This window comes from Kluyvera genomosp. 1 (assembly GCF_001266615.1).
GTDB classification, from domain to species: domain Bacteria; phylum Pseudomonadota; class Gammaproteobacteria; order Enterobacterales; family Enterobacteriaceae; genus Kluyvera; species Kluyvera cryocrescens_A.
Genome location: NZ_LGHZ01000003.1, coordinates 1 through 57,671 on the forward strand (window position 1 = coordinate 1; position 57,671 = coordinate 57,671).

Sequence of the window (57,671 nt, forward strand, 5' to 3'; positions counted from 1 at the left end):
TTTTTTGCGTCTGTACGTTGGTAAAAAACCGATCATAACGTAGAGATCGGCGAAAATATTTAAGCTGTCTCGTCCAACTTCCCTTCATAACGCAGATGCAGTAACGGATAAGGCCGCGCATGATCGTCGGTGGCAGAGCGTCCGTGAACGACAAAGCCCATCTTCTGATAAAATCCCACTGCCTGAGTGTTCTGCTCATTCACATCAGTCGTCAGATGCGGAATTAATGACAGCGCATGCTCGAGCAAATCTCGTCCCACACCCATTCCCCTGGCATCAGAATCGACAAACAGAGCCTCCAGGTGATGCTCGGAGAGCAACATAAACGCAACCGGCACATCATCACCATTGACCGCCACCCATAAAGGCGCCTCAGGCAGAAATGCCCGCACCTGAACCTCAATTTCGACTCTATCCTGTGCTGATAAAAAGTCATGCGTCGCATCAACAGAGCGGCACCAGATAGCAATTAATCGTTCGCCTTCATGGCGTTGTGAACGTCTGATACTCATTATTCGGGTTCCTTAAGAATCGTTTCCGCATTATAACGTACTGGTAATTGAAACTTTCTCACCTTCCACATGCAGGCTCGACATTTAACTTAATTCTGGGTATCGTTAGGTGTCTGGAAGTCTAAACGTATATACGTATGCTGTGAGGTAATAAGGTTATGCCGATTCGGGTGCAGGACGAGCTACCAGCCGTCAAGTTTTTGCGTGATGAGAATGTCTTTGTGATGACTGCATCGCGCGCAACAGGTCAGGAAATTCGTCCGTTGAAGGTGCTGATCCTTAACCTGATGCCGAAGAAAATTGAGACAGAAAATCAGTTCCTGCGTCTGCTGTCGAATTCCCCGCTACAGCTGGATATCCAACTGCTGCGCATTGATGCTCGCGAATCGCGTAACACACCGACAGAGCATCTTAATAACTTTTACTGTAATTTCGACGACATTCGCCACGAAAACTTCGATGGTTTGATTGTGACCGGTGCACCTCTGGGCTTGGTTGAATTCAATGATGTCGCCTATTGGCCGCAGATCCAGCAGGTGCTTGAATGGGCGAAAGATCACGTCACCTCAACCCTCTTTGTTTGTTGGGCTGTACAGGCTGCGCTCAATATTCTCTACGGCATTCCAAAACAGACCCGCAATGACAAACTCTCTGGCGTGTATGAACATAATATTCTTCATCCCCATGCCCTGCTAACGCGTGGTTTTGACGATACTTTCCTTGCGCCGCACTCACGCTATGCCGACTTCCCCGCGAAACTGATTCGTGACTATACCGATCTCGACATCCTCGCCGAGACGTCTGAAGGCGATGCCTATCTGTTTGCCAGCAAGGACAAGCGTATTGCCTTTGTTACCGGCCATCCTGAGTATGATGCCCACACGTTGGCGAGCGAGTTCTTCCGTGATGTGGAAGCGGGTTTAAGCCCGGAAGTCCCGTACAACTATTTCCCTAAAGATGACCCACAAAACAAACCGCACGCCACCTGGCGCAGCCATGGAAATCTGTTGTTTGCTAACTGGCTCAACTACTATGTCTACCAAATCACGCCATACGATCTGCGGAATATGAATCCAACGTTGGATTGATCCACTACTCCTAACGATCCTAAAGCGTTTCAGCATCCTCAATCAGGCACCTTCGGGTGCCTTTTTTGTTTCCGAAAAATGCCCCAGTAAATAATAAATTTTTAATTTCATACTAATCAATGCGTTGTGTTTATTTTTAATTAAAAATGGAAATCGTTTTTGATTTTTTATTTTTATTGATTAGTCTTAAAAACGTTGGGCAAAAAAGCGACGACGATCGTTTGCCCATCTGACGGGGACACTATTCGGATCATTAACGAGGAGCAGCACCATGACACAACAGGCCACAACAACCGATGAACTGGCTTTTCTGAAGCCGCATGGCGAACAGGAAAAGCAGGTTCTGACGGCGGAAGCGGTGGAGTTTCTGACCGAACTGGTGACCCGATTTACACCTAAGCGCAATAAACTGCTGGCTGCACGTATTCAGCAACAGCAGGATATCGACGAGGGTAAACTGCCTGATTTTATTTCGGAAACCGCTTCCATTCGTGAAGGTGGTTGGACTATCCGTGGTATACCTGCCGATTTACAAGATCGCCGCGTGGAAATTACCGGCCCCGTTGAGCGTAAAATGGTGATTAATGCCATGAATGCTAACGTTAAAGTCTTCATGGCCGATTTTGAAGACTCGCTGGCGCCCGACTGGAATAAAGTCATCGAGGGGCAAATCAACCTGCGCGATGCGGTCAACGGCACCATCAGCTACACCAACGATGCGGGGAAAATTTACCAGCTTAAGCCAGATCCGGCGGTACTGGTTTGCCGTGTGCGCGGTCTGCATCTGCCGGAAAAACACGTGACCTGGCGCGGTGAAGCTATTCCGGGCAGCCTGTTCGATTTCGCGCTCTACTTCTTCCACAACTACGAGGCTCTGCTGGCAAAAGGCAGTGGCCCATATTTCTACCTGCCGAAAACGCAGGCCTGGCAGGAAGCGGCCTGGTGGAACGATGTGTTCTGCTACGCTGAAGATCGCTTTAACCTGCCGCGCGGCACCATCAAAGCCACGCTGCTGATTGAAACGCTGCCCGCAGTCTTCCAGATGGACGAAATACTGCACGCGCTGCGTGATCATATCGTGGGCCTGAACTGCGGGCGTTGGGATTACATTTTCAGCTACATCAAAACCCTGAAAAACCACCCGGACCGTGTACTGCCCGATCGCCAGGTGGTGACGATGGATAAAGCCTTCCTCAGCGCTTACTCGCGCCTGCTGATCAAAACCTGCCACAAGCGCGGCGCGTTTGCGATGGGCGGCATGGCGGCGTTTATCCCGAGCAAAGATGCTGAGCGTAATGAGCAGGTGCTGAACAAAGTTAAAGCAGACAAAGCGCTGGAAGCTAACAACGGCCACGATGGCACCTGGGTCGCCCACCCGGGCTTAGCCGACACGGCGATGGCAGTATTCAACGACGTGTTGGGGGAGCGCCCGAACCAGCTGAACGTCTCGCGCGCTGAGGATGCGCCGATTACCGCCGAACAGCTGCTGACGCCGTGCGATGGCGAACGTACCGAAGAGGGGATGCGTGCCAATATCCGTGTCGCCGTGCAATACATCGAGGCATGGATCTCCGGAAACGGCTGCGTACCGATTTATGGCCTGATGGAGGATGCTGCGACGGCAGAGATCTCTCGCACCTCTATCTGGCAGTGGATTCACCATCAGAAAACGCTCAGCAACGGTAAGCCAGTGACCAAGCCGCTGTTCCGTCAAATGCTGGCTGAAGAACTGCTGGTTATTAAAAATGAGCTGGGCGATAGCCGCTTCAACGGCGGCCGTTTCGACGATGCCGCACGTCTGATGGAGCAAATCACCACCTCCGATGAACTGATCGACTTCCTGACCCTGCCTGGCTACCGCCTGCTGGCTTAATTCACCACATAATAAAATGGAGCATCTGCACATGAAAACCCGTACTCAACAAATCGAAGCATTACAAAAAGAATGGACACAGTCGCGTTGGGAAGGCATTAAACGTCCGTATAGCGCGGAAGAGGTGGTGAAATTACGCGGTTCAGTCAACCCGGAGCACACTCTGGCACAGCTGGGCGCGGCCAAAATGTGGCGACTGCTGCACGGTGAGTCTAAGAAGGGCTACGTGAACAGCCTTGGCGCGCTGACCGGCGGTCAAGCGCTGCAGCAGGCGAAAGCGGGAATCGAGGCCATTTACCTCTCCGGCTGGCAGGTAGCGGCGGACGCGAATCTGGCGTCCAGCATGTATCCGGATCAATCACTCTATCCAGCAAACTCGGTGCCAGCCGTGGTCGATCGGATCAACAACTCATTTAGCCGCGCCGATCAGATCCAGTGGGCGAATGGGATCGAACCGAACGATCCGCGCTATGTGGATTACTTCCTGCCGATCGTGGCCGATGCGGAAGCGGGCTTTGGTGGCGTACTGAACGCATTTGAACTGATGAAATCGATGATTGCGGCCGGTGCAGCGGCGGTACACTTCGAAGATCAGCTGGCGTCAGTGAAGAAGTGCGGTCATATGGGCGGCAAAGTATTGGTACCGACTCAGGAAGCGGTGCAGAAACTGGTGGCAGCACGTCTGGCAGCCGACGTGATGGGTGTCCCGACGCTGTTGATTGCCCGTACCGATGCGGATGCGGCTGATTTAATCACTTCTGACTGTGACCCATACGACAGCGGCTTTATCACCGGCGAACGTACCAGCGAAGGCTTCTACCGCACCCAGGCGGGGATTGAACAAGCGATTAGCCGTGGCCTGGCCTATGCCCCATATGCCGATCTCGTGTGGTGCGAAACCTCGACACCAGACCTTGAGTTGGCGAAGCGCTTTGCTGACGCTATCCACGCGAAGTATCCGGGAAAGCTGCTGGCTTACAACTGCTCACCGTCGTTCAACTGGCAGAAGAAGCTGGATGACAAAACCATCGCCAGCTTCCAGCAACAGCTGTCCGACATGGGCTATAAATACCAGTTCATCACCCTGGCAGGTATCCACAGCATGTGGTTCAACATGTTCGATCTGGCGCACTCTTACGCGCAGGGTGAAGGCATGAAGCACTACGTTGAGAAAGTTCAGCAGCCAGAATTTGCGGCGGCGAAAGATGGCTACACCTTCGTCTCTCACCAGCAGGAAGTGGGAACAGGCTACTTCGATAAGGTCACCACTATTATCCAGGGGGGCGCCTCTTCGGTCACGGCGCTGACCGGTTCTACTGAAGAATCGCAGTTCTAATTTTGCCCCCTCACCTTATCCCTCTCCCCACGGGGAGAGGAGATGGCATGGAGGCGGTGTGAAATACGCTAATGAGATTATTTTTCTCCCTCTCCCCGCTGGGGAGAGTCTCGGGGTGAGGGGAGTGTATGTCGCGTGGTCTGGAATTACTGATTGCTCAAACCATTCTGCAAGGTTTTGACGCGCAGTATGGTCGATTTTTGGAAGTCACTTCCGGGGCGCAGCAGCGTTTTGAACAGGCCGACTGGCATGCGGTGCAGCTGGCGATGAAAAGCCGTATCCACCTGTACGACCACCACGTGGGGTTGGTTGTCGAACAGTTGCGCTGTATCACCGACGGCAAAAGCACCGATGCTGATTTTCTGCTGCGGGTCAAAGCGCAATACACGCGCCTGTTACCTGATTACCCACGCTTCGAGATTGCGGAGAGCTTTTTCAATTCCGTTTATTGTCGGTTATTTGACCACCGCTCGCTTAGCCCTGAGCGGTTGTTTATTTTCAGCTCGCAACCCGAGCGCCGCTTTCGCGCTATTCCCCGGCCGCTGGCCAAAGATTTCTTTGCGGAACACGGCTGGGAAGCGGTTATCTATAAAATGCTCAGCGATTTACCGCTACGCCTGCCCTGGCAGAATAAGTTTCGCGACGTGGGCTACATCATGGCGCATCTGAGTGAAACACTGGATACGGAAACGCTGAGTCGCTCGCATTTGCAGATCAATAACGAACTGTTTTATCGCAATAAGGCCGCCTGGCTGATTGGCAAACTGATAACGCCAAACGGCACGCTGCCGCTCCTGATTCCTATTCACCGTACCGATGAAGGTGAACTGTTTGTCGATACCTGTCTTACCACGACGGAAGAGGCCAGTATTGTGTTTGGCTTCGCCCGCTCTTACTTCATGGTGTACGCGCCGCTGCCGGCCGCGCTGGTTGAGTGGCTGCGGGACATCTTACCAGGCAAAACCACCGCCGAGCTGTACATGGCGATTGGCTGCCAGAAGCATGCAAAGACCGAAAGCTACCGTGAATATTTGCACTACATTGCAAACGCCAATGAGCCATTTATCGAGGCGCCGGGTATCCGCGGTATGGTGATGCTGGTGTTCACGCTACCGGGCTTTGACCGGGTGTTTAAGGTCATCAAAGATAAATTTGCGCCGCAAAAAGAGATGTCCGCCGCCCACGTTCGCGCGTGCTATCAACTGGTGAAAGAGCACGACCGCGTTGGACGCATGGCAGACACCCAGGAGTTTGAGAATTTCGTGCTGGATAAACGACAGATCTCTCCGGCACTGATGGCGCTGCTATTACAAGAAGCGCCGGCGAAAATCGTCGATATGGGGGATAAAATCGCTATCAGCCATCTTTATATCGAGCGGCGAATGGTCCCACTCAATCTTTGGCTGGAGCGCGTGGAAGGCCAGCAACTGCGCGATGCTATCGAAGAGTATGGCAACGCTATCCGCCAGCTGGCTGCCGCCAACATTTTCCCAGGCGATATGCTGTTTAAAAACTTTGGCGTCACCCGACATGGGCGGGTAGTGTTCTACGATTATGATGAAATTTGCTACATGACAGAGGTGAACTTCCGCCATATTCCGCCACCGCGTTATCCGGAAGATGAGCTGTCCAGCGAACCGTGGTACAGCGTCTCGCCTGGCGACGTTTTCCCGGAAGAGTTTCGCCACTGGCTGTGCGCGGACCCGCGAATTGGGCCACTTTTTGAGGAGATGCACGCCGACTTATTCAGCGCCGACTACTGGCGAGGCCTGCAAATGCGGATTAAAAACGGCCACGTGGAGGATGTTTACGCTTACCGCCGCCGTCAGCGGTTTAGCGTGCGCTACTCAGCGCTGGCGGTTTCGATGACCGCAAACTCTTCGTAAATGAGTTCCATATCCGGCGACCAGCTGCCTTCGCGTTCGAAGAAGGCCTGGTGCGCCGACTGCCAGTAGGCCAGGCTCAAATCCCCTTCACCCTCCAGCGCGGCAAGCTCTGGGCTCATTTCGTTAAAGCGGATGAGACGGATGGCCAGCGTGCGGATCACGCAGACGGCTTTTCCATTTCCATTGAGCACAATGTGATAGGTGCCCGGCGTTAGACGCGGTTCTTCGTTTTGGTAGCTGGCAAATGAGCCACAGGTGCCGGTTTTCTTCCCGGCAAGCACCAGTGCGGCCAATTCATCAGCCATTTCGGGAGAGTCGCCAAACGACCAGCACCATGCCAGGGGATATTTTTCCTGCCAGGCGGATTTCATATCGCGCATCTTAACGTAGCCCGCCGTACGCCAACGTCACCTCTTTCGCCGCTTTGATGACCATCGCACCAAACTCGGTCACGCGATCGTCGGTAATACGGGAAATAGGCCCGGAAATGGAAATGGCCGCGAACGGTTCGCGATGCTCGTCGTAAATACACGATGCGACGCAGCGCAGCCCGAGTGCATGTTCTTCATCATCAAACGAATAGCCGCGCTTGCGCGTCTGGGCCAAATCGTCTTTCAGATGCAGCGGAGACACTAGTGTGGCGTGAGTGTAGGCGTGCAGCCCCTTGCGGTGCAGCAGGCCGGTAACCTGCTCTTCGCTCAGTTGCGATAAGAAGGCTTTACCCGCGCCGGACGCATGCATCGGCAGTTTGCCGCCAATCGGTGCCGACATCCGCATCAGCTGCGTGCACTGCACCTGGTCGATGATAATCGCCTGATGATCGCTCTTATCCAGCACCGCCAGATTGACCGTCTCGCCGGAGTCCTCCATCAGCTGGCGTAAAATCGGGTGAACGATGGCCAAGAGATTGCGGCTTTGCAGGAAGCTACTGCCCACGATAAATGCATGTGCGCCTACCGCCCAATGGCCTAAGTCCCCCACCTGACGAACGAAGCCAAGCTGCTGCATGGTGGTAAGCAAACGGTGAGTGGTGGAGTTGGGTAACCCGGCCTGCTGTGCCAATTCGGTCAGTGCGACACTATTGTGAGATTCGGCAATCCATTCCAGCAGCTTGAGGCCGCGGGTAAGGGACTGCACCTGGCCGGTCGCGGGTGCGGCGGCAGCGGCGGGCTTTCTGCCGCGTTTAGCAGGAACGTTGGCAACCATCGCAACTCCTTTCTGTATCGTGGAAATTATTTTCGTTTTTATTGATTATAATACAACCGTTCAGATTACTGCTCCGATGAGTCATGTTGAACTTGTCTCATGTAGACGGTTGTTTTCTTTTCCGCCACCCCGGTTTATGCCAGTATGCCTTATTACCTTTTTCTCTGGGTTTCGTTGAGCGTTGTCGGGAGTGTCTGTGAGCAGCAAAGTGGAGCAACTGCGTGCGCAGTTAAATGAACGTATTATGGTTCTGGACGGTGGCATGGGCACCATGATCCAGGGCTATCGTCTGAGCGAGCAGGACTTCCGCGGCGACCGTTTCGCCGAGTGGCCTTGCGACCTGAAAGGCAATAACGACCTGCTGGTCCTCAGCAAGCCGGAGGTCATCGGTGCTATCCATAACGCCTACTTTGAAGCGGGCGCGGATATCATTGAAACCAACACCTTCAACTCCACGACTATCGCCATGGCGGATTACCAAATGGAATCCCTGTCGGCGGAAATCAACTTTGCAGCAGCAAAACTGGCGCGCGCCTGTGCCGACGAATGGACGGCACGCACGCCGAATAAACCCCGCTATGTCGCGGGGGTGCTTGGCCCAACCAACCGTACGGCGTCAATCTCTCCGGACGTGAACGACCCGGCGTACCGTAACGTGACTTTCGATCAGCTGGTGGCCGCCTATCGCGAGTCCACCAAAGCGCTGGTAGAGGGCGGTAGCGACCTGATCCTGATAGAAACCGTCTTCGATACCCTCAACGCCAAAGCGGCGATTTATGCGGTGAAAGAGGAGTTTGAAGCGCTGGGCGTGGATCTGCCGATCATGATTTCCGGCACCATCACCGACGCCTCCGGGCGTACGCTCTCCGGTCAAACCACGGAAGCTTTCTATAACTCACTGCGCCACGCTGACGCGCTGACCTTTGGCCTGAACTGTGCTTTAGGTCCGGATGAGCTGCGCCAGTACGTGCAGGAGCTGTCGCGTATTGCCGAATGCTACGTTACCGCGCACCCGAACGCCGGGCTGCCGAACGCCTTCGGTGAATACGATCTCGACGCCGACACCATGGCGACGCAGATTCGCGAATGGGCTGAAGCCGGGTTCCTCAACGTTGTCGGCGGCTGCTGCGGTACCACCCCAGAACACATCGCGGCCATGAGCCGCGCAGTGGAAGGTTTGCCGCCGCGTAAGCTGCCAGAGCTGCCGGTCGCTTGCCGTCTGTCCGGCCTCGAACCGCTGAATATCGGTGACGACAGTCTGTTTGTGAACGTCGGCGAACGTACCAACGTGACCGGCTCGGCGAAATTCAAACGCCTGATTAAAGAAGAGAAATATAACGAAGCGCTTGATGTCGCCCGTCAGCAGGTGGAAAGCGGGGCGCAGATTATCGATATCAACATGGATGAGGGGATGCTCGATGCCGAAGCGGCGATGGTGCGTTTCCTTAATCTGATCGCCGGTGAGCCGGATATTGCTCGCGTACCGATTATGATCGACTCCTCGAAATGGGACGTTATCGAGAAAGGGCTGAAGTGCATTCAAGGCAAAGGCATCGTCAACTCGATTTCGATGAAAGAGGGCATTGAGCCGTTTATCGAGCACGCGAAAAAAGTGCGTCGCTACGGTGCCGCCGTGGTGGTGATGGCGTTTGATGAAGTGGGTCAGGCCGATACCCGCGAGCGTAAAATTGAGATTTGCCGCCGCGCTTACAACATTCTGACCAAAGAAGTTGGCTTCCCGCCGGAAGATATCATTTTCGACCCCAATATCTTTGCCGTGGCGACCGGTATTGAAGAGCACAACAACTACGCGCAGGACTTTATCGGTGCTTGTGAAGACATCAAGCGTGAACTGCCGCATGCGCTGATCTCCGGTGGTGTTTCTAACGTCTCCTTCTCGTTCCGCGGCAATGACCCGGTGCGCGAAGCGATCCACGCGGTGTTTCTCTACTACGCCATTCGCAACGGGATGGACATGGGGATCGTTAATGCTGGCCAACTGGCGATTTACGACGATCTGCCCGCCGAGTTGCGCGATGCGGTAGAAGATGTGGTGCTCAACCGTCGCGATGACGGCACCGAACGTTTGCTGGATCTGGCCGAGAAATATCGCGGCAGTAAAACTGACGACAGCGCCAACGCCCAGCAAGCGGAATGGCGCAGCTGGGACGTGAAAAAACGTCTCGAATACTCGTTGGTCAAAGGCATTACCGAATTTATTGAGTTGGATACCGAAGAGGCTCGTCAGCAGGCCGAACGGCCGATACAGGTTATCGAAGGGCCGCTGATGGATGGCATGAACGTGGTCGGCGATCTGTTTGGCGAGGGCAAAATGTTCCTGCCGCAGGTGGTGAAATCGGCCCGCGTGATGAAGCAGGCGGTGGCCTACCTTGAGCCGTATATCGAAGCCAGCAAAGAGAAAGGCTCCAGCAACGGCAAGATGGTGATTGCGACGGTGAAAGGTGACGTTCACGACATTGGCAAGAACATCGTCGGCGTGGTGCTGCAGTGCAACAACTATGAAATTATCGATCTGGGCGTGATGGTGCCAGCGGATAAAATCCTCAAAACTGCGCGCGAAGTGAATGCCGATCTGATTGGCCTTTCCGGGCTTATCACACCATCGCTGGACGAAATGGTCAACGTGGCGAAAGAGATGGAACGCCAGGGTTTCACCATTCCACTGCTAATTGGCGGCGCGACCACCTCGAAAGCGCATACGGCGGTGAAAATCGAGCAGAACTATAGCGGCCCAACGGTTTATGTGCAGAACGCATCGCGTACCGTGGGGGTAGTGGCGGCGCTGCTGTCTGATACCCAGCATGACGATTTTGTCGCTCGAACCCGCAAAGAGTACGAAACCGTCCGTATTCAACACGGGCGTAAGAAACCGCGCACGCCGCCGGTGACGCTGGCTGCTGCGCGCGAGAATGATTTGGCTTTTGATTGGGAAAACTACACGCCGCCGGTCGCGCACCGTTTAGGTGTGCAGGACGTGGAAGCCAGCATTGAAACGCTGCGTAACTACATCGACTGGACGCCGTTCTTTATGACCTGGTCGCTGGCCGGTAAGTATCCGCGCATCCTCGAAGATGAAGTCGTGGGCGAGGAGGCCAAGCGCCTGTTTAAAGACGCCAACGACATGCTTGATAAGCTGAGCGCGGAGAAATTGCTGAATCCACGCGGCGTGGTGGGGCTATTCCCGGCGAACCGTGTCGGCGATGATGTGGAAATCTACCGTGACGAAACGCGTACTCATGTTCTGACCGTCAGCCGCCATTTACGTCAGCAGACCGAAAAAGTCGGTTTCGCCAACTACTGTCTGTCTGACTTTGTGGCACCGAAAACGTCCGGTAAGGCCGATTATATTGGCGCCTTCGCGGTCACCGGCGGTCTGGAAGAAGATGCGCTGGCCGATGCGTTCGAAGCTCAGCACGACGATTACAACAAGATCATGGTGAAGGCGCTGGCCGACCGCCTGGCCGAAGCGTTTGCCGAGTATCTCCATGAACGCGTGCGTAAGGTTTACTGGGGCTATGCGCCGAATGAAAACCTGAGCAACGAAGAACTGATTCGCGAAAACTACCAGGGTATCCGTCCGGCTCCGGGTTATCCGGCATGCCCGGAACACACGGAAAAAGGCACTATCTGGGAGCTTCTGGACGTGGAAAACCACACCGGAATGAAGCTGACCGAATCCTTCGCCATGTGGCCAGGGGCGTCGGTGTCCGGTTGGTACTTCAGTCACCCAGATAGTAAATATTACGCGGTGGCGCAAATTCAACGCGATCAGGTTGAGGACTACGCGCTGCGTAAAGGGATGAGCGTGGCAGAAGTGGAACGCTGGCTGGCGCCGAACCTCGGGTACGACGCCGACTGATTCACAAAACCGTCATCTTTCCTTACAACTAACAGGGCGCTCAATGAGCGCCCTGTCTCTTTATTGCCCGTAAACCCTTATACTGAAATAACCTGAGATCATGGTAGGCCGGAATGTTGGTGCGTTATCAGGCACCGGGATGAACCCTGAAGACGTACGCTTAGCAGGCCGACGATGGTTGAAGGCTCCAGGAACAAATAACGATAAGGAGAACCGGACTCTGTGTTAACTCTGCTACATCTGCTTTCTGCCGTCGCCCTGCTGGTGTGGGGCACCCATATTGTTCGTACCGGCGTGATGCGCGTCTTTGGCGCCCGCCTGCGTACCGTCCTCAGCCGCAGCGTTGAGAAAAAACCGCTCGCCTTCTGTGCGGGTATCGGCGTTACCGCGCTGGTACAGAGCAGCAACGCGACCACCATGCTGGTGACCTCATTTGTCGCTCAGGATCTGGTCGCCCTGACGCCAGCGCTGGTGATTGTACTCGGTGCCGATGTGGGTACCGCGCTAATGGCGCGTATTCTGACCTTCGACCTCTCCTGGCTGTCGCCGCTGCTGATTTTTATCGGGGTAACCTTCTTCCTCGGCCGCAAACAGACGCGCGAAGGCCAGCTTGGCCGCGTGGGGATTGGCCTGGGTCTTATCCTGCTGGCGCTGGAGTTGATTGTGCAGGCGGTGACGCCGATTACTCAGGCCAACGGCGTGCAGGTCATCTTTGCATCGTTGACTGGTGACATCCTGCTGGATGCGCTGATAGGTGCCGTGTTTGCGATAATCAGTTATTCCAGCCTGGCTGCGGTGCTGTTAACCGCCACGCTGACTACCACCGGCGTCATCTCGTTCCCGGTGGCGTTATGTCTGGTGATTGGTGCCAACCTTGGCTCCGGCCTGCTGGCGATGCTCAATAACAGCGCCGCCAACGCCTCTGCCCGCCGCGTGGCGCTCGGCAGCCTGCTGTTTAAGCTGGTGGGTAGCCTGCTGATTCTGCCGTTTGTTCACGTGCTGGCGACAACGCTGCAAAAACTGCCGCTGCCGGAATCCGAGCTGGTTATCTACTTCCACGTCTTCTACAACCTGATCCGCTGCGTGGCAATGGTGCCGTTCGCTGAACCGATGGCGCGACTGTGTAAACGGCTGATTCGCGATGAGCCAGAGCTGGACGGTCATCTCAAGCCAAAGCATCTCGATGTGACTGCGCTGGATACCCCAACGCTGGCGTTAGCCAATGCCGCGCGTGAAACCCTGCGCATGGGCGATGCGACGGAGCAGATGCTGGATGGCTTAAAAAAGGTGATGAACGGCGAACCGCGCGAAGAGAAAAACCTGCGTAAACAGGCTGATGACATTAACGTGCTCTACACCGCGATCAAACTGTATTTGGCGCGGATGCCGAAGGACGAGCTGGCGGAGGAAGAGTCCCGGCGCTGGGCGGAGATTATCGAAATGTCGCTCAACCTCGAGCAGGCATCGGACATTGTTGAGCGCATGGGCAGCGAAATTGCGGATAAATCGCTGGCGGCCCGGCGTGCGTTCTCGGTGGAAGGCTTAAAAGAGCTCGACGGCCTGCATGAACTGCTGCTGAGCAATCTGCAACTGGCGATGTCGGTGTTCTTCTCCGGCGATGTGACCAGTGCGCGTCGACTGCGCCGTAGCAAGCACCGTTTCCGTATTATGAACCGTCGCTACGCGCATGCGCACGTTGATCGTCTGCATCAGCAAAACGTGCAGAGTATTGAAACCAGTACGCTGCACCTGGCTCTGCTGGGCGATATGTTGCGTCTGAACTCGTTATTCTGTTCGGTAGCTTACAGCGTGCTGGAACAGCCAGATGAAGACGACGACCGCGACGATTATTGAGTGATGCGAAACGATAGGCCCAGCAACCATCAGGCCGAGACGGGGCTGGCCGTGCTGCCAGCCCCAAACCATCTTTAAAAACGGTGGCCGGCTTCCAGCGCCACCGCTTCTTCTCCGGCTTTAAACACGTAGCTGGTGTTCGGCCCACCCAGCGTGGCGTGGCCTTGTGCGACCTGAATCCAGTTGCCCTCCGGCAGACCAATCACCGTTAGCTCTGGAGCCACCACCAGCAGTTCGCGAATGCGCTGCTCGCGGGTTTCACCTTTGTGTCCTTCCGGCAGTGCGTTGGTGAAGTGCGGGTTAATTTGCAGTGGGAACAGCCCCAGCGCGTCAAACCCTTTTGGATCGACAATCGGCATATCGTTGGTGGTGCGGATGGTTGGGCAGGCAAGGTTAGACCCGGCGCTCCAGCCGATGTACAGCGCGCCGCGTTTGACCACGTCGACGATCGGTGCCAGCAGACCGCGCTCACGGCTCTCTTTGAGCAACTGGAACGTATTACCGCCGCCGACGATGACCAGCTCGGCATTCTCAATGGCGGAGATAGGGTCGGCGACGCTATGAATACCGGTGACGGTGACGCCCAGCGGCGCAAAAACGGCGGCAGTTTTGGCGGTGTATTCGTCCCAGGTCTGCGTGACGCCTGCAAACGGAATAAACACCGCAGAGCGGCGGCCGTTCAGCTGCGAAGCAATCAGCGGCATCGCGTGTTCCATCCAGGCTTTGCCCGGCAGCGTCGAGTTACTCAGCAATAGCAGTTCCATGGTTTATCCCTTTATTAAGAAAATAATCAGTCAGGGCAGGATGTTATCACTCTACGTTCGACGGCTCACTGATGGGGTTCACGATGTTGTGGAATGCTGCTCGCAAAGCGAAATGACAGTACACGAAGAAGGCTGTGCTTTGCTTTAGTCTATCGCTGAAGGATAGCTTTTTATACCTATATGGATATAATTGGAGGCTAAATGACAAAGCCGCTTTATTGGGTGGGGCAGTCCAGAAAGGATCTCCAGGCAATGCCTGAGCATGTACAGAATACATTTGGCTATGCACTTTGGCTGGCTCAGCAAGGTCAGCAGCATATCCAGAGTAAACCTTTAAAAGGTTTTGGTGGTGCTACCGTCCTCGAAGTTGTGGAGGATTTTCACGGTAATACCTGGCGTGCGGTATACACCATTAAATTAAAAGAGGCGGTGTATGTCCTACATGTCTTTCAGAAAAAATCGGTGTCCGGTAAAGCCACCCCAAAACCGGATATTGCACTCATCTATCAGCGTCTAAAAGCCGCTCAGTACCATGCGCAGGAGAGTCAACATGGCAGATGAAATAGAAGTCAGTAGCGGAAATGTCTATGCCGATTTGGGTATGCATGATGCAGAGCAGATGCAGCTAAAAGCACAGCTTGCGCAGATTATTGGCGAGATTTTGCAAATCAAAGGGCTGACCCAATCTCAGGCTGCGCAGATTCTGGGGATAACCCAACCGAAGCTTTCTCACTTGCTACGCGGGCAGTTTCGCGGTGTTAGTGAGGCTAAAATGTTGGAGTGCCTGGTTAAACTTGGCCGTGATGTTGAGATTGTCGTGAGTAAAGAGAGCTCTACGCAGGGTACATTGAAAGTCAGCCTGGGGTAAGGGGGCTGGAGAGCTCTCTGCTTGTTCACCCTTCCCGTGCAAACCTCGCCGCTTCAGCAACCAGCGCCGCATCTGGCCTTACGCCGGTATACATCACGAACTGTTCAACCGCCTGCAGTGCAATCACCTCTGCTCCGCTGATGGTTTTTTTCCCCAGCCGCTGAGCCAGTTTTATCACCGGCGTCTCTGGCGGCAGGGCTACCACGTCGAACACCACGCTGGCGCGCTCGACCATCGCTTCACTGAACGCCAGGCTCTCGCTTTCGTTTCCTCCCGCCATGCCGAGCGGCGTGACGTTAACCAGAATATCGATCCCATTGGCTTCCGGTAGCGCCTGCCACTGGAAACCATACTGCTGCGCCAGCGCTTTGCCGTTGGCCTCATTGCGCGCGGCGATAATCACCTTACTAAAACCGGCATCGCGGAAGGCGGCAATCACCGCTTTCCCCATCCCGCCGCTGCCGCGGATCATTACCTGGGCAGAAGTATCAAGCTGGTGGCTGGCGATCAGACTTTTGACCGCAATATAGTCGGTGTTAAACCCGGTCAGTTTACCGTCGTCGTTAACGATGGTATTCACCGAGTCGATAACGTTAGCCGACGGGTCGATGGCATCGAGAAAGGCCATACAGCTTTCTTTAAACGGCATCGAGACCGCGCAGCCGCGAATGCCAAGGGCACGTACGCCTTTTACCGCGGCTTCAATATCCTGGGTGGTGAACGCTTTGTAGATGAAATTCAGCCCCAGTTTTTCATAAAGATAGTTATGAAAGCGGGTGCCGAAGTTGCCGGGGCGTCCGGCAAGCGACATGCACAGCTGGGTATCGCGGTTGATCATGGTCATGTCCTCTTCTTGTATTACTGCACTAAATATTCAGCGGTGGCCCGGTCGGTGACCAGGCTGTTGATGTGTTTACCGCGCAGCGCGCCGAGCAGAGCTACATATTTTTCCTCACCGTAGGCAATCCCGATGGCGTAACGGGCCTTGCGTAACGTGGCCAGCTCAATGGCCAGCGTCTTTTCCTGCATTGCGGTATGGACGGCCTGCCCTTGGCTATCAAAGAAACGTGAACAGATATCACCGGCTACCTGGCGGGCGACCAGGTCGTCGCTTTGCTCATTACCGTAGAAAGCCTGCCAGTTTTCGCCGTGGCGGATAGCCGGGGAGCCAATACCAACCAGCGCGATATCCAACCGCTGCCAGTATTCAGCTATGGTTTTGAAGTGCTGGGATTGCATAATGCCGTTGCGAATCGTGGCGTTATCCAGCAACGCGGGAAAATCAGCGAGATGTGATTCTGCCTTTAACCGGATTGCCGCGCTGTAGGTGAGAGTGTTGACGTGAAAACGGCTGGGCAGCTTGCCCGCAGGCCCGCCAACCACTGGCACGCACACCAGACGGTGAGGTTGGCTGGCTTGCGACAGTTGCTCAACCAGCGCACTGACGCCGCGCCCCCAGCCAAACCCAATGACCATTTCGGGCGACAGCAGCCTTTCCATCAGCTGAGCGCCGTACAGCCCGGCCTCGCTTTCCTGCGGTGCCACCACGGCTTCTTTCAGGTCATATTTCAGTTTGAGCTGCTGTTCTAGCCACAGGCTGTCGTTGTAGTCATAGTTAATGGCAATATTAACAATGCCCAGCTCACGGCCGCGTTTTAACAAACGGCTGATGGTGGTGCGGTAAATCCCCAGAGTCTGGGCGATCTGCGCCTGCGTCATCTCCTGCTCGTAATAAAGCTGGGCTATTTTCACGATCAGACGAATATCGTCACTGTTTTCCATCGCGGTGGCGGGCTCCTGCACATATGTGCAAAACATAAAAAGTGATTCTCGATCTGGTATAACGCCATCACAAAGCGAGTTCAAGACTCTTTTACGTGTGAAAGGAAGCGATGATTTTGCACGTTTGTGCAAAGGCCGCAGGATATTGACACTGATTTCCGGCAGACTCTTTTTCCTCACCGCCAAGGTGAGGTATATTTCGCTTTTACAGGAGAATTTATGCTGCCAGACTCATCAACCCGATTAAATAAATACATCAGCGAAAGCGGAATTTGCTCGCGCCGCGAGGCCGATCGCTATATCGAACAAGGCAATGTGTTCCTTAACGGCAAGCGCGCCACGATTGGCGACCAGGTGAAGCCGGGCGATGTGGTGAAGGTAAACGGTCAGTTGATTGAGCCGCGCGAAGCGGATGATTTAGTGCTGATTGCGCTAAACAAACCTGTCGGCATTGTCAGCACCACTGAAGATGGCGAACGCGACAACATTGTTGATTTCGTTAACCACAGCAAACGTATCTTCCCGATTGGCCGTCTGGACAAAGACTCGCAGGGTCTGATTTTCCTCACCAACCACGGCGATCTGGTGAACAAAATTCTGCGTGCCGGCAACGATCACGAAAAAGAGTATCTGGTGACGGTGGATAAGCCGGTAACCGATGAGTTTGTTCGTGGGATGGGCGCGGGCGTGCCGATTCTCGGGACGGTCACCAAGAAATGTAAGGTGAAGAAAGAGGCGCCGTTTGTCTTCCGTATTACCCTGGTCCAGGGCCTGAACCGCCAAATTCGTCGTATGTGCGAACACTTTGGTTTTGAAGTCACCAAGCTTGAACGTACGCGTATCATGAACGTCAGCCTGACGGGCATTCCGCTGGGCGAGTGGCGCGATCTGACCGATGACGAGCTTATCGATCTCTTCAAGTTGATTGAGGGGTCTTCGTCGGAAGCCAAGCCAAAGCCAAAGGCCAAGCCGAAAACGGCGGGTATTAAGCGTCCGGTGGTGAAGATGGAAAAAACCAGCGAAAAACCTGCGCGCCCGGCGTCGAACGGTAAACGCTTCGTTTCACCGGGGCGTAAAAAGAAAGGGCGTTAACGTCTACCGCGTGTCGGCGTGTTCGCCGACCACGAAAATGAACTTTCGGTATCCGGTTTATAAGCCTGCTTTTTCTTCAACTGGCGGGCTTTTTTCGCTTCGGCTTCTCGTTCTACCATCAGCTTATCGATGTACTCCTTTTTCACGCTGTTTGTCTCTGCGTTGGTCAGCAGGCGGCCATGCGCGATGCGCGCACGGTCTAGCAGCGTTTTCAGTTCACGCTGTTCGCGCTCGGTCATCTCTTTTTGCGTAATGCGGGGGAGTGCCATAGGGTGCCCTCTATCGGATGGTTTATCCAGTGTACGGCAAAGGCGTGGTAATCTGACAGGGAATTATCGCCCGTTCGTGACGTCCCGAACGGGCTGCGCGTTATTTACGCTTTTTATTCTCGATAGGTTTGCCGGACCAGTAACCGGCGAGCAGAGAGCCGGACAGATTATGCCAGACCGAGAACAGCGCACCAGGCAGTGCCGCTAGCGGCCCAAAGTAAATCTTGCCTAAGGCTGCAGCCAGTCCCGAGTTCTGCATGCCGACTTCAATCGCCAGCGTACGGCAGGTAGATTCGTCAAAGCCGAACAGACGCCCACCCCAGTAGCCACCGAGCAGACCGATGGTGTTATGCAGAATTACCGCAATGATCACCACAAAACCCACTGACGCGATATGCGATGCGGAACCGGCCACCACGGCGCTGATGATCGCCAGAATACACACCATCGAGAACGCCGGTAGGTAGGGTTCAACGGCCTTCACCACGCGCGGGAATAGGTGATGAATCACCAGACCTAGCGCAATGGGGATCACCACAATTTGCAAAATACTCAGCAGCATACCCATCACATCGACCTGAATATGAGCGTCGACGTACAGACGGGTGAGCAGTGGCGTAGCAATTACGCCAACCAGCGTGGAGACAGAGGAGATGGTGACAGATAGCGCAACATCGCCCTTCGCCAGATAGATCATTACGTTAGATGCCGTACCGCTGGCGACGCTGCCGACTAGCACCATCCCCGCGGACAGTTCTGGCGGCATATGGAACGCCAGCGCCAGCAGCCATGCGGCGAGTGGCATCACCAGATAGTGCAGAAAAATCCCCGCCGCGACCGGTGCCGGGCGTGACAGAACACGTTTAAAGTCATCCACCTTCAGGTGCACACCCATGCCAAACATAATCAGCATCAGCAGCGAGGGTACCAGTGGACCAATCGGCGTGAAGGTCGACGGTGTGAAGTAGGCAATAATAGAGAGTAGCAGCGCCCATAATGGGAACAGCCGGGTGAGAACGGCGAGCATGTTGTATTCCTTGCGATTTATACACTTCATCCTTCAGGTTGCCTCTGCGTTGGCTGCGCGCTCTCGCCCCAGCCATGGGCATCACCAGAGGCCAGCCTTTGGCCGGTCAAATTCATTTCTGACGAATTTGTCGCTCGCTTGCTGCCGTGATTCAACTTGAAAGATTTTGTGTGTATTGATGTTGTGTTGTTATAAAAAAAGCCGGGTTCGAGCCCGGCTATAGTTATTGTTTATCGCGTGATGGAATATTATTCAAACAAATTATGGTGAAGTTTCTGCACTACCTGCTCGGCTTCCGCGCCTGGCACCAGGAAACACAGGTTATGGCTGGATGCGCCGTAGCAAATCATGCGGATGTTGAATGGTTCCAGTACGCCAAACACCTCTTTGCCCACGCCACAGGCTTTGGACAGATCGTTGCCAATCAGCGCGACTAGCGCCAGATTCTCTTCCACTTCAACGCGGCACAGCGCTGACAGTTCCATCAGCAGGGACTGCGTGAGCAGCGTGTCGCCGGTGGAGGTAGAACCGGTGGTATCCAGCGTTAACGCCACGCTCACTTCCGAGGTGGTAATCAAATCAACCGAGATATTGTGACGTGCCAGAATTCCGAACACTTCAGCAAGGAAGCCGCGGGAGTGCAGCATATTCAGGCTGTGCAGGGTCAGTAGCGTTTGCTTGCGGCGCAGCGCCAGCGCGCGGAACAGCGGCGGGTTAGCGGTTTCATTGCACACCAGCGTGCCGCCGGCTTTTGGATCTTTACTGGAGCCGACGAAGACGGGAATGTCGCTGCGTACGGCAGGCAGCAGCGTGGCTGGGTGCAGCACTTTCGCGCCGAAGGTCGCCAGTTCAGCGGCCTCTTCAAAAGCAATTTCATCAATACGTTTTGCGGCAGGTACGACCCGCGGGTCGGTGGTGTAGATGCCCGGTACGTCGGTCCAGATGTCTACGCGCGTGGCGTGCAGCGCTTCGCCAAGCAGAGCGGCGGTGTAGTCGCTACCGCCACGGCCCAGCGTGGTGGTGCGGCCTTTGCTTTCGCTACCGATAAAGCCCTGGGTGATTATCAGACCTTCGCTCAGGCGCGGTGCTAGTAGCTGGGTTGCCAGCTCTGACAGCGCGGCAACGTCCGGCTCGGCGCGGCCGAATCGATCGCTGGTGCGCATCACTTTACGCACGTCAAACCACTGCGCCTGAACGTTACGTTCACGCAGGATTTCTACAAACAGCAGGGTCGACATCAGTTCGCCGTGGCTGACCAGATCGTCGGTCAGTGCGGTAGACGTTTCGCTCGCAGCCGCTTCCGCCAGAGTCGCCAGATTTTCCAGCAGGCGTTCGATTTCATCGCGGATCACCGCCGGGTTGGAGAGGCGTTCAAGTACGGCATATTGAATCGCGCGAATCGCATCCAGCTTGGCCTGGCGCTCGCTGGCCTCCAGACCCTCCGCCAGGGCAACCAGCAGATTGGTGACGCCCGCAGAAGCAGACAGCACTACAACGCGCACGCTGGCGTCGGAAAGCACCACGTCGGCGCTGCGGTTCATAGCATCAAAATCGGCTACGCTGGTTCCGCCAAATTTGGCGACTACTAATGCTGTCATATTAACCTCGTGTCAGGGGAGGGCTGGCTTATCTCAGTCAGTCCAAATTATTCAGCCTTGGCATAAGGGAAGAGCGAAAGACGGGTGGGCGCAGAGCGATAAACAACTACGATTTCACCCAGAAGTGCTCCACCACTTGTGAAACGGACGACTGCGAACGTTTCTGGTGACAACCCAGGGGATTCAGCCCCTGTAGCCGATGATGAACGTAACCGGTAGTTCAGTCATCTCGGCGTTGCTCCCCTTCAGGTGTTTTCACAGGACTGGTTCCTCTAACACCGTTTACCTGGGCAACGCGCCTCTTCTGGCCTGCGCGTGCGCAGGTAGTACATTTATAAATAAAGGGTTAGCGGGTAGGTTGTCAACGCTGGGGTTATGCGGATTTTTCATGCAGCCGTGGCCCGTAGTAATGAGGCTTATAAAGACGATATTTTTGTCTGTTTTGTACACGATTTTGCCATCCGAAGGGGCGATAACATTAAAACCATCACAATTTTTTGTGACTGGCGCTACAATCGAGGACAGTTACGATTTTTAAATCAGAAGGGTATTGCTAATGAAAAACATCAACCCAACGCAGACCGCTGCGTGGCAGGCACTACAGAAACACTTCGATGAAATGAAGGACGTTACCATTGCGGAACTATTCGCCAAAGATGGTGACCGTTTTGCTAAGTTTTCCGCGACCTTCGGCGATCAGATGCTGGTCGACTTCTCCAAAAACCGTATCACTGAAGAGACGCTGGCGAAGCTTCTGGATCTGGCTAAAGAGACCGATCTGAGCGGTGCGATTAAGTCCATGTTCTCGGGCGAAAAGATCAACCGTACCGAAGATCGTGCCGTGCTGCACGTTGCGCTGCGTAACCGTAGCAATACCCCGATTGTGGTTGATGGCAAAGACGTGATGCCAGAAGTGAACGCCGTGCTGGAGAAGATGAAATCCTTCTCCGAAGCGATCATCTCCGGCCAGTGGAAAGGCTATACCGGTAAAGCGATCACCGACGTGGTGAACATCGGTATCGGCGGCTCCGACCTGGGTCCATTCATGGTGACCGAAGCGCTGCGTCCGTACAAAAACCATCTCAATATGCACTTCGTTTCTAACGTCGATGGTACCCACATCGCTGAAACGCTCAAGACGCTGAACCCAGAAACAACCCTGTTCCTGGTGGCTTCCAAAACCTTTACCACTCAGGAAACCATGACCAACGCCCACAGCGCGCGTGATTGGTTCCTGGCAAGCGCGGGTGACCAGAAGCACGTGGCGAAACACTTCGCGGCGCTGTCCACCAACGGTAAATCCGTTGCTGAGTTCGGTATCGATACGGCCAACATGTTTGAATTCTGGGACTGGGTTGGCGGCCGCTACTCTCTGTGGTCCGCGATCGGCCTGTCGATCATCCTGTCCGTCGGCTTTGATAACTTTGTCCAGCTGCTGTCCGGCGCTCACGCGATGGACCAACATTTCTCCACCACCCCGGCTGAGAAAAACCTGCCGGTACTGCTGGCGCTGATCGGCATCTGGTACAACAATTTTTACGGCACCGAAACTGAAGCGATTCTGCCGTACGATCAGTACATGCACCGCTTTGCTGCGTACTTCCAGCAGGGCAACATGGAGTCCAACGGTAAGTACGTTGACCGTAACGGCAACAAAGTGGCGCACCAGACTGGCCCAATCATCTGGGGCGAGCCGGGCACTAACGGCCAGCACGCGTTCTATCAGCTGATTCACCAGGGCACCAAAGTGGTTCCGTGCGATTTCATCGCTCCGGCTATCACCCATAACCCGCTGACTGACCACCATCCGAAACTGCTGTCTAACTTCTTCGCGCAGACCGAAGCGCTGGCGTTCGGCAAATCTCGCGAAGTGGTTGAACAGGAATACCGTGACCAGGGTAAAGATCCGTCCACGCTGGACTACGTGGTACCGTTCAAAGTGTTCGAAGGCAACCGTCCGACCAACTCCATCCTGCTGCGTGAAATCACGCCTTACAGCCTGGGTGCATTGATCGCACTGTACGAACACAAAATCTTCACTCAGGGCGCTATCCTGAACATCTTCACTTTCGACCAATGGGGCGTAGAGCTGGGCAAACAGCTGGCTAACCGCATCCTGCCGGAGCTGAATGATGATAAAGCGATCGATAGCCATGACAGCTCAACCAACGGTTTGATTAACCGTTATAAGTCCTGGCGCGCGTAAGGTTATATATTTTCAATGCCGGCTTGATGCCGGCATTTTTTTTGTCAGATAATTCTGCTTATTCCTGAATTTTGCCTAATATTGGCGTTGAGTATAATCCTAAATATCCATTCAACTTACCTTCTCTTTCAGATAAACCGTATATTGCTATTTTTGTGTGTGTAATTAACCTTCTGTTTTTAAATATCATATTTATTTCTTATTATCGTTTTTACTTATTATCCTAAAATCTTCCCGTCCATTTTCCCTGCGCCAAATATATTCATTTGGTTGTGTATACTCGATGACGCCTGAATATTTCGGGTATATCTCCATTCATCTAATGAAGGGAATACATATGAAGAAAATCCTCTATGGCATTTTTGCCATTTCGGCGTTTGCTGCGGCAAGCGTCAGCGCGGCACCGATTGAAACCGGTGAAGCGGCTGGCGTCGCAGCAACGTCCGTGTCTGCCGGGAGTTCAACCGCCACCAGCGCCAGCACCGCAAGCTCTGCTGTCGGTATGGCGCTGGCAGCGGCTGGCGGTGACGGTTCCAACACGGGAACCACCACCACCACCAGCACGACAACCAGTACCCAGTAATTAAAGGTACGTTAATTCTAACCACACTTCGGTGTGGTTATTTCGCCCCTGGAGAAGCGTCGTGAAGCGACTTTTTATCCCTCTTTTCTGCCTGCTGCTTCAGGCGTGTTCACCCAGCACCAAGGGGCTGGGGCACTCGCTTTGGGAGAGCGTCTGGGGTTCGCCTGGCGTACACCTGACCGACGACGATATCCAGAATATGCCGTATGCCAGCCAATATATGCAGCTCAACGGTGGGCCGCAGATTTTTGTGGTGCTGGCGTTCTCGGAAAACGGTCAACAAAAATGGCTAACCCAGGACCGGGCGATGCTGGTGACCCAGCATGGGCGTCTGGTGAAAACCCAACTTACGGGCGACAACCTGCTGACGGTAAATAACCTCAATAACGATCCGCTGGCTCACGCTAATCAGATTACCGACGGTGCCACCTGGACGCGAACGATGGGCTGGACTGAGCATCAGCAGGTGCGCTATGCCACGGCAACATCCACCTTCCGCTGGGACGGTAGCGATACGTTGACCATGGCGGGAACCCACACGGCCGTTCGCGTGCTGGAAGAAGAGGTGAGCACTTCTCAAGCCCACTGGCGCAACCGCTATTGGGTGGATAGTGAAGGGCAGATCCGCCAATCACAGCAGTTCCTTGGCGCGGGCACTTTCCCGGTCAACACCACCCTCATCAAGGCGGCAAAATCATGAAAAAAACGCGTATTGCTGCCGCTGCGTTGAGTCTAATTTCTGCCGCTGCACTGGCCGCGGGAACCGTTGAGGTCCACCAGGCGGGCGTGGCGAAGCCACTGACCTTAACCAATGCTGAACGGCTGGCGGATTTAGTCGGGCAACCACGGCTGGCAGAAAGCTGGTGGCCGGGTGCGGTTATCGCCACCCCGCAGGCCACGGAAAAAGCCACGCGTGAACATCAGACCCTATTGGCACAGTTAAGCGCGTTGGCGGCAGACGAAGGCGGCAGTGCGGCGGCAGCGATAAACGCGCTGCGCCATCAGCTGCAGGCAATCCCGGTCACCGGGCGTCTGCTGGTGCCGCTCGACCCGGATACCGTGCGTGTGCACAGCAAAAATAACCCGCCGCTGCAGGGTAATTACACGCTTTGGCTGGGGCGCGAACCCTCGACGGTTACGCTGGTTGGGCTGGTGGATAAACCGGGAACCATCGCCTTCACGCCGGGGAAAGATGTCGCGGAATATCTTGACGGTATCAATCTGCTCAGCGGTGCGGACCGCAGCTATGCCTGGGTGATTTATCCAGATGGACGCACGCAGAAAGCACCGGTAGCTTATTGGAATAAACGCCATATCGAACCGATGCCTGGCAGTACTCTTTTTGTCGGCTTTGCTGACTCGTTGTGGACGAATAAATATGAGGCGCTCAATGCCGCCATTCTTCGCTCCTTGTCGCAGCGGAGACCTGAATAATGAAAAAAACCTGTCTTTATAGCCTGCTGGCCTTGTCGGTGAGCGCGGCCTGCCATGCAGAAACCTATCCTGCCCCCATCGGCCCGTCGCAGTCGGATTTCGGTGGCGTCGGCCTGCTGCAAACCCCAACGGCGCGCATGGCGCGTGAGGGCGAGTTCAGCGCTAACTATCGTAATAATGACCAGTACCGTTATTACTCCGCTTCGGCTCAACTTTTTCCATGGCTGGAAACCACGCTGCGCTACACCGACGTGCGGACCAAAAACTACAGTAGCGTAGAGTCGTTTTCAGGCTCACAAACCTATAAAGACAAAGCCTTCGATGTGAAGCTACGCCTGTGGGAAGAAAGCTACTGGCTGCCGCAGGTAGCGGTCGGGGCGCGTGATATCGGCGGTACCGGGCTGTTTGACTCCGAATATGTTGTCGCCAGTAAAGCCTGGGGGCCGTTCGATTTCTCCCTCGGTTTAGGCTGGGGGTATCTGGGGACCAGCGGTAACGCCACCAACCCGTTTTGTTCGTACAGCGATAAATATTGCTACCGCGATAACAGCTATCGTAAAGCGGGTTCGGTCGATGGCAGCCAAATGTTCCACGGCCCCGCGGCGTGGTTTGGCGGTATTGAATACCAGACACCGTGGCAGCCGCTGCGCCTGAAGCTGGAATACGAAGGAAACAACTATCAACAGGACTTTGCCGGCAAGATTGAGCAAAGGAGCAAGTTTAACGTCGGCGCCATTTATCGCGTCACCGACTGGGCCGACGTGAACCTGAGCTATGAACGCGGTAACACCGTGATGTTTGGTTTTACCCTGCGTACCAACTTTAACGATCTGCGGCCGTCTTATAACGACAACGCGCGGCCGACTTATCGTCCGCAGCCGCAGGACACTATTCTCCAGCACTCCGTGGTGGCCAATCAGCTGACCATGCTGAAATACAATGCCGGATTTGCTGCACCGAATATGCAGGTGAAAGGCGATACGCTGTACGTGACGGGCGAGCAGGTGAAGTACCGCGACTCTCGTGAAGGGATCGAACGCGCCAATCGGATCGTGATGAACGATCTTCCCGATGGGATCCGCACGATCCGTATTACCGAGACTCGTCTTAACCTGCCGGAAGTGACCACCGAAACGGATGTGGCGAGCCTTAAACGTCATCTGGAAGGTGAGCCGTTAGGTCAAGAAACGCCGCTGGTACAAAAACGGATGGCGCCGGTAGTGCCGGAGAAAACCGAGCAGGGTTGGTATATCGATAAATCGCGCTTCGATTTCCATCTCGACCCGGTGCTGAGCCAGTCTATCGGCGGACCGGAAAGCTTCTATATGTATCAGGTTGGCGTGATGGGTACCGCAGATTGGTGGGTTACCGACCACCTGCTGACCAGCGGCAGCGTGTTTGCCAACATCGCCAACAACTACGATAAGTTTAACTATACCAATCCACCGGACGACTCGGCGCTGCCGCGTGTGCGTACGCACATTCGTGAATACGTTGAGAACGATGTCTATGTAAATAACCTGCAGGCCAACTACTTCCAGTATCTGGGGAATGATTTCTATGGCCAGGTTTACGGCGGCTATCTGGAAACCATGTACGGTGGTGCAGGCGCGGAAATGCTCTATCGTCCGGTCGACAGCAACTGGGCCTTTGGCCTGAACGCTAACTACGTGAAGCAGCGTGACTGGCGCAGCGCGCAGGACATGATGAAGTTCACCGACTACAGCGTTAAAACCGGGCATCTCACCGCTTACTGGACACCGTCATTCGCTCAGGACGTGCTGGTGAAAGCCAGCGTCGGTCAGTATTTGGCGGGAGATAAAGGCGGCACGCTGGATATCTCGAAGCACTTTGACAGCGGTATCGTTGTGGGGGCTTATGCCACCATCACCAACGTGTCGGCGGATGAATACGGGGAAGGGGAATTTACCAAAGGGGTTTATGTGAATATCCCGATGGATCTCTTCACCTCTGGGCCAACTCGTAGCCGGGCTTCCGTTGGTTGGACGCCGCTGACGCGTGACGGTGGCCAAATGTTGGGACGTAAGTTTGAGCTTTACAGCATGACCGGCGATAAGAGCCAGAACTTCCGCTGATGGACGAATCTCCGTAGCAGGCCGATAACCAAGCCTGCTACGGGGTCAGCTAGAGGTGGCGCAGCAGACGTGCCGGGTTCCCGGCATAAACCCCTTTTTCCGTTATCGAGCGGGTGACAACGCTGCCTGCGCCAATCACTACACCGTCGCAGATCGTCACCGCCAGTATGGTTGCCCCACTGCCGATAGAGACATTATCACCGACAGTAATTCGTCCCCAATTGTCGCGGTCGGCGTCGGGTTTCCCCTCGCGAAACATATCGTTCGCAAACATCACACCGTGGCCAATAAAGCAGTGGCTGCCGATAGTGACGTATTCACAGATAAAGCTGTGCGATTGGATTTTGCTGTCGTCGCCAATCCAGCTATTACCCTGAATTTCCACGAAGGGCCCGACAAACACGTTGTTGCCCAGCGTGCAGTCATAAAGATTACTTGGCTCGTAGATAACGACATTGTCACCGCGGGTGACGTTGCGGATCGCGGCCTGACGGAAAGCGCTCATCTTATTCCCTCAACGAAGTCTTTCAGAATAGCCAGCGTACTTTTCAAAAGGGAAAAGGGAAAGGCCTTATCGTGATGTTTCAGGGCGTTGAATATCGGTAAAGTGCCAGGCATTGAAGACCGCTGGCGCTTTACCTCTCATGTCCGGCTTAACCATCAGGAATGCCATTCACGCCAGGTATACGGTCCAACGTGGGCATGATGTCGATGAGATAAAAAACTAGATCTAGATCACACTTCTGCGCTATACAAAGATCTCGGCCCAGCGAAAGAGGTGTTAGCTATGACGTCGCTATCTCGTCCACGCGTAGAGTTTATCTCCACCGTTCTGCAGACCGTGTTGAACTTAGGCTTGCTCAGCCTTGGCCTGATTTTAGTGGTCTTTCTCGGTAAAGAGACGGTCCATCTGGCGGACGTGCTGTTCGCGCCGGAAAGCACCAGCAAGTATGCGCTGGTGGAAGGGCTGGTGGTCTATTTTCTCTATTTCGAATTTATCGCGCTGATTGTGAAGTACTTCCAGTCAGGCTTTCATTTCCCGCTACGCTACTTCGTCTATATCGGTATCACCGCAATTGTGCGGCTGATTATTGTCGATCATAAATCACCTTTAGACGTGCTGATTTACTCCGCCGCGATTTTGCTGCTGGTGATTACGCTGTGGCTGTGTAATTCGAAGCGCTTAAAACGCGAGTAGATGTCTCTCGGCGATAGTCAAAAAAAAGGGCGCTCCGGAGAGCGCCAAACAGTCACAAGTTAGGGTTCTTGCAAGTTGAGGATGATAACAGTGGCATTTAACGATGAAACTTAGCCCTTCACGCCGCCGGCCGTAAGGCCGTTTACCAGCCAACGCTGCGCGAGCAGGAAGACCACGGTAATAGGGATGGCGGAAAGAACTGCCGCTGCGGCAAAGTCGCCCCACAGATAGTTTTGTGGGTTGAGGTATTGCTGCATACCTACGGCCAGGGTGTAGCTGTTCACATCACGCAGCAGGAGTGATGCAACCGGTACTTCGGTGATAGCGGCGATAAACGACAGGATAAACACCACCGCCAGAATCGGTACGGAGAGCGGCAGCAGCACCAGGCGGAACGCCTGCCACGGGGTTGCGCCATCCAGCGCAGCCGCTTCTTCCAGAGAGTTATCAATGGTTTCGAAGTAACCTTTAATCGTCCACACGTGCAGCGCAATGCCGCCGAGATAGGCGAAGATGACCCCGCCGTGGGTGTTCAGCCCGATAAACGGAATGTACTGTCCCAAGCGGTCAAACAAGGCGTACAGCGCAACCAGTGACAGCACTGCCGGGAACATCTGGAAAATCAACATCCCTTTCAGCAGCGTCGCTTTACCCGGGAAGCGCATACGAGCAAAAGCGTAGGCGCAGGTGGTGGAGAGCGTCACGATACCAATCGCGGTGATGCCGGCGATTTTCACCGAGTTCCACAGCCATAGCAGCACCGGGAACGGTGGCGGCGTCACGCGGCCATCCGCGTGCTCAACACTGAAGCCCAGCGCCAGTTTCCAGTGCTCCCAGGAAATATTTTCCGGGATCAGGCTCCCCGTCGCGAAGTTACCTTCACGCAGGGAAATCGCGATAACCATCAGCAGCGGGAACATTATCGCCGCAATGAAAATCAGCAGCATAAGGTGCGTGGTGAAGAGACGCAGTTTCTGAGATTTCGGTTGTACCATAGCCATAATTTCTTTACTCCTTGGCAGCGCCAATGACGCCTGGCCGTTCAGGCTTAATCAAACTTCATCCGCGTGGCTTTCAGGTTCACTATCGCGAGCGCACCGACCAGCAGGAAGATAAGTGTCGCAATCGCGGCTGCCAGACCGAAGTCCTGGCCACCGCCACCTTCAAAGGCGATACGGTAGGTATAGCTGACCAGCAGGTCGGTATAACCGGCCGGCGTAGTGGTGCCGAGACGGTCCGGGCCACCGTTGGTCAACAGCTGAATCAGGACGAAGTTGTTAAAGTTAAAGGCGAAGCTGGCGATCATCAGCGGCGTCAGCGGCTTAATCAGCAGCGGGAACGTAATCTTGAAGAAGTTCTGGAACGGCCCCGCGCCATCCATTGCCGATGCTTCGTACAGGTCGTCCGGAATCGCCTTCAGCAGGCCCATGCACAGGATCATCATGTACGGATAGCCAAGCCAGGTGTTGACAATAACAATCATCGAACGCGCGGTAGTGGGGTCGCTGAACCAGGCCGGTTTGATACCGAACAGCGCGCTCAGCATCATGTTGATTTCACCAAAGCTTTGGTTGAACAACCCTTTGAAAATCAGAATCGAAATAAACGACGGTACGGCGTACGGCAGAATCAGCAGTACACGGTAGATGGCTTTGCCTTTCAGCGATTCCCACTGGACGAGGCAGGCCAGAATCATGCCGACCGCCACGGTCAGAATCACCGTCAGGACAGAGAAGACCACCGTCCAGACAAAGATGGCGAAGAACGGCTTCTTGATACCTTCATCGGTAAAGACGCGAGTGAAGTTATCCCAACCAATGCTCACGGTGTAACCCGGGCTCAGCTTCTCGCTACCCCAGCTGCCGTCGGCGTTGATGGTCTGATAGAAACCAATTTCACCGTTAGGGCGGTATTTGATGCCGGTTTGGTTGTTCGTCAGCATGCCGTCATCGGCCAGCGTATAAAGCGGCTGAGTGCCGGAGAACTGACGCAGTGAGCTCATGGTCACTTTGCTTTCATCCGGCAGAACCGCGGTCAATTGGTTAAGTGCCTGACGATTTTGGGTGATGACGCGTAAGGCCGCGCGCTCGCCGGTTGGCAGGGCGTCGGTTTCTTTCAACTGCAGCTTTTGCTCACCGCCGAATTTAAAGGCGTCTGAGAGATAGTTTTTACCACTTTCGCCGTCGGTGAGGGTCAGCTGCCACTCATCACCTGCCGGATACAGACCGAAGTTGTAGGTTTTACCTGCTTGATAGGAACGGTCCATCAGCACTTCCTGAGCGCGTTCAAACGTCAGCTGGTTGGTGCTGCTGTAGTTGGTAAAGGCGATGGCGATAGTACAAACCAGTGGAAACAGAACGAACAGCCCCATTCCCGCCATGCCAGGGTAAACGTAGCGCCAGGCGTAGGTTTTACGATTGGCAAAAATGTACAGGCCCGCTGAACTTAAAATCAGCGTCATGATGGCAAACAGATATTCCCCTTGTGCATACATTAAAACAACAAGGTAACCCACCAGCAGGCCAAGCAGACCAACCACTGACCATTTCAGCGTGTCGCTTTGCCACCAATGTTTCTTTTTAATGACATCCATGGGGATCTTCCTCTACAACGATTGATCTTTTTTCCCTCTCCTTGAGAGAAGGCCGGGGTGAGAGGGGATTTTCAACCCGATTCCCACCCTAACCCTCTCCCCAACGGAGAGGGGATAAAAGCATTACTTGGTGATACGACCCTGTGCATCTTTCAGCGCAGCATCGACGGTCTGACGGCCGCTTGCAGCGTTGATCACTGCGGTACGAACGGCATACCAGAATGCAGACATCTGTGGGATGTTCGGCATGATTTCGCCTTTCTGGGCGTTATCCATGGTGGCAGCGATACGTGGGTCTTTCGCTAACTGATCCTGGAAGGATTTCAGCGCAACGGCGCCCAGCGGTTTGTCCTTGTTCACTTCATCCAGACCCTGATCGGTCAGCAGGTAGTTTTCGAGGAACTCTTTTGCCAGCTCTTTGTTCGGGCTCGCGGCGTTGATACCGGCGCTCAGAACACCAACAAACGGTTTAGACGGCTTGCCTTTGAAGGTTGGCAGCAGCGCGACGCCGTAGTTCACCTTGCTCTTATCGATGTTGGACCATGCCCACGGACCGTTGATGGTCATCGCAGTATCGCCTTTGTTAAAGGCCGCTTCAGCGATGGAGTAATCGGTATCCGCGTTCATGTGTTTGTTTTTGATAAGGTCTACCAGGAAAGTCAGACCCGCTTTCGCGCCAGCGTTGTCCACGCCGACGTCTTTCACGTCGTACTTGCCGTTTTCAAACTTGAATGCATAACCGCCGTCGGCAGCAATCAGTGGCCAGGTGAAGTACGGTTCTTGCAGGTTGAACATCAGCGCCGACTTGCCTTTCGCCTTCAGCGTTTTATCCAGTGCAGGAATTTCTTCCCAGGTCTTCGGTGGGTTAGGAACGAGGTCTTTGTTGTAAATCAGCGACAGCGCTTCCACCGCGATTGGGTACGCAATCAGCTTGCCGTTGTAGCGTACGGCATCCCAGGTGAACGGATAGAGTTTGTCCTGGAACGCTTTGTCCGGAGTCACTTCAGCCAGCAGGCCAGACTGTGCGTAGCCGCCAAAGCGGTCGTGCGCCCAGAAGATGATGTCCGGGCCATCGCCAGTCGCGGCAACCTGCGGGAATTTCTCTTCCAGTTTGTCCGGGTGTTCAACGGTGACTTTGATACCGGTGTCTTTCTCGAATTTCTTACCTACCTCGGCAAGGCCGTTATAGCCTTTGTCGCCGTTAATCCAGATAACCAGTTTTCCCTCTTCGATTTTTGCCAGGGCAGAGGCGGAAAACATCATCGTGGTCAATGCGGACAGCGCGAGGATGCGAGCGCCAGTTTTGATTTTCATATATCCCGTCCTTTTTGGTGATGTACTCGTGGATACACAGAGGTGGTTTAACGTCGATGAGTTTCCTTTTTTAGCAACCCCTTTCCATCCTCCTGGAGTCTACGCCCTAGGGGGTATTTGTGTGATCCTGGTAACAAAATTCCCGGTTATGAGTTCCAGCGCACAAAAAAAAGCGCCGTTTTTTGCAAGCCCCATCACGATCTTCGTCCCGATGAGATGTCATCGGGGGCAGAGCTGAGCTTCTCATCCTCCCGCCTCCTCCCCCATAAAAAACCGGGGGGGTGGAGGATTCACCAAACTGATGGCTGTTGCATAGTCAGCCCATCTTGATTGTGTCTTTTGGTGACAAGTTGTAACGAGGGAGAAGGGCATGGCGAACGTACAGCTACGCAATGTAACGAAAGCCTGGGGCGATGTGGTGGTATCGAAAGATATCAACCTCGATATCCAGGAAGGGGAGTTCGTGGTGTTTGTCGGGCCATCGGGCTGCGGTAAATCGACGTTGCTGCGTATGATCGCGGGCCTCGAAACCATCACCAGCGGCGATCTGATGATCGGCGAAACCCGCATGAACGATATCCCACCGGCCGAGCGCGGCGTGGGCATGGTCTTCCAGTCCTATGCGCTGTATCCCCACCTTTCTGTCGCTGAAAACATGTCCTTCGGTCTGAAGCTGGCCGGTGCCAAAAAAGAAGTGATTAACCAGCGTGTGACTCAGGTCGCCGAAGTGCTGCAGCTGGCTCACCTGTTGGAACGTAAGCCGAAAGCGCTTTCCGGCGGTCAGCGTCAGCGTGTCGCCATTGGTCGTACGCTGGTGGCTGAGCCTCGCGTTTTCTTGCTGGATGAACCGCTTTCCAACCTGGATGCCGCGCTGCGCGTTCAGATGCGTATTGAAATTTCCCGCCTGCACAAACGTCTTGGCCGCACGATGATCTACGTGACCCACGATCAGGTTGAAGCGATGACGCTCGCCGACAAAATCGTGGTACTGGATGCCGGTCGCGTCGCGCAGGTAGGTAAACCGCTGGAGCTGTACCACTATCCGGCCGACCGCTTTGTCGCGGGCTTTATCGGCTCGCCGAAGATGAACTTCCTGCCGGTCAAAGTCACGGCTACGGCCATCGACCAGGTTCAGGTTGAACTGCCAAACCGCCAGCAAATCTGGTTACCGGTGGAGAGCAACAACGTCACCGTGGGAACCAATATGTCGCTGGGCATCCGTCCTGAACACCTGCTGCCTAGCCACATCGCCGATGTGACGCTGGAAGGCGTGGTGAACGTTGTTGAACAGCTTGGTCACGAAACACAAATTCATATCCAGATCCCCGCCATTCGTCAAAACCTGGTGTACCGCCAGAACGACGTGGTGTTGGTAGAAGAGGGTGCCACATTCGCCATCGGCTTGCCGCCAGAGCGTTGTCATCTGTTCCGTGAAGATGGCACCGCATGTCGTCGGCTGCATAAAGAACCCGGCGTTTAAGAGTCCCATAACAAAACAAGCATGAAGCCCTTACACCGCCAGCCATAAGGCGTTACCGGGTGGACTGTTAAAGAAAAGCAATGATCTCAGGAGATAGAATAGATGATTACTCTGCGCAAACTCCCCGTGGCGGTTGCCGTAGCAGCAGGCATTATGTCTGTTCAGGCAATGGCCGTAGATTTTCATGGCTACGCACGTTCCGGTATTGGCTGGACGGGTAGCGGTGGCGAACAACAGTGTTTCCAGGCAACCGGTGCTCAAAGTAAATACCGTCTGGGTAACGAATGTGAAACCTACGCCGAACTGAAATTAGGCCAGGAAGTGTGGAAAGAGGGCGATAAGAGCTTCTACTTCGACACTAACGTGGCTTACTCCGTTGCACAGCAGAATGACTGGGAAGCCACTGACCCAGCTTTCCGTGAAGCGAACGTCCAGGGTAAAAACCTGATTGATTGGCTGCCAGGTTCCACCATTTGGGCCGGTAAGCGCTTCTACCAGCGTCATGACGTTCACATGATCGACTTCTACTACTGGGATATTTCTGGTCCTGGTGCCGGTATCGAAAACGTCGATCTGGGCTTCGGTAAACTGTCTCTGGCAGCCACCCGTTCTCAGGAAGCTGGTGGTTCTTATGCCTTCAGCAGCCAGAATATTTATGACAGAACCAAAGACACCGCCAACGACGTATTCGACGTCCGTTTAGCCGGTCTGCAGACCAACCCGGACGGCGTTCTGGAACTGGGCGTTGACTACGGTCGTGCGAATACCACCGACGACTACAGCCTTGCAAACGGCGCGTCTAAAGATGGCTGGATGTTCACCGCTGAACATACCCAGAGCATGCTCAAAGGCTACAACAAGTTTGTGGTTCAGTACGCAACTGACTCTATGACCACTCAGGGCAAAGGTCTGAACCAGGGTTCTTATGGTTCATCCAGCGTCACTATTGATGGCGTGAACTATGCCAATAACGTAGTGAACAACAACGGCAGCCTGGTGCGTGTATTGGACCACGGTGCAATCTCTCTGGGTGACAAGTGGGACCTGATGTACGTCGGTATGTACCAGAATATCGACCTGGATAATAACCTGGGTACCGAATGGTACACCGTGGGTATTCGTCCAATGTACAAATGGACGCCAATCATGAGTACCCTGCTGGAAGTTGGCTACGACAACGTGAAATCTCAGCAGACTGGCGACCGCAACAACCAGTACAAAATCACCCTGGCACAGCAATGGCAGGCGGGCGACAGCATCTGGTCTCGTCCAGCGATCCGTGTCTTCGCAACCTATGCGAAGTGGGATGAAAACTGGGGCTATGCGAAAAACAGCAACGGCGATGCAACTCGCTATGCAGTAGCTAGCAACTCCAGCACTTCCAACACCAGCCGTGGCGACAGCGATGAGTTCTCCTTCGGTGCACAGATGGAAATCTGGTGGTAATTCAGTACTAGCCTGATGTAACAACCGACGAGGGGCGTAAGCCCCTCTGTTCCGTAAGGTTTAGCGCGCTATTGCCTGGCCACCGCTAGACTGACGATTTCTGAGGTCATCATAATGAAAATGAAAAAAAGTCTCGTTGCTCTGTGCTTATCCGCTGGATTGCTGGCGAGCGTCCCGGGCATCAGCCTCGCCGACGTCAACTATGTGCCGCAAAACACCAGCGCTGCGCCAACCATTCCAACTGCCGACCTGCAGCAGCTCACCTGGACGCCGGTCGATCAATCTAAAGTCCAGTCCACGCAGATTGCCGTGGGCGGGCAAACGCTTAATGTTCCGGGAATTACCGGTAAAGTCGTGGCCTATAGCGTGCCAGCTAATATTGGCGAACTGACGCTGACCCTGACCAGCGAAGTGAACAAACAAACCAACGTCTTTGCGCCGAATGTGTTGATTCTTGACCAGAATATGACCCCTTCTGCCTACTTCCCAGGCAGCTACTTCACCTACCAGGCGCCGGGCGTAATGAGCGCTGACCGTCTGGAAGGCGAAATGCGCCTGACGCCAGCGCTGGGCCAGCAAAAATTGTATGTTCTGGTCTTTACGACAGAAAAAGATCTCCAGCAGACCACCACGCTGCTGGATCCGGCAAAAGCTTATGCCAAAGGCATTGGCAACGCAGTACCGGATATTCCTGACCCAGTGGCGAAACACACCACCGATGGTCTGGTGAAGCTAAAAGTGAAAACCAACAGCAGCTCCAGCGTACTGGTTGGCCCGCTGTTCGGTTCTTCCGGCCCGGCGCCGGTAACCGTCGGTAACACTGCCGCTCCTGCTTATGCCGCGCCAGTGGCTGCCACCGCGGTTGCTCCGGCACCGGCTGCTAAAGCGGAACCGATGCTCAACGATACGGAAAGCTACTTCAACAACGGTATCAAACAGGCCGTGGCAAAAGGGGATATCGACAAGGCTCTGAAGTTGATGAATGAAGCTGAGCGCCTGGGTTCTAAATCTGCTCGTTCCACCTTTATCGGCGCTGTAAAAGGCAAGGGGTAAGTTCTCCCCACAGCGCCGATGTTTAGGCGAAGCCTTTCGGTGTGCCCTTAGGGGCGCACCTTTTTTATATGCTTCATCCTTCAAGCCATTCCGCAGCGCGGACTGTTGCACGGCTGTTGCGCTATTGATCGTATTTGACCATTCCTGCACCCCCTCTTATCTCTTTCTGCGATACAATGGCCCAACGCTATGTATTGGAGAGACAGGCATGTCGCACTCTGCACTGAAGCAGCTGCGTGCTTTGCACTATTTTGACGTTGTTCCCCCGCTTGAACCGGCTCAGCGCGACTGGCTGATGCTGGAAGACTCGATGACCAAACGGTTTGAGCAGTATGGGAAACCGGTTAGCGTGACGCTATTAAACGAAGAGTTTGTGAGCCGTGATGCGCTGGCCGATGAGCAGCATCTGCTCGCGGATGAGCCTCGCTATTGGCTGCGAGAAATATTATTGTGCGTCGGGGGCCAACCGTGGCTTGCCGGGCGTACCGTCGTGCCGGAATCCACCCTCTGTGGGCCGGAGCTGGCGCTGCAGCAACTGGGGCAAACGCCGCTGGGGCGGTACCTGTTTTCCTCCTCCCAGTTGACCCGCGACTTTATTGAAATTGGCCGTCATGATGCGCTGTGGGGGCGTCGTTCCCGTCTCCGTTTGAGTGGAAAACCGCTGCTGCTGACAGAGCTGTTTTTACCCGCATCGCCGCTGTACTAAGAGGAAGAAAAAATGGAGAGGAGTCTAAGGCCGAACAAGCTGCTGGCTTATCATCAGCTGATGCGCACGGACAAACCGATCGGTGCGCTGCTGCTGCTGTGGCCAACGCTGTGGGCGCTATGGGTGGCTGCGCCGGGCGTGCCGCCGCTGTGGATCCTGGCGGTGTTCGTCGCCGGCGTCTGGTTGATGCGTGCCGCAGGCTGCGTGGTGAATGACTACGCGGATCGCAAATTTGATGGACATGTAAAACGCACCGCCAATCGCCCGCTGCCAAGCGGCGCGGTCAGCGAGAAAGAGGCCCGCATCCTGTTTGGTGTGCTGGTTTTACTGTCGTTCCTGCTAGTGTTGACGCTCAATACCATGACTATCCTGCTGTCGGTTGCCGCGCTGGCGCTGGCCTGGGTATATCCGTTTATGAAACGCTACACCCATCTGCCGCAGGTCGTGCTGGGCGCGGCGTTTGGCTGGTCGATTCCGATGGCGTTCGCGGCGGTCAGCGAATCGCTGCCGCTCAGCTGCTGGCTGATGCTGCTGGCGAATATTCTGTGGGCAGTGGCCTACGATACTCAGTATGCGATGGTTGACCGTGATGATGACGTGAAAATTGGCATCAAATCCACGGCGATTTTGTTTGGGAAAAATGACCGCTTAATTATCGGCATTCTGCAGGCCTGTGTGCTGGGGCTGATGGCACTAATTGGCTGGTTGAATGGCCTTGGCTGGGAGTTTTACTGGTCAATCCTGATTGCCGGCGCGCTGTTTGTGTACCAACAAAAGCTGATTCGCCACCGCGAGCGCGGACCCTGCTTCCAGGCATTCCTCAACAATAACTACGTGGGCCTGGTGCTGTTTATTGGGCTGGCGATGAGTTATTGGCAGTTCTGATGATGTAAAAAAAGCCGGATAATAATCCGGCTTTTTTATGGCAAGTGCGCGTACTTACTCGCTTTACAAACCCTTAGGCCTCTTTCGGCGCAGGTTCTTCGTCTTGCGTCACGCTCTCAATCGTTAAACGCACGTCGGAGGTGATGAGGCTCGCCATCATCTGGTAAACCTTCATCGTCTCTGCCGGTTCGGCGTCGCCGCTGTCACTGATATAGCCTTCATCACGCAGGGTCAGTACCAGTGATGAGAACACCGCTTTATCGAAGAACTCTGGCGAGTTGATGCCGTGCAGAACAGAGAGACGCTGTGCCAGCGTACGGCTCTCTTTCTCCAGCGTGCTGCGATTCATCGACGGGTTGCCACTGAGCAGCCAGAAAGTGATTGCATAGCGCTGCAGCGTTTCACGCGCACCGGCCGCCAGCAGTTGTAGCGTACGGGAGTGCGAGGCGTTGATGTGCAGTTCGTCGCCGTTGACGGTGATCAGCTCCTGACGCACCATTTCAGCAATCAGCGTATCGATAACGCCTGGCAGCTCTTCGCGATCCCAGCGCAGGAACAGCTCGGCTTTCAGCATCGGATACAGGGTGTTGATATAGTCCACCACCTGCTCACGGGTGATCTCACGGTGTTGGGTCATAATCGACGCCAGCAGCGAAGGCATGATCAGCATGTGTGCGATGTTGTTGCGGTAGTAGGTCATCAGTACTGCCTGCTCGCGCGGCAGAATGATGATATCGCCGATGGTGTCTTTCTCGACTTCGAACTTGTTCATCTGCAGCGCGTGATCGATAAGCTCGCTGGCAGACGCTTTCGGCGCGGTGGCATCCGGCGCGTACGGTGCGTTGCGCATCAGGGCCAGATAGCAATCCAACTGCTGAGTTAGCTGCTCGCGGGTCAACGAACGCTGACGAGAGGCCAGCAGCGCGGTACAACACAGGTTCATGGCATTGGCCGCACCGGCGTTGTTGATACGCACCATCAGCTCTGCCGCCATTTTATTGACGGTTGGCGTCAGCCAGGCTGGGCGTACGGCCTCAATCGGGTCGATAGACTCGCGCCATTCCGGCACGTGGTGGTTCAGGTAGGTCATCAGCGGCATGGGTTCACCGAAGTTGACGTAACCTTGACCGAGATTGCGCAGCTTGCTCAGGCCTTTCAGCATCTGCGGCAGGCTCTCTTTCTCTTTGGTCGCACCGCGCAGTTCTTTCGCGTATGTGCCCACTTCCATCACGTGTTCATAGCCAATATAAATCGGCACTAAAGTGATTGGACGGGAGCCGCCGCGCAGCATCGCCTGAATAGTCATCGACAGGGTGCCGGTTTTCGGATCCAGCAGACGGCCGGTACGAGAACGGCCACCTTCCACAAAGTACTCAACGGAATAACCGCGGCTGAACAGCTCGCCGAGGTATTCACGGAATACGGTGGAATAGAGTTTATTGCCCTTGAAGGTACGGCGAATAAAGAACGCGCCCAGGCGACGGAAAATCGGGCCTGCTGGCCAGAAGTTCAGGTTAATACCGGCGGCGATATGCGGCGGCACGAGACCCTGGTGGTAAAGCACGTAAGAGAGCAACAGATAGTCCATGTGGCTGCGGTGGCAGGGAACATAAACAATCTCGTGGCCGTCGTGCGCCAGCTGGCGTACGCGCTCGGCGTTATTGACGTTAATCCCCTGATACAGACGGTTCCAGGTAAAGCTCAGGATACGGTCGGTCAGGCGAATCATCTCATAGGAGAAGTTGGCGGCAATCTCTTCCATCAGCGCAATGGCATTCTGCTGCGCTTTTTCGTGGGAGATTTTTTTGCTACGTGCTTCGTCTTCAACCGCCTTGGCAATGGCTTTGGAGGCCAGCAGTTTTTTGAACAGGTCGTGACGAGCAGGTAGACGTGGGCCTACTGCAGCCAAACGCTGACGAGCGAAGTGCATACGCGCCACGCGAGCCAGCTTCTGGGCGATGGTTTTATCCGTACCGTGCTCATCGGCCATGCGGCGCAGGGAGACGGATGGTGAGAAGCGCACGAAGCTGTCGCGACCGAGCCAGGAGACGGCAAAGAATTTCTGGAAGCCGTTGAGCATCCGCAGTGGTGGATTGACTTCACCTTTCTCGCGACCCGGAGAACGCCCAAACATCACCGACACTGGCACCATTTGCACATCCAGGTCTGGATTGCTGCGGTGCAGATCGAGATAGTCGTGGAACAGCTTGATCGACTCTTCTTTCGGCGTGTAATAAGTGAACACGCGCGGACCGCCGTGAATGAACACGTAGCGCGGCAGCAGAGTGCCGTCGATTTCTAACGGTTCAAGCGGGTCTGGGAGGTCGTGCGCCAGGCACTGGGCGCGCAGCGTCAGTAGGTCAGCCTTAGAGTTATAAGGCAGGACGTACATAATTGGACGTGATGTATCAAGCCCCAATTCCTGAGCAGGTTCTGCCGGAATAGACTTGCTCTTTACCAGAACACTTAATGGTAAATTCAGTAATTTGTAGTAAATTCGTGGCCAGCCGGACATAAACGATGTAAAGCCTCTGGTTAATCATGCAAATGCGCGGCAAGAATATCAGAAAGTCGGCAGAATTTCTGTTCTACCAGCTCATAATAATACACTAAGTGATTCGCGCGGCGGCCAGGCGGCAAACCTAGCAGCAGCGTGAAGTACGCATTGTCATTGACGTCATAACGTAAAAGGTTCTTGAGATGGCCAATAATACCACTGGGCTCACCCGAATTATCAAAGCAGCTGGATATTCCTGGAAAGGATTTCGCGCGGCGTGGATCAATGAAGCCGCATTCCGCCAGGAAGGCGTAGCCTCCGTACTGGCGATTATTATTGCCTGCTGGCTGGATGTTGACCCTATCACCCGCGTGCTGCTTATCGGCTCCGTCCTGTTGGTGATGATAGTGGAAATTCTCAATAGTGCACTGGAAGCGGTGGTTGACCGCATTGGCTCGGAATATCACGAGCTGTCGGGGCGTGCGAAAGACATGGGCTCGGCGGCGGTACTGCTGGCAATTTTTGTCGCGCTGATCACCTGGGGCGTTCTGCTGTGGGCTCATTTCCACTAAAGCTGTGAAAACTGCCTGATTTCGTGCGTTTTATGGTTCCAAAATAGGCACTAGCTGTATATACTCACAGCATAACTGTATATACACCCAGGGGGCGGAATGAAAGCGTTAACGACCAGGCAGCAAGAGGTGTTTGATCTCATTCGGGATCATATCAGCCAGACGGGCATGCCGCCGACGCGTGCGGAAATTGCTCAGCGCTTGGGGTTCCGTTCCCCGAATGCGGCTGAAGAGCACCTGAAAGCGCTGGCGCGTAAAGGGGTTCTTGAGATAGTTTCCGGAGCCTCCCGTGGCATCCGCCTGCTGGTGGAAGAAGAAGAGGGCCTGCCGCTAATTGGCCGCGTTGCGGCGGGTGAGCCGCTGCTGGCACAGCAGCACATTGAAGGCCATTATCAAGTCGACCCATCGCTCTTTAAGCCGAGCGCCGACTTCCTGCTGCGCGTCAGCGGTATGTCGATGAAAGACATTGGTATTATGGACGGCGATCTGCTCGCGGTGCATAAAACTCAGGATGTGCGTAATGGCCAGGTCGTGGTGGCTCGTATCGACGAAGAAGTGACGGTGAAACGCCTGAAGAAACAGGGTAACGTCGTCGAATTGCTGCCAGAAAACAGCGAGTTTTCGCCCATCGTCGTCGATCTGCGTCAGCAGAACTTTTCCATTGAAGGGCTGGCCGTTGGCGTGATTCGCAACGGCGAATGGTTGTAATCCCCCCCTCTCTCAAATGGCTGTGATATTTCCTCTATCACGGCCTTTTTTGTTTCTGGTTCATACCGATGCCGCTACTGACTTCTGCCGATAAGGCCCTGTGGCGCTTAGCGCTACCGATGATTTTCTCTAACATCACCGTGCCGCTGCTGGGGCTGGTGGATACCGCCGTGATTGGCCATCTTGATAGTCCGGTCTATCTGGGTGGAGTGGCCATTGGCGCGACCGCAACCAGCTTCCTGTTTATGTTGCTGTTGTTCTTACGTATGAGCACCACCGGCCTGACGGCGCAGGCATTCGGTGCCAAAGATCCTCAGGCCTTAGCCCGTGCGCTGGTGCAGCCACTGCTGCTGGCGTTAGGCGCCGGCTTGTTGATTATCGTATTTAAAAATCCGCTCATTCATTTGGCGCTGTCTATCGTCGGCGGCAGTGGCGAAGTGCTGGAGCAGGCGCAGCGTTTCCTCTCCATCCGCTGGCTCAGTGCTCCCGCTTCGCTGGCGAATCTGGTGCTGCTGGGCTGGCTGCTGGGCGTCCAGTACGCCCGCGCGCCGGTGGTGCTACTGGTGGTCGGCAACGTGCTGAACATTGTCCTCGATCTGTGGCTGGTGATGGGGCTGCATATGAACGTGCAGGGTGCGGCGTTGGCGACGGCGATAGCTGAATATGCCACCTTGCTGGTGGGATTGGGTATGGTGCGTAAGGTGCTAGTGATGCGCGGGGTGTCCTGGGCGATGCTGAAAACGGCATGGCTGGGTGATTTTCGCCGCCTGCTGGCGCTCAACCGCGACATCATGCTGCGCTCGCTGTTGCTTCAGCTGTGCTTTGGGGCGGTAACTGTATTTGGTGCGCGTCTTGGCAGCGATGTCGTGGCGGTTAACGCAGTATTGATGACCATGTTGACCTTTACAGCGTACGCGCTGGACGGCTTCGCCTATGCGGTCGAAGCCCATTCGGGGCAGGCTTACGGCGCACGCGACGGCAGCCAGCTGCTGGAAGTCTGGCGTGCGGCCTGCCGTCAGGCGGGCGTGGTTGCACTCGCCTTCGCGCTGGTTTATGCCGCGCTGGGGGAACATATCGTGGCGCTATTGACCTCTATTCCTGAGCTGCGTGAGCTGGCTGACCGCTACGTGATTTGGCAGATGATACTGCCGGTCATTGGCGTGTGGTGCTATCTGCTTGATGGCATGTTTATCGGCGCAACGCGCGGTGCGGAAATGCGTAACAGCATGGCCGTTGCGGCGGCGGGATTTGCGCTTACGTTGCTCGCGCTGCCGCTGCTGGGTAACCATGGACTATGGCTAGCCATCGCCGTATTCCTGGCGCTGCGCGGCCTATCGCTGGCGTTTATCTGGCGTCGCCACTGGCGCAACAACAGCTGGTTTTCCTAACGTGATGGTTAAAGATTCCGAATAGTGAATCAATGTCGGAATGAGTGACTACAATTAGTCTCACGCTTAGCGAAAAAAGTGTTCGTTTGGAAAGAAAGCTTTCGCTATTTACTCACTGACGATCGAGGATTCAATAATGAATAAAGACGAAATCGGCGGCAACTGGAAACAGGTTAAAGGTAAAGTGAAAGAGCAATGGGGCAAACTGACCGATGATGATATGACGGTGATCGAAGGGAAACGCGATCAGCTGGTCGGTAAAATTCAGGAGCGTTACGGCTATGCGAAGGATCAGGCCGAAAAAGAGGTCGATAGCTGGGATAAACGTCATAACCACCGCTGGTAAATCCAGCGCGTACAGGGAAGTACGCTGTCCCGCTTAGCGACCGCTAGCGGGATTTTTTCTTGATTTGAATCGTGTGGTCGTGCTGACAGTGTTCATGCGCTTTGCAGGCTTCAACTTCAACGCAGGCCGAGCACAGCCCGTGTGCTTCAATCACATTGTGGCGCAGGGCAAAGCCCATTTTGGCCGCCAGCGCATGCATGATGTCTTCAACCCCTTCCGCACACTCTTCTTTCACGACGCCACAGCGGTCGCAGATAAACATCGCAGAGGTGTGAGTCGGCTGATCAAACAGGTGGCACAGTACGTAACTGTTGGCCGATTCCACTTTGTGAACAAAGCCCTGCTCGAGCAAAAACTCCAGCGCGCGGTAAACCGTCGGTGGCTTAGCCTGCGGCTCTTTTACCCGCAACAGGTCGAGCAGATCGTAGGCGCTGATTGCCCCTTCTTGCAGACTCATCAGACGCAGGACTTCCAGACGTTGAGGAGTCAGGCGCACGCCGCGTTGAGCACACAGCTTTTCAGCTTGCGCTAGCAGTTCTTGCGTAGTGGTCTTATCCATTGGCGTCCTCGGGTTACGGGCGAAACAAACACATACTTTATCATGTTATGGCAGAAACACCGAGTTTCCACCGGTGTGCTATAGGTGTGTTATAGCAGGCGTACATCACACTCAGGACGAAAAAGAATGAAAAGACCCGATTGCATTCGCCATTGGCACGACGTTGAAGGCCCGGACGATTCCACTTATCCCGATAGCGACGAGCGCTTTTCTATTGGCGCACCGCTGGCTCGCGCGCTCGGACTCAGGCACATCGGCATTCACCATGAGCGTCTACTGCCGGGGCGACGGACATCCTATCCGCATGCGGAGAGCGATGAAGAAGAGTTCATCTACGTGCTGGAAGGGTATCCGCAGGCGTGGATTAACGGTTATCTGTGGAAACTTCAGCCGGGCGATAGCGTGGGTTTTCCGGCTGGAACCGGTGTCTGCCACACTTTTATCAACAATACCTCAGAAGAGGTGCGACTGTTGGTTGTAGGCGAAGCCAATAAACGCTCGAACCGAATCTATTACCCACTAAATGCCTCTTATGCCGTCACGCGTGAGGACCGCTGGGTGGACCATCCGCCACAGTTTTTCGGGCCGCATGACGGAAAACCTGGGCGAAATTGACCATTGTCTTCTATAAAAGATTAGGGTGCTTACTAAAAACGATAACCCATAGAAAATTTCAGTTAGGGGAATAGAACGCTTTTTGTCCCGTTATTCACAGCAATAGTTCGTCTCCATCCAGGCGATAACGGATGGAGGGTTGTTTCATAAACAGACAATAAGACGAGCAAACTGTGAAAAAAAACGAAAAATTTTCGCTGATGGGGATCGCTGTCTCTTTTTTAGTGGCAGGTCAGGCAGGGGCAGCAAATGGTTGGACGGAGGCCCGGAACGACGCCATGGGCGGCACCGGGGTGGCTTCGGCTCACTATGGCAGCGGTGTTCTTATCAACCCGGCATTATTGGCGAAAGCCAAGCCAGATGACGATATTACGGTCATTCTACCAACTATCGGTGCGCAGATTTCTGACAAAGATAATCTGCGCAATAAGATTGATGATATCAGTGATGATGTGAACGCCTATAAGCGCTCGCTAAGCGGTATCAATATTCCCGAGCTGTTTATCCCGGGTAGCCCTGGCTACCAGCGGGTTTCTTCTGCCGCCGGTAATCTGGCGGATCAGCTCTCATCGCTAAAGGGAAAAACCGCGCTGGCGAAAGCGGGCGCGGGGATGGCCATTACGATCCCGAATGATGTGCTGGCGGTAGCGTTTGTAGCGAAAGCGGATGCCCGTGCGCGCGTGAGTTCGTATATTGATCAAGGTGATATCGACATTCTGCGCGGTATTCAGGCCACACCTTCGAAAGTACTGACAGCCAACACTAATGATTTGAAATCAGAAGGCTATGGCCGTGCGGCGATTGTCTCTGACTACGGCGTGGCGATTGCACGCCAGTTTGATTTCGGCGGTATTCCGGTGTCCTTCGGCGTGACCCCTAAACTGCAAAAAACCTGGCTCTATAACTATACCGTCTCGATCTACAACTTCAGCAGCGACGATATCAACAGTAGCCGCTATCGAAACGACGATACTGGTTTTAACGTTGATGCGGGGATGGCGGCTGATTTGAGTGATAGCTGGACGGTGGGCCTGAGCGGTCAAAACCTGTTCTCCCGCGATATCGATACTAAACAGGTGGCGGGAGTACGTGATACGTACCAAATCCGCCCGCTGGTGACTGCAGGTGTGGCGTGGCATAGCGATATGCTAACGCTGAGCGCCGACGGCGACCTCACTGAAACTAAAGGCTTTAAGAGCGAAGAGAATTCTCAGTACGTCGGCGTAGGTGCTGAAGTGCGTCCGCTCGACTGGCTGGCGGTGCGTGCAGGCTATCGCGCGGATGTGAAAAACAATGACAGTAACGTCTTTACCGGCGGGGTGGGTTTTGCGCCGTTTAACCGCGTCCATCTCGATCTGATGGGGTTGTACGGTGAGGATCAAACCTGGGGCGCCGGTGCGCAGGTGAGCGTCACGTTCTAAGTTGCATCGCATCCTCCGGCTAAGCTTTGCGCCGCCGGGGGATTCCCCTCTGACATTACATTTCTGCTCAGGCTTTATGCTATAGTAGCCGCCCTTTTTTCCGGATGCTTAAATAATCGCCATGTTGTCAGAATCCTCGACCGCTGCTTTCCCTGCTCACCGCTTCTCCATCGCGCCAATGCTCGACTGGACGGACAGACACTGCCGCTATTTTCTGCGCCTGCTGTCGCAGCACACGCTGCTGTATACCGAGATGGTGACCACCGGAGCAATTATTCACGGTAAAGGTGACTATCTGGCCTTCAGCGAAGAAGAACATCCGGTTGCCCTACAGCTTGGCGGTAGCGATCCGGCACAGCTGGCACACTGTGCGAAGCTCGCGCAGGCGCGCGGCTATGACGAGATTAATCTCAACGTCGGCTGCCCGTCTGACCGCGTACAAAACGGCATGTTTGGCGCGTGTCTGATGGGCAACGCGCAGCTGGTTGCGGATTGTGTAAAAGCGATGCGCGACGTGGTGTCGATCCCGGTGACGGTGAAAACGCGTATTGGCATTGATGACCAGGATAGCTATGAATTCCTTTGTGATTTCATTGACACGGTTTCCGGTCGCGGCGAATGCGAGATGTTTATTATCCACGCACGTAAAGCGTGGCTTTCCGGATTAAGCCCAAAAGAAAACCGTGAAATCCCACCGCTGGATTACCCGCGCGTTTATCAGCTCAAGCGTGACTTCCCGCATCTGATCATGTCTATCAACGGTGGTATCAAATCGCTGGAAGAGGCCAAAATGCACCTGGCGCATATGGATGGTGTGATGGTGGGCCGCGAAGCCTATCAGAACCCAGGTATTTTGGCGTCGGTAGACCGTGAGATCTTCGGCGCGAGCGATGTCGATGCCGACCCAGTGGCGATAGTCCGCGCGATGTATCCGTACATCGAGCGCGAGTTGAGTAACGGTACCTACCTGGGCCACGTGACGCGCCATATGCTGGGCCTGTTCCAGGGGATTCCGGGGGCGCGTCAGTGGCGTCGTTATCTGAGTGAGAATGCGCACAAGGCTGGGGCGGGTATTGACGTGCTCGAACATGCCTTAAAACTGGTTGCCGATAAGCGTTAATTATTTCGCTAAAACCTGGTCAAATTCACCACGCTCTGCACGATGTTGCAGAGCGTTTTTGTTTATATTCAATAAGTTATTTTTGGCACGTTTTTTGTAATGGTTCTGACAGATAAGTGTGATTTCTGGGAGAGCAACGATGCTGGAACTATTATTTGTGATTGGATTTTTTGTCATGCTGCTGGTCACGGGCATTTCGCTGCTCGGGATTATTGCCGCACTGGTGGTGGCAACGGTACTGATGTTTGTTGGCGGACTGTTTGCACTGATGATAAAACTTCTGCCGTGGCTGCTGCTGGCGGTAGTGGTGGTGTGGATCGTTCGGGCGATTAATTCACCGAAAAAACAGACCTGGCGCGACAACTACCGGAGGTATTGAGGGCTTCGTCACAACCTCAAAAATTTTGCATAAAACGCCGTAGGATTCGCGTAAAAAATCTGTCACTATTGCTGGCGTTAACGAATTCATCGAGCTGTACCCTACATACAGCCGAACTAAAAAAAGAAAGGGCTTCCTACGGGAAGCCCTAGTCTTTTGTAGCGCCGAAAACCTATGGGATAAGCAGGCTTGAACCCTGTGTAGCCCGGCTTTCCAGAATCTCATGCGCGCGTCGCGCTTCTTTCAGCGGATACTTCTGATTTTCTGCCACATCCACTTTAATGATCCCGCTGGCAATCAGTGAGAACAGTTCGTGGCTGGCTTCTTTCAGTTCGTCATAGGTGGTGATGTAGCCGTTGAGGGAAGGGCGAGTCACGAACAGCGAACCTTTCTGGTTGAGAATACCCAGGTTAACGCCGGTCACCGGGCCGGAAGAGTTACCAAAACTCACCATCAGACCACGGCGCTGCAAGCAATCGAGCGATGCCTCCCAGGTGTCTTTCCCGACCGAGTCGTACACCACCGGCAGTTTTTTGCCGCCGGTGATCGCTTTCACCCGCTCGGCAATGTTTTCATCACGATAGTTAATCACCTGCCAGGCGCCGGCCTGTAGCGCACGCTGCGCTTTTTCCGCACTACCCACGGTACCAATCAGCTTCGCACCCAGCGCTTTCGCCCACTGGCAGGCGATCAACCCTACACCGCCTGCTGCGGCATGGAACAGGAACGGCTCACCGGGTTTGATTTCGTAGGTTTTGCGCAGCAGATAAAAGACCGTCAGGCCTTTGAGGAATGAGGCAGCGGCCTGTTCGTAGGAGATGGCCGCCGGGAGTAGGGCAACTTTATCCGCCGGGACGTTATGCACTGAACTGTAAGCGCCGAGCCCGGATTGAGCGTAAACTACGCGATCGCCCGCTTTGATGTGCTTCACGTTACTGCCCACTTGGCTGACGACGCCAGCGGCTTCGGTACCCAGCCCGCTTGGCATCGATGGCGGCGGGTAGAGGCCGCTGCGGATGTAGGTGTCGATGTAGTTAATGCCGATCGCTTTGTTTTCCACCTGCACTTCGTTTTCGGCAGGGGCGTTGGGGGTGAATTCGACGGCGTTTAGCACTTCAGGGCCGCCATGTTTGCTAAATTCAATACGGGTTGCCATGCTTCCTCCAGAACAATGTGGTAATCTTTCGACCCACTCTTTATCTCGGTAATACCATTCACTATGGCAGCAAATAAACCCTTCAACAAACCTCAAACCGAAGCTCGCGAACGCGATTTTCAGGTGGCAGGTCTGAAAGTACCGCCGCACTCGATTGAAGCGGAACAATCGGTGTTGGGCGGTTTAATGTTGGATAACGAGCGCTGGGACGATGTCGCCGAGCGCGTCGTCGCCGACGATTTCTACACGCGCCCGCACCGTCACATCTTCACAGAGATGGGCCGTTTGCAGGAAGGCGGGAGCCCAATTGACCTGATTACGCTCGCGGAATCGCTGGAGCGACAGGGGCAGTTGGACAGCGTTGGTGGTTTTGCCTATCTGGCAGAATTATCAAAAAACACGCCAAGTGCGGCAAACATTAGTGCTTACGCCGATATCGTCCGTGAACGTGCGGTTGTGCGTGAGATGATTGCGGTCGCTAATGAAATCGCCGAAGCCGGTTTCGATCCGCAGGGTCGCACCAGCGAAGATCTGCTGGACCTGGCCGAGTCCCGCGTCTTTAAAATTGCCGAAAGCCGCGCCAACAAAGACGAAGGTCCGAGAAACATCACCGAAGTGCTTGACGCCACCGTGGCGCGTATTGAGCAGCTATTCCAGCAGCCGCACGACGGTGTGACCGGGGTGAATACCGGCTATGACGATCTCAACAAAAAAACCGCCGGTCTGCAGCCGTCGGATTTGATTATCGTCGCCGCACGTCCGTCGATGGGTAAAACGACATTTGCAATGAACCTCGTCGAAAATGCGGCGATGTTGCAAGATAAACCGGTTCTTATCTTCAGTCTTGAGATGCCCTCTGAGCAGATTATGATGCGTTCCCTGGCGTCGCTGTCGCGCGTTGACCAGACCCGCATTCGTACCGGCCAGCTCGATGATGAGGACTGGGCGCGTATCTCCGGCACCATGGGGATCCTGCTGGAAAAACGGAATATCTATATTGATGATTCCTCCGGCCTGACGCCAACGGAAGTGCGCTCCCGCGCGCGTCGTATCGCCCGTGAACACGGCGGTATCGGTCTTATCATGATCGACTACCTGCAGCTGATGCGCGTGCCGTCGCTTTCCGATAACCGTACGTTGGAAATCGCAGAAATTTCCCGCTCTCTCAAAGCCTTGGCCAAAGAATTACACGTGCCGGTGGTAGCGCTGTCGCAGCTTAACCGCTCCCTGGAACAACGTGCGGATAAACGCCCGGTCAACTCTGACCTGCGTGAATCTGGCTCCATCGAGCAGGATGCCGACTTAATCATGTTCATCTATCGTGATGAGGTTTATCACGAAAACAGTGATTTAAAAGGCATCGCTGAGATTATTATTGGTAAACAGCGTAACGGTCCTATCGGTACGGTACGCCTGACCTTTAACGGTCAGTGGTCGCGTTTCGATAACTACGCTGGCCCGCAGTACGACGACGAATAACAACACTGAATCAGGTTTTACCCTAAATAATTCGAGTTGCAGGAAGGCGGCAAGGGAGTGAATCCCCAGGAACTTACCCGAGTAAGTGATTGGGGTGAGCGAGCGCTGCCAACGCACCTGCAACTTGAAGTATGACGGGGATACTCAAGCAAACACTTATCAAGGAACACAAATGCAAGCGGCAACTGTAGTCATTAACCGCCGCGCTCTGCGACACAACCTGCAACGTCTGCGTGAGCTGGCACCTGCCAGCAAGCTGGTTGCGGTGGTGAAAGCGAACGCTTACGGACACGGCCTCCTCGAGACCGCGCGAACGCTCCCCGACGCTGATGCTTTTGGCGTTGCCCGTCTTGAAGAGGCACTGCGCCTGCGCGACGGCGGTATCACGCAGCCGATCCTGCTGCTGGAAGGCTTCTTTAACGCCACTGACCTGCCGACCATTGCGACGCAGCGCCTGCATACTGCCGTACACAATATTGAGCAGCTTGAAGCGCTGGAAGCCGCCGAAATCAGTGAGCCGGTGACCGTGTGGATGAAACTCGATACCGGTATGCACCGCTTGGGTGTTCGCCCGGAAGAAGCTGAAGCCTTCTACCAGCGCCTGAGCCAGTGTAAAAACGTCCGCCAGCCGGTCAATATCGTTAGCCATTTTGCCCGCGCCGACGAGCCTGACTGTGGGGCGACGGAACGCCAGCTGGATATCTTCAATACCTTTACCGCAGGCAAACCGGGGCTGCGCTCCATCGCCGCTTCTGGCGGCATTCTGCTGTGGCCACAATCACATTTCGACTGGGCGCGTCCCGGCATTATTCTCTACGGCGTATCGCCCCTGGAGCAAAAGCCATGGGGCCCGGATTTCGGCATGCAGCCGGTGATGTCGCTGACCTCCAGTCTGATTGCGGTGCGCGAGCACAAAGCCGGCGAAGCCGTAGGCTACGGCGGCACCTGGATTAGTGAGCGCGACACCCGCCTGGGCGTGGTAGCGATGGGCTATGGCGATGGTTATCCTCGTGCCGCGCCATCCGGAACGCCGGTGCTGATCAACGGCCGTGAAGTACCGATTGTTGGCCGTGTGGCGATGGATATGATTTGCGTTGATCTGGGGCCTGAAGCGGAAGATAAAACCGGTGATACGGCCATCATGTGGGGCCAGGGGCTGCCGGTTGAACGCATCGCGGAAATCACAAAAGTAAGTGCTTACGAACTTATCACGCGACTGACGTCGCGCGTCGCGATGAAGTATATTGATTAAGCGTTAACGCCACACCACCCGGCGTCGCCATACGACGCCGGGTAAAACCCGCAACTACCTCTCGACCTTCCGCACCATCCGGTTTATTGTGTTATTTCCTGCCTTTCTGTAAACCTGGAGAACCATCGCGTGTTTCAAAAAGTTGACGCCTATGCGGGCGACCCCATTCTTTCGTTAATGGAACGCTTCAAAGAAGATCCGCGCAGCGACAAAGTTAACCTCAGCATCGGCCTGTACTACAACGAAGACGGCATCATTCCGCAGCTGCAGGCAGTGGCGCAAGCCGAAGCGCGTCTGAACGCGCAACCACACGGGGCGTCTTTGTATCTGCCGATGGAAGGGCTTAATAGCTACCGTCACACCGTGGCACCGCTGCTGTTTGGCGCGGATAACCCGGTTCTCCAGCAGCATCGCGTGGCGACAATTCAAACCCTCGGTGGCTCCGGCGCGCTGAAGGTTGGCGCCGACTTCCTCAAGCGCTACTTCCCGGATTCCGGTGTCTGGGTCAGCGACCCGACCTGGGAAAACCATATCGCGATTTTTGAAGGTGCGGGCTTTACCGTCGGCACATATCCGTGGTTCGACAGCGAAACCAACGGTGTGCGCGTTGATGCGCTGCTGGAAAAACTCAACACGCTACCAGCGCGCAGCATCGTGCTGCTGCATCCGTGTTGTCATAACCCAACCGGTGCCGATCTCACGCCTGCGCAGTGGGACGCGGTGGTTGAGGTGCTGAAAGCTCGTGAGCTGATTCCGTTCCTCGACATCGCCTACCAGGGCTTTGGCGCGGGGATGGATGAAGATGCCTATGCGATCCGCGCGATTGCCGCTGCCGGTTTACCTGCGCTGGTTAGCAACTCGTTCTCCAAAATCTTCTCGCTGTACGGCGAGCGCATCGGCGGCCTGTCAATTATCTGTGAGGATAATGAAACCGCGCTGCGCGTGCTGGGCCAGCTGAAAGCGACCGTGCGCCGTAACTACTCTAGCCCACCGAATTTCGGGGCGCAGGTAGTGGCTGCAGTGCTGGGTGATGCTGAGCTTAAAGCTAACTGGTTGGCGGAAGTGGAAGGGATGCGTACGCGTATTCTTGAGATGCGTCAGGCGCTGGTCAATGTGCTAAAAGAAGAGATACCAAACGGTAATTTCGACTACCTGCTTAAGCAGCGTGGGATGTTTAGCTACACTGGTCTGAGCGCGCAGCAGGTCGATAGACTGCGCGAAGAATTCGGTGTTTATCTGATCGCCAGCGGCCGTATGTGCGTTGCGGGACTTAACAGCCGTAACGTCCAGCAAGTTGCCAAAGCCTTTGCTGCTGTGATGTAAGTGGGTGCTCACTCTGGCTCTGAGTTAAGCGCTGAGCCAGAGTGCTTTCCTGAAATCAAAATGTGATCCCCTTACTTTTTCCAGGATTATTCTTAGAAAACCCTTCCTTTCATCGACCTCAGACGGTAAGGTCGCAGTGCTTTGTGAAAGCACGACTGACTCTAAAACAATAACGAATCGACGAATTAAGGGAAAACATGCGCAAGATTACGCAGGCTCTCAGTGCCGTCTGCTTGTTATTTGCACTGAATGCTTCGGTGACGGCCCACGCGTCGTCGCCCTCTCCACTGTACCCAGGGACTGATATCGCGAAACTTGCTGAGCAAGCGCCTATCCATTGGGTTTCCGTGGCTCAAATTGAAAATAGTCTGCTTGGTCATCCGCCGATGGCCGTTGGTTTTGATATCGACGATACCGTGTTGTTCTCAAGCCCGGGCTTCTGGCGCGGGCAAAGAACTTATTCTCCGGACAGCGAAGACTATCTGAAAAACCCAGAGTTCTGGGAAAAGATGAATAACGGTTGGGATGCTTTCAGTATTCCGAAAGAAGTCGCGCGCTCGCTGATTGCGATGCACGTGAAGCGTGGCGATAGCATCTACTTTGTCACCGGCCGTAGCCAGACGAAAACCGAAACCGTGTCGAAAACGCTGCAGGATGATTTCCTGATCCCTGGAGCCAGTATGAATCCGGTGATTTTTGCCGGCGATCATCCGGGGCAGAACAGCAAGACGCAGTGGCTGAAAGAGAAGAATATCCGGGTGTTCTACGGCGATTCTGACAACGACATCACCGCTGCGCGAGAAGTCGGGGCCAGAGGGATCCGCGTGCTGCGAGCCTCAAACTCCACTTACCGTCCGCTGCCGCAGGCCGGTGCCTTCAATGAAGAAGTGATTGTTAACTCCGAGTACTGATCGCCCGACTAAAAAATGATGCTTTTTTAGGCAAAATAATTCGCTGGAAGGTTTAACCTTTCGGCGTCTTGTTGCACACTGAAGATGATGATTTTTTGCACAGATAGCGGTAAGACAAAGGAGTATAACGATGACCAGTTCGGATCTTCTGCTGTACTGCATGGCTAAGCGTGGCGCGGAACAGAGCGTACACAGCGACTGGAAGGCAACTCAGATTAAAGTGGCCGATGTGCTTTTCGCGATGGTAAAGGATGTGGAAGACCGTCCGGCGGTTTCGCTGAAAAGCAGCCCCGAACTGGCAGAACTGCTGCGCCAGCAGCATAAAGATGTACGCCCAAGCCGCCATCTTAATAAAGCGCACTGGAGCACGGTGTATTTAGATGGTTCGCTGCCCGACTCGCAGATTTACTATCTGGTTGATGCGTCGTATCAGCTGGCGGTAGAGCTGCTGCCGGAAACGCTCCGGCAGCAGATGTACTCGTGATTATGACAATAGCGGCTTCAGGAAGCGCGCGGTGTGCGAGGCTTCGCAGTTAGCCACCGTTTCCGGCGTGCCGGAAACGAGGATTTCACCGCCGCCGCTACCGCCTTCCGGACCCAGGTCGACAATCCAGTCGGCCGTTTTAATCACGTCCAGGTTATGCTCAATCACCACGATGGTATTGCCCTGATCCCTGAGCTGATGCAGCACTTCCAGTAGCTGTTGAATATCGGCAAAGTGCAGACCGGTCGTTGGCTCATCCAGGATGTACAGCGTCTGGCCGGTCCCGCGTTTTGACAGTTCACGCGCCAGCTTCACGCGCTGCGCTTCACCACCGGACAGCGTAGTAGCTGACTGGCCCAGACGAATGTAGGTCAGACCTACGTCCATCAGGGTTTGCAGCTTACGCGCCAGCGCGGGTACGGCGTCGAAGAACTCACGTGCTTCTTCGATGGTCATATCCAGCACTTCGTGAATGGTTTTGCCTTTGTACTTAATTTCCAGCGTTTCGCGGTTATAGCGTTTGCCTTTGCACTGATCGCACGGCACGTAGATATCCGGCAGGAAGTGCATTTCAACTTTGATAACCCCGTCGCCCTGACAGGCTTCACAGCGTCCGCCGCGGACGTTAAAGCTAAAGCGCCCTGGCGTATAGCCGCGTGAACGAGACTCCGGCACGCCGGCAAACAGTTCACGCACCGGCGTAAAGACGCCGGTATAGGTCGCCGGGTTGGAGCGCGGCGTACGGCCGATTGGGCTCTGGTCGATATCGATAACTTTATCGAAATGTTCCAGCCCCTGAACGTCGCGGTACGGCGCGGGTTCGGCGATGGTGGCGCCGTTCAACTGAGTTTGTGCAATCGGGAACAGCGTGTCGTTAATCAGCGTCGACTTACCCGAACCGGACACGCCGGTGATGCAGGTAAACAGGCCGACCGGCAGCGTCAGGGTCACATCTTTTAGGTTGTTGCCTGAAGCCCCCGTCAGCTTAAGCACTTTTTCTGGATCGGCCGGAACGCGGTTTTTCGGTACTTCAATTTTACGTTTGCCGCTCATGAACTGCCCGGTTAACGACTCCGGCACCGCCATAATGTCGTCCAGCGTCCCTTCGGCAACCACCTGACCGCCGTGCACGCCCGCGCCCGGACCGATATCGATAACGTGGTCAGCGGCGCGAATGGCGTCTTCGTCGTGTTCAACCACAATCACCGTGTTACCAAGGTTACGCAGGTGAACCAGTGTTCCCAGCAGGCGTTCGTTGTCGCGCTGGTGCAGACCGATTGACGGCTCATCCAGTACGTACATCACGCCCACCAGACCTGCGCCAATTTGGCTGGCCAGACGAATACGCTGCGCTTCACCGCCGGACAGCGTTTCCGCCGAACGAGATAGCGTCAGATAATTCAGGCCGACGTTGACCAGGAACTTGAGACGATCGCCAATCTCTTTCAGCACTTTTTCGGCAATTTTAGCCCGTTGACCGGCCAGCTTCAGGTTAGTGAAGAAGTCCAGTGCGTGGCCGATGCTCATGTCTGAAATGGTTGGTAGCGGCGTATTTTCAACGTAAACATGGCGCGCTTCACGGCGCAGACGCGTCCCGTCACAGCTGGTGCAGGAGCGGTTGCTGATAAATTTCGCCAGCTCTTCGCGTACCGCACTCGATTCCGTTTCCTTATAGCGGCGCTCCATATTATGCAGCACGCCTTCGAACGGATGACGGCGTACGGAGGTGTCGCCACGATCGTTGATGTATTTGAATTCAATCGATTCTTTACCCGAACCGTACAGAATAGCCTTCTGCGCGACCGCGCCCAGGCTATCCCATGGGGCTTCCACATCAAACTGGTAATGCTCTGCCAGCGACTTCAGCATTTGGAAGTAGTAGAAATTGCGGCGATCCCAACCGCGAATCGCGCCGCCGGCAAGCGACAGCTCTGGGTTTTGGATCACACGGTCAGGGTCGAAATACTGCTGTACACCCAGGCCGTCACAGGTCGGGCAGGCACCGGCCGGGTTGTTGAATGAGAACAGGCGCGGTTCGAGTTCACGCATGCTGTAGCCGCAGATTGGGCAGGCGAAGTTGGCGGAGAACAGCAGTTCTTCCGCTTTTGGGTCGTCCATGTCGGAGACCACCGCCGTACCGCCGGAAAGCTCCAGTGCGGTTTCAAAGGATTCAGCCAGGCGCTGCGCCAGATCGTCGCGAACCTTAAAGCGGTCGATAACCACTTCAATGGTGTGTTTCTTTTGCAGTTCGAGCTTCGGCGGATCGGACAGATCGCAGACTTCGCCATCGATACGTGCGCGGATATAGCCCTGGCTTGCCAGGTTTTCCAGCGTTTTGGTGTGCTCGCCTTTACGCTCTTTGATGATCGGTGCCAGCAGCATCAGGCGTTTGCCTTCTGGTTGCGACAGCACGTTATCGACCATTTGGCTGACGGTTTGCGCCGCCAGCGGCACGTCGTGATCCGGACAGCGCGGCTCGCCGACGCGGGCGTACAGCAGACGCAGATAGTCGTGAATCTCGGTAATGGTGCCGACGGTAGAACGCGGGTTGTGCGAGGTCGACTTCTGCTCGATGGAGATTGCCGGCGACAGCCCTTCAATATGATCGACGTCCGGCTTTTCCATCAGCGACAGGAACTGGCGCGCGTAGGCAGAAAGCGATTCTACATAGCGACGCTGCCCCTCGGCGTAGAGGGTGTCGAAAGCCAATGAGGATTTACCTGACCCAGAAAGCCCGGTCACGACAATCAGTTTGTCGCGTGGGATGACGAGGTTGATGTTTTTGAGATTATGGGTGCGGGCGCCCCGAACTTCGATCTTATCCATTCACCTTTCCCGGTAGAAGATACACGGATTGCCTGGTTTGTTAGAAGGACAAACGGCAGAAACGGCTAATTATGACACAACTTAACCTGAATGAATATACAGTATTGGAATGCCGGATCGGGCGGTTGAAGAAAAATTGTAGAGTGACAAGATGTTTACTGGAATCTGCATCGCGGCTATCAAAATACGGTCTGGAAATGATACACTGGCGCGTTTACACTTAATCAAGACACACTTTTCAGGAGAGACAAACATGGCCAGCAGAGGCGTAAACAAGGTGATTCTCGTCGGTAACCTGGGCCAGGACCCGGAAGTACGCTACATGCCGAATGGTGGCGCAGTTGCCAACATTACGCTGGCTACTTCCGAATCCTGGCGTGATAAAGCGACCGGTGAAATGAAAGAGCAGACCGAATGGCACCGCGTTGTGCTGTTTGGCAAGCTGGCGGAAGTTGCGGGTGAATACCTGCGTAAAGGTTCTCAGGTCTATATCGAAGGCCAGCTGCGTACCCGTAAATGGACCGATCAGTCCGGTGCGGAAAAATACACCACTGAAGTTGTGGTTAACGTCGGTGGCACCATGCAGATGCTGGGCGGCCGTCAGGG

51 protein-coding genes and 1 riboswitch (1 of these 52 running past the window's edge) are annotated in these 57,671 nt (G+C 54.7%); of the genes, 34 read left to right on the top strand and 17 right to left on the bottom strand.

The window, feature by feature from the left end:
• Positions 1 to 59 precede the first annotated feature (59 nt).
• Positions 60 to 512: an acetyltransferase gene (locus KP80_RS01410; RefSeq protein WP_052281794.1), complete on the bottom strand. Its 453-nt coding sequence runs from the start codon at positions 510 to 512 to the stop codon at positions 60 to 62.
• A 158-nt stretch (positions 513 to 670) separates the two neighbouring features.
• On the opposite strand from KP80_RS01410, the gene metA reads away from it, so the two are divergent.
• The 4 genes from metA to aceK all read left to right on the top strand — a co-directional run bounded on the left by metA (position 671) and on the right by aceK (position 6,695).
• Positions 671 to 1,600: a homoserine O-acetyltransferase MetA gene (gene metA, locus KP80_RS01415; protein WP_052281795.1), complete on the top strand. Its 930-nt coding sequence runs from the start codon at positions 671 to 673 to the stop codon at positions 1,598 to 1,600.
• Positions 1,601 to 1,871: 271 nt separating this feature from the next.
• Positions 1,872 to 3,473: a malate synthase A gene (gene aceB / locus KP80_RS01420; protein ID WP_052281796.1), complete on the top strand. Its 1,602-nt coding sequence runs from the start codon at positions 1,872 to 1,874 to the stop codon at positions 3,471 to 3,473.
• 31 nt (positions 3,474 to 3,504) lie between these two features.
• Positions 3,505 to 4,809, top strand: a complete 1,305-nt coding sequence (gene aceA / locus KP80_RS01425) for an isocitrate lyase (RefSeq protein ID WP_052281797.1) — start codon at positions 3,505 to 3,507, stop codon at positions 4,807 to 4,809.
• 128 nt (positions 4,810 to 4,937) lie between these two features.
• Positions 4,938 to 6,695, top strand: coding sequence for a bifunctional isocitrate dehydrogenase kinase/phosphatase (gene aceK / locus KP80_RS01430; RefSeq protein ID WP_052281798.1), 1,758 nt, complete (start codon positions 4,938 to 4,940; stop codon positions 6,693 to 6,695).
• Here the strand turns inward: aceK and KP80_RS01435 are convergent.
• Positions 6,653 to 7,066 carry an ASCH domain-containing protein gene (locus KP80_RS01435; protein ID WP_156315554.1) on the bottom strand — a complete coding sequence of 138 codons (414 nt, stop codon included), beginning with the start codon at positions 7,064 to 7,066 and terminating at the stop codon, positions 6,653 to 6,655. The genes aceK and KP80_RS01435 overlap by 43 nt on opposite strands.
• Before the next feature lie 10 nt (positions 7,067 to 7,076).
• The gene (iclR, locus tag KP80_RS01440; RefSeq protein ID WP_052281800.1) at positions 7,077 to 7,901 is read right to left on the bottom strand and encodes a glyoxylate bypass operon transcriptional repressor IclR; all 825 of its coding nucleotides are present in this window, start codon (positions 7,899 to 7,901) and stop codon (positions 7,077 to 7,079) included.
• Positions 7,902 to 8,097: 196 nt separating this feature from the next.
• Here iclR and metH point away from each other — a divergent pair, with 196 nt between their 5' ends.
• Entirely contained in the window at positions 8,098 to 11,781 is a 3,684-nt protein-coding gene (gene metH, locus KP80_RS01445) for a methionine synthase (protein ID WP_052281801.1), read from the top strand.
• A 222-nt stretch (positions 11,782 to 12,003) separates the two neighbouring features.
• On the top strand, positions 12,004 to 13,635 hold the full coding sequence (locus tag KP80_RS01450) for a Na/Pi cotransporter family protein (protein ID WP_052281802.1): 1,632 nt from the start codon (positions 12,004 to 12,006) through the stop codon (positions 13,633 to 13,635).
• A 74-nt stretch (positions 13,636 to 13,709) separates the two neighbouring features.
• Here the strand turns inward: KP80_RS01450 and pepE are convergent, their stop codons facing one another.
• Positions 13,710 to 14,399, bottom strand: a complete 690-nt coding sequence (gene pepE / locus KP80_RS01455; RefSeq protein WP_052281803.1) for a dipeptidase PepE — start codon at positions 14,397 to 14,399, stop codon at positions 13,710 to 13,712.
• Positions 14,400 to 14,600: 201 nt separating this feature from the next.
• On the opposite strand from pepE, the gene KP80_RS01460 reads away from it, so the two are divergent.
• Together KP80_RS01460 and KP80_RS01465 are read left to right on the top strand one after the other, a co-directional pair.
• The gene (locus KP80_RS01460; protein WP_052281804.1) at positions 14,601 to 14,960 is read left to right on the top strand and encodes a type II toxin-antitoxin system RelE/ParE family toxin; all 360 of its coding nucleotides are present in this window, start codon (positions 14,601 to 14,603) and stop codon (positions 14,958 to 14,960) included.
• On the top strand, positions 14,950 to 15,267 hold the full coding sequence (locus KP80_RS01465; RefSeq protein ID WP_052281805.1) for a helix-turn-helix domain-containing protein: 318 nt from the start codon (positions 14,950 to 14,952) through the stop codon (positions 15,265 to 15,267). The genes KP80_RS01460 and KP80_RS01465 overlap by 11 nt, the downstream gene beginning before the upstream one ends.
• 25 nt (positions 15,268 to 15,292) lie before the next feature.
• Here KP80_RS01465 and KP80_RS01470 read toward each other — a convergent pair whose 3' ends face one another.
• Both KP80_RS01470 and KP80_RS01475 read right to left on the bottom strand, forming a co-directional pair.
• Positions 15,293 to 16,105: a shikimate 5-dehydrogenase gene (locus KP80_RS01470; RefSeq protein ID WP_052281886.1), complete on the bottom strand. Its 813-nt coding sequence runs from the start codon at positions 16,103 to 16,105 to the stop codon at positions 15,293 to 15,295.
• A gap of 20 nt (positions 16,106 to 16,125) precedes the next feature.
• Complete coding sequence (locus KP80_RS01475; RefSeq protein WP_052281806.1) at positions 16,126 to 17,049, bottom strand: sugar-binding transcriptional regulator; 924 nt, start codon at positions 17,047 to 17,049, stop codon at positions 16,126 to 16,128.
• Between the two features lie 219 nt (positions 17,050 to 17,268).
• Between KP80_RS01475 and rluF the strand changes: the two genes are divergently transcribed.
• Entirely contained in the window at positions 17,269 to 18,141 is an 873-nt protein-coding gene (rluF, locus tag KP80_RS01480) for a 23S rRNA pseudouridine(2604) synthase RluF (protein ID WP_052281807.1), read from the top strand.
• Here the strand turns inward: rluF and KP80_RS01485 are convergent.
• From KP80_RS01485 to lysC, 3 genes are all read right to left on the bottom strand, one after another.
• Positions 18,138 to 18,410: a DUF3811 domain-containing protein gene (locus KP80_RS01485; protein ID WP_052281808.1), complete on the bottom strand. Its 273-nt coding sequence runs from the start codon at positions 18,408 to 18,410 to the stop codon at positions 18,138 to 18,140. The two genes, rluF and KP80_RS01485, sit on opposite strands and share 4 nt — an antisense overlap.
• 100 nt (positions 18,411 to 18,510) lie before the next feature.
• Complete coding sequence (panS, locus tag KP80_RS01490; RefSeq protein WP_052281809.1) at positions 18,511 to 19,437, bottom strand: ketopantoate/pantoate/pantothenate transporter PanS; 927 nt, start codon at positions 19,435 to 19,437, stop codon at positions 18,511 to 18,513.
• 248 nt (positions 19,438 to 19,685) lie between these two features.
• A complete protein-coding gene (gene lysC / locus KP80_RS01495) occupies positions 19,686 to 21,035 on the bottom strand; it encodes a lysine-sensitive aspartokinase 3 (RefSeq protein WP_052281810.1) in 1,350 nt (449 codons plus the stop codon).
• A gap of 114 nt (positions 21,036 to 21,149) precedes the next feature.
• A riboswitch (Lysine riboswitch) is annotated at positions 21,150 to 21,347 on the bottom strand.
• 244 nt (positions 21,348 to 21,591) lie between these two features.
• Here lysC and pgi point away from each other — a divergent pair.
• From pgi to KP80_RS01520, 5 genes are all read left to right on the top strand, one after another.
• Entirely contained in the window at positions 21,592 to 23,241 is a 1,650-nt protein-coding gene (gene pgi, locus KP80_RS01500) for a glucose-6-phosphate isomerase (RefSeq protein ID WP_052281811.1), read from the top strand.
• 337 nt (positions 23,242 to 23,578) lie between these two features.
• On the top strand, positions 23,579 to 23,824 hold the full coding sequence (gene yjbE / locus KP80_RS01505; RefSeq protein WP_052281812.1) for an exopolysaccharide production protein YjbE: 246 nt from the start codon (positions 23,579 to 23,581) through the stop codon (positions 23,822 to 23,824).
• Between the two features lie 61 nt (positions 23,825 to 23,885).
• Positions 23,886 to 24,524 (top strand): YjbF family lipoprotein, encoded by a 639-nt coding sequence (locus KP80_RS01510; protein WP_052281813.1) that lies wholly within the window; start codon positions 23,886 to 23,888, stop codon positions 24,522 to 24,524.
• On the top strand, positions 24,521 to 25,258 hold the full coding sequence (locus tag KP80_RS01515; RefSeq protein ID WP_052281814.1) for a capsule biosynthesis GfcC D2 domain-containing protein: 738 nt from the start codon (positions 24,521 to 24,523) through the stop codon (positions 25,256 to 25,258). The genes KP80_RS01510 and KP80_RS01515 overlap by 4 nt, the downstream gene beginning before the upstream one ends.
• Positions 25,258 to 27,354, top strand: a complete 2,097-nt coding sequence (locus tag KP80_RS01520; RefSeq protein ID WP_052281815.1) for a YjbH domain-containing protein — start codon at positions 25,258 to 25,260, stop codon at positions 27,352 to 27,354. Before KP80_RS01515 ends, KP80_RS01520 begins: the two co-directional genes overlap by 1 nt.
• Before the next feature lie 49 nt (positions 27,355 to 27,403).
• Here KP80_RS01520 and KP80_RS01525 read toward each other — a convergent pair whose 3' ends face one another.
• The gene (locus KP80_RS01525; RefSeq protein ID WP_052281816.1) at positions 27,404 to 27,859 is read right to left on the bottom strand and encodes an acyltransferase; all 456 of its coding nucleotides are present in this window, start codon (positions 27,857 to 27,859) and stop codon (positions 27,404 to 27,406) included.
• A gap of 282 nt (positions 27,860 to 28,141) precedes the next feature.
• Between KP80_RS01525 and psiE the strand changes: the two genes are divergently transcribed.
• Complete coding sequence (gene psiE / locus KP80_RS01530) at positions 28,142 to 28,552, top strand: phosphate-starvation-inducible protein PsiE (RefSeq protein WP_052281817.1); 411 nt, start codon at positions 28,142 to 28,144, stop codon at positions 28,550 to 28,552.
• A 110-nt stretch (positions 28,553 to 28,662) separates the two neighbouring features.
• On the opposite strand, the gene malG is transcribed toward psiE, so the two are convergent.
• From malG to malE, 3 genes are all read right to left on the bottom strand, one after another.
• A complete protein-coding gene (gene malG / locus KP80_RS01535; protein ID WP_052281818.1) occupies positions 28,663 to 29,553 on the bottom strand; it encodes a maltose ABC transporter permease MalG in 891 nt (296 codons plus the stop codon).
• A gap of 47 nt (positions 29,554 to 29,600) precedes the next feature.
• On the bottom strand, positions 29,601 to 31,145 hold the full coding sequence (gene malF, locus KP80_RS01540; RefSeq protein WP_052281819.1) for a maltose ABC transporter permease MalF: 1,545 nt from the start codon (positions 31,143 to 31,145) through the stop codon (positions 29,601 to 29,603).
• Between the two features lie 123 nt (positions 31,146 to 31,268).
• A complete protein-coding gene (gene malE / locus KP80_RS01545) occupies positions 31,269 to 32,459 on the bottom strand; it encodes a maltose/maltodextrin ABC transporter substrate-binding protein MalE (RefSeq protein ID WP_052281820.1) in 1,191 nt (396 codons plus the stop codon).
• Between the two features lie 370 nt (positions 32,460 to 32,829).
• On the opposite strand from malE, the gene malK reads away from it, so the two are divergent.
• The 5 genes from malK (at position 32,830) to ubiA (ending at position 38,029) form a co-directional block, all read left to right on the top strand.
• On the top strand, positions 32,830 to 33,939 hold the full coding sequence (malK, locus tag KP80_RS01550; protein WP_052281821.1) for a maltose/maltodextrin ABC transporter ATP-binding protein MalK: 1,110 nt from the start codon (positions 32,830 to 32,832) through the stop codon (positions 33,937 to 33,939).
• A gap of 102 nt (positions 33,940 to 34,041) precedes the next feature.
• On the top strand, positions 34,042 to 35,385 hold the full coding sequence (locus KP80_RS01555; protein ID WP_052281822.1) for a maltoporin: 1,344 nt from the start codon (positions 34,042 to 34,044) through the stop codon (positions 35,383 to 35,385).
• 114 nt (positions 35,386 to 35,499) lie between these two features.
• A complete protein-coding gene (malM, locus tag KP80_RS01560) occupies positions 35,500 to 36,438 on the top strand; it encodes a maltose operon protein MalM (RefSeq protein WP_052281823.1) in 939 nt (312 codons plus the stop codon).
• Between the two features lie 208 nt (positions 36,439 to 36,646).
• Complete coding sequence (gene ubiC / locus KP80_RS01565; RefSeq protein WP_052281824.1) at positions 36,647 to 37,144, top strand: chorismate lyase; 498 nt, start codon at positions 36,647 to 36,649, stop codon at positions 37,142 to 37,144.
• A gap of 12 nt (positions 37,145 to 37,156) precedes the next feature.
• Positions 37,157 to 38,029: a 4-hydroxybenzoate octaprenyltransferase gene (ubiA, locus tag KP80_RS01570; protein WP_052281825.1), complete on the top strand. Its 873-nt coding sequence runs from the start codon at positions 37,157 to 37,159 to the stop codon at positions 38,027 to 38,029.
• A gap of 73 nt (positions 38,030 to 38,102) precedes the next feature.
• Here the strand turns inward: ubiA and plsB are convergent, their stop codons facing one another.
• Positions 38,103 to 40,544, bottom strand: a complete 2,442-nt coding sequence (plsB, locus tag KP80_RS01575) for a glycerol-3-phosphate 1-O-acyltransferase PlsB (RefSeq protein ID WP_052281826.1) — start codon at positions 40,542 to 40,544, stop codon at positions 38,103 to 38,105.
• 185 nt (positions 40,545 to 40,729) lie between these two features.
• Here plsB and KP80_RS01580 point away from each other — a divergent pair, with 185 nt between their 5' ends.
• From KP80_RS01580 to KP80_RS01595, 4 genes are all read left to right on the top strand, one after another.
• The gene (locus tag KP80_RS01580; protein ID WP_052281827.1) at positions 40,730 to 41,098 is read left to right on the top strand and encodes a diacylglycerol kinase; all 369 of its coding nucleotides are present in this window, start codon (positions 40,730 to 40,732) and stop codon (positions 41,096 to 41,098) included.
• A gap of 99 nt (positions 41,099 to 41,197) precedes the next feature.
• Positions 41,198 to 41,806 (top strand): transcriptional repressor LexA, encoded by a 609-nt coding sequence (gene lexA / locus KP80_RS01585; protein ID WP_052281828.1) that lies wholly within the window; start codon positions 41,198 to 41,200, stop codon positions 41,804 to 41,806.
• A 68-nt stretch (positions 41,807 to 41,874) separates the two neighbouring features.
• Positions 41,875 to 43,194, top strand: a complete 1,320-nt coding sequence (gene dinF / locus KP80_RS01590) for an MATE family efflux transporter DinF (RefSeq protein ID WP_052281829.1) — start codon at positions 41,875 to 41,877, stop codon at positions 43,192 to 43,194.
• A gap of 136 nt (positions 43,195 to 43,330) precedes the next feature.
• Positions 43,331 to 43,540: a CsbD family protein gene (locus KP80_RS01595; RefSeq protein WP_052281830.1), complete on the top strand. Its 210-nt coding sequence runs from the start codon at positions 43,331 to 43,333 to the stop codon at positions 43,538 to 43,540.
• 43 nt (positions 43,541 to 43,583) lie between these two features.
• Here KP80_RS01595 and zur read toward each other — a convergent pair whose 3' ends face one another.
• Complete coding sequence (gene zur, locus KP80_RS01600) at positions 43,584 to 44,099, bottom strand: zinc uptake transcriptional repressor Zur (protein WP_052281831.1); 516 nt, start codon at positions 44,097 to 44,099, stop codon at positions 43,584 to 43,586.
• Between the two features lie 126 nt (positions 44,100 to 44,225).
• On the opposite strand from zur, the gene KP80_RS01605 reads away from it, so the two are divergent.
• The 4 genes from KP80_RS01605 (at position 44,226) to pspG (ending at position 47,634) form a co-directional block, all read left to right on the top strand.
• Positions 44,226 to 44,714, top strand: coding sequence for a cupin domain-containing protein (locus KP80_RS01605; RefSeq protein WP_052281832.1), 489 nt, complete (start codon positions 44,226 to 44,228; stop codon positions 44,712 to 44,714).
• A 173-nt stretch (positions 44,715 to 44,887) separates the two neighbouring features.
• Positions 44,888 to 46,135, top strand: a complete 1,248-nt coding sequence (gene traF, locus KP80_RS01610) for a conjugal transfer protein TraF (protein WP_052281833.1) — start codon at positions 44,888 to 44,890, stop codon at positions 46,133 to 46,135.
• Between the two features lie 121 nt (positions 46,136 to 46,256).
• Complete coding sequence (gene dusA / locus KP80_RS01615; protein WP_052281834.1) at positions 46,257 to 47,255, top strand: tRNA dihydrouridine(20/20a) synthase DusA; 999 nt, start codon at positions 46,257 to 46,259, stop codon at positions 47,253 to 47,255.
• 139 nt (positions 47,256 to 47,394) lie between these two features.
• A complete protein-coding gene (pspG, locus tag KP80_RS01620; RefSeq protein WP_052281835.1) occupies positions 47,395 to 47,634 on the top strand; it encodes an envelope stress response protein PspG in 240 nt (79 codons plus the stop codon).
• 172 nt (positions 47,635 to 47,806) lie between these two features.
• Here pspG and KP80_RS01625 read toward each other — a convergent pair whose 3' ends face one another.
• Complete coding sequence (locus KP80_RS01625) at positions 47,807 to 48,790, bottom strand: quinone oxidoreductase (RefSeq protein ID WP_052281836.1); 984 nt, start codon at positions 48,788 to 48,790, stop codon at positions 47,807 to 47,809.
• A gap of 63 nt (positions 48,791 to 48,853) precedes the next feature.
• Here KP80_RS01625 and dnaB point away from each other — a divergent pair, with 63 nt between their 5' ends.
• The 5 genes from dnaB to KP80_RS01650 all read left to right on the top strand — a co-directional run bounded on the left by dnaB (position 48,854) and on the right by KP80_RS01650 (position 54,239).
• On the top strand, positions 48,854 to 50,269 hold the full coding sequence (gene dnaB / locus KP80_RS01630) for a replicative DNA helicase (protein WP_052281837.1): 1,416 nt from the start codon (positions 48,854 to 48,856) through the stop codon (positions 50,267 to 50,269).
• Positions 50,270 to 50,441: 172 nt separating this feature from the next.
• Positions 50,442 to 51,521 (top strand): alanine racemase, encoded by a 1,080-nt coding sequence (gene alr, locus KP80_RS01635; protein WP_052281838.1) that lies wholly within the window; start codon positions 50,442 to 50,444, stop codon positions 51,519 to 51,521.
• 129 nt (positions 51,522 to 51,650) lie between these two features.
• Positions 51,651 to 52,844: an aromatic amino acid transaminase gene (gene tyrB, locus KP80_RS01640; protein ID WP_052281839.1), complete on the top strand. Its 1,194-nt coding sequence runs from the start codon at positions 51,651 to 51,653 to the stop codon at positions 52,842 to 52,844.
• A gap of 197 nt (positions 52,845 to 53,041) precedes the next feature.
• Positions 53,042 to 53,755, top strand: coding sequence for an acid phosphatase AphA (aphA, locus tag KP80_RS01645; protein WP_052281840.1), 714 nt, complete (start codon positions 53,042 to 53,044; stop codon positions 53,753 to 53,755).
• Positions 53,756 to 53,885: 130 nt separating this feature from the next.
• Positions 53,886 to 54,239: an MmcQ/YjbR family DNA-binding protein gene (locus KP80_RS01650; protein WP_052281841.1), complete on the top strand. Its 354-nt coding sequence runs from the start codon at positions 53,886 to 53,888 to the stop codon at positions 54,237 to 54,239.
• Here KP80_RS01650 and uvrA read toward each other — a convergent pair whose 3' ends face one another.
• Entirely contained in the window at positions 54,240 to 57,065 is a 2,826-nt protein-coding gene (gene uvrA, locus KP80_RS01655; protein ID WP_052281842.1) for an excinuclease ABC subunit UvrA, read from the bottom strand.
• A 253-nt stretch (positions 57,066 to 57,318) separates the two neighbouring features.
• Here uvrA and ssb1 point away from each other — a divergent pair, with 253 nt between their 5' ends.
• Positions 57,319 to 57,671 carry the 5' portion of a single-stranded DNA-binding protein SSB1 gene (ssb1, locus tag KP80_RS01660; protein WP_035896752.1) on the top strand. The gene runs 175 nt beyond the window's last position, so only the first 353 of its 528 coding nucleotides appear in the window; its start codon is at positions 57,319 to 57,321; its stop codon lies off the right edge, out of view.

What these genes read in the sequence shown, in the direction of transcription:
- panS (WP_052281809.1), bottom strand. Translation starts at nt 19,437, where the DNA reads ATGCTCGCCGTTCTCACCCGGCTGTTCCCATTATGGGCGCTGCTACTC.
- KP80_RS01625 (WP_052281836.1), bottom strand. Translation starts at nt 48,790, where the DNA reads ATGGCAACCCGTATTGAATTTAGCAAACATGGCGGCCCTGAAGTGCTA.
- aphA (WP_052281840.1), top strand. Translation starts at nt 53,042, where the DNA reads ATGCGCAAGATTACGCAGGCTCTCAGTGCCGTCTGCTTGTTATTTGCA.
- KP80_RS01470 (WP_052281886.1), bottom strand. Translation starts at nt 16,105, where the DNA reads ATGATCAACCGCGATACCCAGCTGTGCATGTCGCTTGCCGGACGCCCC.
- KP80_RS01485 (WP_052281808.1), bottom strand. Translation starts at nt 18,410, where the DNA reads ATGGCACTCCCCCGCATTACGCAAAAAGAGATGACCGAGCGCGAACAG.
- metA (WP_052281795.1), top strand. Translation starts at nt 671, where the DNA reads ATGCCGATTCGGGTGCAGGACGAGCTACCAGCCGTCAAGTTTTTGCGT.
- malE (WP_052281820.1), bottom strand. Translation starts at nt 32,459, where the DNA reads ATGAAAATCAAAACTGGCGCTCGCATCCTCGCGCTGTCCGCATTGACC.
- lexA (WP_052281828.1), top strand. Translation starts at nt 41,198, where the DNA reads ATGAAAGCGTTAACGACCAGGCAGCAAGAGGTGTTTGATCTCATTCGG.
- KP80_RS01435 (WP_156315554.1), bottom strand. Translation starts at nt 7,066, where the DNA reads ATGAAATCCGCCTGGCAGGAAAAATATCCCCTGGCATGGTGCTGGTCG.
- plsB (WP_052281826.1), bottom strand. Translation starts at nt 40,544, where the DNA reads ATGTCCGGCTGGCCACGAATTTACTACAAATTACTGAATTTACCATTA.
- KP80_RS01410 (WP_052281794.1), bottom strand. Translation starts at nt 512, where the DNA reads ATGAGTATCAGACGTTCACAACGCCATGAAGGCGAACGATTAATTGCT.
- KP80_RS01580 (WP_052281827.1), top strand. Translation starts at nt 40,730, where the DNA reads ATGGCCAATAATACCACTGGGCTCACCCGAATTATCAAAGCAGCTGGA.
- alr (WP_052281838.1), top strand. Translation starts at nt 50,442, where the DNA reads ATGCAAGCGGCAACTGTAGTCATTAACCGCCGCGCTCTGCGACACAAC.
- KP80_RS01515 (WP_052281814.1), top strand. Translation starts at nt 24,521, where the DNA reads ATGAAAAAAACGCGTATTGCTGCCGCTGCGTTGAGTCTAATTTCTGCC.
- malK (WP_052281821.1), top strand. Translation starts at nt 32,830, where the DNA reads ATGGCGAACGTACAGCTACGCAATGTAACGAAAGCCTGGGGCGATGTG.
- rluF (WP_052281807.1), top strand. Translation starts at nt 17,269, where the DNA reads ATGCTGCCAGACTCATCAACCCGATTAAATAAATACATCAGCGAAAGC.
- dnaB (WP_052281837.1), top strand. Translation starts at nt 48,854, where the DNA reads ATGGCAGCAAATAAACCCTTCAACAAACCTCAAACCGAAGCTCGCGAA.
- KP80_RS01525 (WP_052281816.1), bottom strand. Translation starts at nt 27,859, where the DNA reads ATGAGCGCTTTCCGTCAGGCCGCGATCCGCAACGTCACCCGCGGTGAC.
- yjbE (WP_052281812.1), top strand. Translation starts at nt 23,579, where the DNA reads ATGAAGAAAATCCTCTATGGCATTTTTGCCATTTCGGCGTTTGCTGCG.
- aceK (WP_052281798.1), top strand. Translation starts at nt 4,938, where the DNA reads ATGTCGCGTGGTCTGGAATTACTGATTGCTCAAACCATTCTGCAAGGT.
- pgi (WP_052281811.1), top strand. Translation starts at nt 21,592, where the DNA reads ATGAAAAACATCAACCCAACGCAGACCGCTGCGTGGCAGGCACTACAG.
- psiE (WP_052281817.1), top strand. Translation starts at nt 28,142, where the DNA reads ATGACGTCGCTATCTCGTCCACGCGTAGAGTTTATCTCCACCGTTCTG.
- KP80_RS01465 (WP_052281805.1), top strand. Translation starts at nt 14,950, where the DNA reads ATGGCAGATGAAATAGAAGTCAGTAGCGGAAATGTCTATGCCGATTTG.
- malM (WP_052281823.1), top strand. Translation starts at nt 35,500, where the DNA reads ATGAAAATGAAAAAAAGTCTCGTTGCTCTGTGCTTATCCGCTGGATTG.
- malF (WP_052281819.1), bottom strand. Translation starts at nt 31,145, where the DNA reads ATGGATGTCATTAAAAAGAAACATTGGTGGCAAAGCGACACGCTGAAA.
- KP80_RS01460 (WP_052281804.1), top strand. Translation starts at nt 14,601, where the DNA reads ATGACAAAGCCGCTTTATTGGGTGGGGCAGTCCAGAAAGGATCTCCAG.
- uvrA (WP_052281842.1), bottom strand. Translation starts at nt 57,065, where the DNA reads ATGGATAAGATCGAAGTTCGGGGCGCCCGCACCCATAATCTCAAAAAC.
- dusA (WP_052281834.1), top strand. Translation starts at nt 46,257, where the DNA reads ATGTTGTCAGAATCCTCGACCGCTGCTTTCCCTGCTCACCGCTTCTCC.
- KP80_RS01475 (WP_052281806.1), bottom strand. Translation starts at nt 17,049, where the DNA reads ATGGAAAACAGTGACGATATTCGTCTGATCGTGAAAATAGCCCAGCTT.
- KP80_RS01595 (WP_052281830.1), top strand. Translation starts at nt 43,331, where the DNA reads ATGAATAAAGACGAAATCGGCGGCAACTGGAAACAGGTTAAAGGTAAA.
- aceA (WP_052281797.1), top strand. Translation starts at nt 3,505, where the DNA reads ATGAAAACCCGTACTCAACAAATCGAAGCATTACAAAAAGAATGGACA.
- ubiA (WP_052281825.1), top strand. Translation starts at nt 37,157, where the DNA reads ATGGAGAGGAGTCTAAGGCCGAACAAGCTGCTGGCTTATCATCAGCTG.
- zur (WP_052281831.1), bottom strand. Translation starts at nt 44,099, where the DNA reads ATGGATAAGACCACTACGCAAGAACTGCTAGCGCAAGCTGAAAAGCTG.
- KP80_RS01650 (WP_052281841.1), top strand. Translation starts at nt 53,886, where the DNA reads ATGACCAGTTCGGATCTTCTGCTGTACTGCATGGCTAAGCGTGGCGCG.
- KP80_RS01555 (WP_052281822.1), top strand. Translation starts at nt 34,042, where the DNA reads ATGATTACTCTGCGCAAACTCCCCGTGGCGGTTGCCGTAGCAGCAGGC.
- aceB (WP_052281796.1), top strand. Translation starts at nt 1,872, where the DNA reads ATGACACAACAGGCCACAACAACCGATGAACTGGCTTTTCTGAAGCCG.
- KP80_RS01605 (WP_052281832.1), top strand. Translation starts at nt 44,226, where the DNA reads ATGAAAAGACCCGATTGCATTCGCCATTGGCACGACGTTGAAGGCCCG.
- dinF (WP_052281829.1), top strand. Translation starts at nt 41,875, where the DNA reads ATGCCGCTACTGACTTCTGCCGATAAGGCCCTGTGGCGCTTAGCGCTA.
- iclR (WP_052281800.1), bottom strand. Translation starts at nt 7,901, where the DNA reads ATGGTTGCCAACGTTCCTGCTAAACGCGGCAGAAAGCCCGCCGCTGCC.
- pspG (WP_052281835.1), top strand. Translation starts at nt 47,395, where the DNA reads ATGCTGGAACTATTATTTGTGATTGGATTTTTTGTCATGCTGCTGGTC.
- malG (WP_052281818.1), bottom strand. Translation starts at nt 29,553, where the DNA reads ATGGCTATGGTACAACCGAAATCTCAGAAACTGCGTCTCTTCACCACG.
- ubiC (WP_052281824.1), top strand. Translation starts at nt 36,647, where the DNA reads ATGTCGCACTCTGCACTGAAGCAGCTGCGTGCTTTGCACTATTTTGAC.
- lysC (WP_052281810.1), bottom strand. Translation starts at nt 21,035, where the DNA reads ATGACAGCATTAGTAGTCGCCAAATTTGGCGGAACCAGCGTAGCCGAT.
- KP80_RS01520 (WP_052281815.1), top strand. Translation starts at nt 25,258, where the DNA reads ATGAAAAAAACCTGTCTTTATAGCCTGCTGGCCTTGTCGGTGAGCGCG.
- pepE (WP_052281803.1), bottom strand. Translation starts at nt 14,399, where the DNA reads ATGGAACTGCTATTGCTGAGTAACTCGACGCTGCCGGGCAAAGCCTGG.